The organism is Sphingobacterium sp. UBA7038 (assembly GCF_002494055.1).
GTDB classification, from domain to species: domain Bacteria; phylum Bacteroidota; class Bacteroidia; order Sphingobacteriales; family Sphingobacteriaceae; genus Sphingobacterium; species Sphingobacterium multivorum.
This window is the reverse complement of record NZ_DLAV01000013.1, coordinates 1-57,671: the sequence shown is the minus strand read 5'-3', so window position 1 is coordinate 57,671 and position 57,671 is coordinate 1. Positions and strand designations below refer to the sequence as shown.

Annotated in this window: 40 protein-coding genes, 1 pseudogene and 1 riboswitch (1 of these 42 running past the window's edge); of the genes and pseudogenes, 19 read left to right on the top strand and 22 right to left on the bottom strand. The window is 40.7% G+C overall.

Annotated elements, in window-relative coordinates; all coding sequences use genetic code 11:
• Together B3H30_RS07310 and B3H30_RS07305 are read right to left on the bottom strand one after the other, a co-directional pair.
• A protein-coding gene (locus tag B3H30_RS07310; protein WP_115049384.1) for a copper resistance protein NlpE crosses the window boundary here: on the bottom strand, nucleotides 1–290 show its 5' portion. The gene continues 175 nt to the left of window position 1, outside the view; only the first 290 of its 465 coding nucleotides appear in the window; the start codon lies at nucleotides 288–290; its stop codon lies off the left edge, out of view.
• 191 nt (nucleotides 291–481) lie between these two features.
• Complete coding sequence (locus B3H30_RS07305; RefSeq protein WP_070570272.1) at nucleotides 482–856, bottom strand: DUF3127 domain-containing protein; 375 nt, start codon at nucleotides 854–856, stop codon at nucleotides 482–484.
• A 77-nt stretch (nucleotides 857–933) separates the two neighbouring features.
• Between B3H30_RS07305 and B3H30_RS07300 the strand changes: the two genes are divergently transcribed.
• From B3H30_RS07300 to B3H30_RS07265, 8 genes are all read left to right on the top strand, one after another.
• A complete protein-coding gene (locus B3H30_RS07300; protein ID WP_046673747.1) occupies nucleotides 934–2,112 on the top strand; it encodes a THUMP domain-containing class I SAM-dependent RNA methyltransferase in 1,179 nt (392 codons plus the stop codon).
• Nucleotides 2,105–2,752 carry an HD domain-containing protein gene (locus B3H30_RS07295; RefSeq protein ID WP_046673674.1) on the top strand — a complete coding sequence of 216 codons (648 nt, stop codon included), beginning with the start codon at nucleotides 2,105–2,107 and terminating at the stop codon, nucleotides 2,750–2,752. The genes B3H30_RS07300 and B3H30_RS07295 overlap by 8 nt, the downstream gene beginning before the upstream one ends.
• 251 nt (nucleotides 2,753–3,003) lie before the next feature.
• Entirely contained in the window at nucleotides 3,004–3,771 is a 768-nt protein-coding gene (locus B3H30_RS07290) for a glycerophosphodiester phosphodiesterase (protein WP_070570274.1), read from the top strand.
• Between the two features lie 173 nt (nucleotides 3,772–3,944).
• Entirely contained in the window at nucleotides 3,945–4,781 is an 837-nt protein-coding gene (locus tag B3H30_RS07285) for an endonuclease/exonuclease/phosphatase family protein (protein ID WP_070570276.1), read from the top strand.
• A gap of 228 nt (nucleotides 4,782–5,009) precedes the next feature.
• Entirely contained in the window at nucleotides 5,010–5,828 is an 819-nt protein-coding gene (locus B3H30_RS07280; protein ID WP_070570278.1) for a DUF4197 domain-containing protein, read from the top strand.
• A gap of 436 nt (nucleotides 5,829–6,264) precedes the next feature.
• On the top strand, nucleotides 6,265–7,527 hold the full coding sequence (gene pepT, locus B3H30_RS07275; protein ID WP_070570281.1) for a peptidase T: 1,263 nt from the start codon (nucleotides 6,265–6,267) through the stop codon (nucleotides 7,525–7,527).
• Between the two features lie 17 nt (nucleotides 7,528–7,544).
• Nucleotides 7,545–8,108, top strand: a complete 564-nt coding sequence (locus B3H30_RS07270; protein WP_236560304.1) for a nitroreductase family protein — start codon at nucleotides 7,545–7,547, stop codon at nucleotides 8,106–8,108.
• Nucleotides 8,109–8,317: 209 nt separating this feature from the next.
• Complete coding sequence (locus tag B3H30_RS07265) at nucleotides 8,318–11,491, top strand: TonB-dependent receptor (protein WP_115046466.1); 3,174 nt, start codon at nucleotides 8,318–8,320, stop codon at nucleotides 11,489–11,491.
• Nucleotides 11,492–11,563: 72 nt separating this feature from the next.
• Here the strand turns inward: B3H30_RS07265 and B3H30_RS07260 are convergent, their stop codons facing one another.
• The 8 genes from B3H30_RS07260 to B3H30_RS07225 all read right to left on the bottom strand — a co-directional run bounded on the left by B3H30_RS07260 (nucleotide 11,564) and on the right by B3H30_RS07225 (nucleotide 23,733).
• Nucleotides 11,564–12,271, bottom strand: a complete 708-nt coding sequence (locus B3H30_RS07260) for a hypothetical protein (RefSeq protein ID WP_070570288.1) — start codon at nucleotides 12,269–12,271, stop codon at nucleotides 11,564–11,566.
• On the bottom strand, nucleotides 12,261–12,809 hold the full coding sequence (locus tag B3H30_RS07255; protein ID WP_070570290.1) for an RNA polymerase sigma factor: 549 nt from the start codon (nucleotides 12,807–12,809) through the stop codon (nucleotides 12,261–12,263). The genes B3H30_RS07260 and B3H30_RS07255 overlap by 11 nt, the downstream gene beginning before the upstream one ends.
• 143 nt (nucleotides 12,810–12,952) lie before the next feature.
• On the bottom strand, nucleotides 12,953–15,550 hold the full coding sequence (locus B3H30_RS07250) for a TonB-dependent receptor (protein ID WP_070570292.1): 2,598 nt from the start codon (nucleotides 15,548–15,550) through the stop codon (nucleotides 12,953–12,955).
• Between the two features lie 770 nt (nucleotides 15,551–16,320).
• Nucleotides 16,321–17,577 (bottom strand): YeiH family protein, encoded by a 1,257-nt coding sequence (locus B3H30_RS07245; RefSeq protein WP_115046465.1) that lies wholly within the window; start codon nucleotides 17,575–17,577, stop codon nucleotides 16,321–16,323.
• A 122-nt stretch (nucleotides 17,578–17,699) separates the two neighbouring features.
• Nucleotides 17,700–19,481: an acyl-CoA dehydrogenase family protein gene (locus B3H30_RS07240; RefSeq protein ID WP_115046463.1), complete on the bottom strand. Its 1,782-nt coding sequence runs from the start codon at nucleotides 19,479–19,481 to the stop codon at nucleotides 17,700–17,702.
• 135 nt (nucleotides 19,482–19,616) lie between these two features.
• Nucleotides 19,617–20,792 carry an acetyl-CoA C-acyltransferase gene (locus tag B3H30_RS07235; protein ID WP_286833818.1) on the bottom strand — a complete coding sequence of 392 codons (1,176 nt, stop codon included), beginning with the start codon at nucleotides 20,790–20,792 and terminating at the stop codon, nucleotides 19,617–19,619.
• 30 nt (nucleotides 20,793–20,822) lie between these two features.
• Complete coding sequence (locus tag B3H30_RS07230) at nucleotides 20,823–23,252, bottom strand: 3-hydroxyacyl-CoA dehydrogenase/enoyl-CoA hydratase family protein (RefSeq protein ID WP_070570300.1); 2,430 nt, start codon at nucleotides 23,250–23,252, stop codon at nucleotides 20,823–20,825.
• A gap of 40 nt (nucleotides 23,253–23,292) precedes the next feature.
• Nucleotides 23,293–23,733 carry a MarR family winged helix-turn-helix transcriptional regulator gene (locus B3H30_RS07225; protein WP_046673745.1) on the bottom strand — a complete coding sequence of 147 codons (441 nt, stop codon included), beginning with the start codon at nucleotides 23,731–23,733 and terminating at the stop codon, nucleotides 23,293–23,295.
• A gap of 275 nt (nucleotides 23,734–24,008) precedes the next feature.
• Between B3H30_RS07225 and B3H30_RS07220 the strand changes: the two genes are divergently transcribed.
• Complete coding sequence (locus tag B3H30_RS07220; protein WP_070570303.1) at nucleotides 24,009–24,971, top strand: isopenicillin N synthase family dioxygenase; 963 nt, start codon at nucleotides 24,009–24,011, stop codon at nucleotides 24,969–24,971.
• Between the two features lie 88 nt (nucleotides 24,972–25,059).
• On the opposite strand, the pseudogene B3H30_RS07215 reads toward B3H30_RS07220, so the two are convergent.
• From B3H30_RS07215 to B3H30_RS07200, 4 genes and pseudogenes are all read right to left on the bottom strand, one after another.
• A pseudogene (locus B3H30_RS07215) lies at nucleotides 25,060–25,785 on the bottom strand (porin family protein).
• A 35-nt stretch (nucleotides 25,786–25,820) separates the two neighbouring features.
• A complete protein-coding gene (locus B3H30_RS07210) occupies nucleotides 25,821–27,017 on the bottom strand; it encodes a PCMD domain-containing protein (protein WP_236586155.1) in 1,197 nt (398 codons plus the stop codon).
• Between the two features lie 145 nt (nucleotides 27,018–27,162).
• Complete coding sequence (locus B3H30_RS07205; protein ID WP_046673659.1) at nucleotides 27,163–27,525, bottom strand: MmcQ/YjbR family DNA-binding protein; 363 nt, start codon at nucleotides 27,523–27,525, stop codon at nucleotides 27,163–27,165.
• A gap of 500 nt (nucleotides 27,526–28,025) precedes the next feature.
• Nucleotides 28,026–28,580 (bottom strand): thioredoxin family protein, encoded by a 555-nt coding sequence (locus tag B3H30_RS07200; protein WP_070570305.1) that lies wholly within the window; start codon nucleotides 28,578–28,580, stop codon nucleotides 28,026–28,028.
• Nucleotides 28,581–28,807: 227 nt separating this feature from the next.
• Here B3H30_RS07200 and B3H30_RS07195 point away from each other — a divergent pair, with 227 nt between their 5' ends.
• The 3 genes from B3H30_RS07195 (at nucleotide 28,808) to dnaK (ending at nucleotide 34,409) form a co-directional block, all read left to right on the top strand.
• Nucleotides 28,808–31,495, top strand: a complete 2,688-nt coding sequence (locus B3H30_RS07195; protein ID WP_115046459.1) for a TonB-dependent receptor — start codon at nucleotides 28,808–28,810, stop codon at nucleotides 31,493–31,495.
• Nucleotides 31,488–32,372 carry a GLPGLI family protein gene (locus B3H30_RS07190; protein WP_112375025.1) on the top strand — a complete coding sequence of 295 codons (885 nt, stop codon included), beginning with the start codon at nucleotides 31,488–31,490 and terminating at the stop codon, nucleotides 32,370–32,372. The genes B3H30_RS07195 and B3H30_RS07190 overlap by 8 nt, the downstream gene beginning before the upstream one ends.
• Nucleotides 32,373–32,504: 132 nt before the next feature.
• Nucleotides 32,505–34,409 (top strand): molecular chaperone DnaK, encoded by a 1,905-nt coding sequence (gene dnaK / locus B3H30_RS07185; RefSeq protein WP_046673656.1) that lies wholly within the window; start codon nucleotides 32,505–32,507, stop codon nucleotides 34,407–34,409.
• A 109-nt stretch (nucleotides 34,410–34,518) separates the two neighbouring features.
• Here dnaK and B3H30_RS07180 read toward each other — a convergent pair whose 3' ends face one another.
• The 3 genes from B3H30_RS07180 to B3H30_RS07170 all read right to left on the bottom strand — a co-directional run bounded on the left by B3H30_RS07180 (nucleotide 34,519) and on the right by B3H30_RS07170 (nucleotide 37,888).
• Nucleotides 34,519–35,202, bottom strand: a complete 684-nt coding sequence (locus B3H30_RS07180; protein WP_070570357.1) for a TIGR02117 family protein — start codon at nucleotides 35,200–35,202, stop codon at nucleotides 34,519–34,521.
• A 99-nt stretch (nucleotides 35,203–35,301) separates the two neighbouring features.
• On the bottom strand, nucleotides 35,302–36,213 hold the full coding sequence (locus tag B3H30_RS07175; RefSeq protein ID WP_046673742.1) for a sugar phosphate nucleotidyltransferase: 912 nt from the start codon (nucleotides 36,211–36,213) through the stop codon (nucleotides 35,302–35,304).
• A 133-nt stretch (nucleotides 36,214–36,346) separates the two neighbouring features.
• Complete coding sequence (locus B3H30_RS07170; RefSeq protein ID WP_046673654.1) at nucleotides 36,347–37,888, bottom strand: helicase HerA-like domain-containing protein; 1,542 nt, start codon at nucleotides 37,886–37,888, stop codon at nucleotides 36,347–36,349.
• Nucleotides 37,889–38,055: 167 nt separating this feature from the next.
• Between B3H30_RS07170 and B3H30_RS07165 the strand changes: the two genes are divergently transcribed.
• The 5 genes from B3H30_RS07165 (at nucleotide 38,056) to B3H30_RS07145 (ending at nucleotide 43,988) form a co-directional block, all read left to right on the top strand.
• On the top strand, nucleotides 38,056–38,394 hold the full coding sequence (locus B3H30_RS07165) for a hypothetical protein (protein ID WP_053003623.1): 339 nt from the start codon (nucleotides 38,056–38,058) through the stop codon (nucleotides 38,392–38,394).
• A 224-nt stretch (nucleotides 38,395–38,618) separates the two neighbouring features.
• The gene (locus tag B3H30_RS07160) at nucleotides 38,619–40,160 is read left to right on the top strand and encodes a SulP family inorganic anion transporter (protein ID WP_046673653.1); all 1,542 of its coding nucleotides are present in this window, start codon (nucleotides 38,619–38,621) and stop codon (nucleotides 40,158–40,160) included.
• Nucleotides 40,161–40,369: 209 nt separating this feature from the next.
• Nucleotides 40,370–41,017, top strand: coding sequence for a carbonic anhydrase (locus B3H30_RS07155; protein ID WP_115046457.1), 648 nt, complete (start codon nucleotides 40,370–40,372; stop codon nucleotides 41,015–41,017).
• 178 nt (nucleotides 41,018–41,195) lie between these two features.
• Nucleotides 41,196–42,866 carry a glutamine--tRNA ligase/YqeY domain fusion protein gene (locus B3H30_RS07150; protein WP_172462415.1) on the top strand — a complete coding sequence of 557 codons (1,671 nt, stop codon included), beginning with the start codon at nucleotides 41,196–41,198 and terminating at the stop codon, nucleotides 42,864–42,866.
• A gap of 456 nt (nucleotides 42,867–43,322) precedes the next feature.
• The gene (locus B3H30_RS07145; RefSeq protein WP_070570317.1) at nucleotides 43,323–43,988 is read left to right on the top strand and encodes an OmpW/AlkL family protein; all 666 of its coding nucleotides are present in this window, start codon (nucleotides 43,323–43,325) and stop codon (nucleotides 43,986–43,988) included.
• A gap of 144 nt (nucleotides 43,989–44,132) precedes the next feature.
• Here the strand turns inward: B3H30_RS07145 and B3H30_RS07140 are convergent, their stop codons facing one another.
• The 5 genes from B3H30_RS07140 to B3H30_RS07120 form a co-directional block, all read right to left on the bottom strand.
• Nucleotides 44,133–47,162, bottom strand: coding sequence for a DUF2723 domain-containing protein (locus B3H30_RS07140; protein WP_070570319.1), 3,030 nt, complete (start codon nucleotides 47,160–47,162; stop codon nucleotides 44,133–44,135).
• A gap of 243 nt (nucleotides 47,163–47,405) precedes the next feature.
• Entirely contained in the window at nucleotides 47,406–48,362 is a 957-nt protein-coding gene (locus B3H30_RS07135; RefSeq protein ID WP_046673648.1) for a methylenetetrahydrofolate reductase, read from the bottom strand.
• A gap of 70 nt (nucleotides 48,363–48,432) precedes the next feature.
• Nucleotides 48,433–48,535, bottom strand: a riboswitch (SAM riboswitch).
• 229 nt (nucleotides 48,536–48,764) lie between these two features.
• Nucleotides 48,765–49,616, bottom strand: a complete 852-nt coding sequence (locus B3H30_RS07130; protein WP_070570361.1) for a hypothetical protein — start codon at nucleotides 49,614–49,616, stop codon at nucleotides 48,765–48,767.
• A 110-nt stretch (nucleotides 49,617–49,726) separates the two neighbouring features.
• Nucleotides 49,727–50,251 (bottom strand): ribosome maturation factor RimM, encoded by a 525-nt coding sequence (gene rimM / locus B3H30_RS07125; RefSeq protein WP_046673647.1) that lies wholly within the window; start codon nucleotides 50,249–50,251, stop codon nucleotides 49,727–49,729.
• 119 nt (nucleotides 50,252–50,370) lie between these two features.
• Nucleotides 50,371–50,892: a 30S ribosomal protein S16 gene (locus B3H30_RS07120; protein WP_070570321.1), complete on the bottom strand. Its 522-nt coding sequence runs from the start codon at nucleotides 50,890–50,892 to the stop codon at nucleotides 50,371–50,373.
• A gap of 442 nt (nucleotides 50,893–51,334) precedes the next feature.
• On the opposite strand from B3H30_RS07120, the gene B3H30_RS07115 reads away from it, so the two are divergent.
• Nucleotides 51,335–54,685: a UvrD-helicase domain-containing protein gene (locus B3H30_RS07115; RefSeq protein ID WP_070570323.1), complete on the top strand. Its 3,351-nt coding sequence runs from the start codon at nucleotides 51,335–51,337 to the stop codon at nucleotides 54,683–54,685.
• Nucleotides 54,686–54,692: 7 nt separating this feature from the next.
• Nucleotides 54,693–57,572 (top strand): PD-(D/E)XK nuclease family protein, encoded by a 2,880-nt coding sequence (locus B3H30_RS07110; RefSeq protein WP_286833813.1) that lies wholly within the window; start codon nucleotides 54,693–54,695, stop codon nucleotides 57,570–57,572.
• Nucleotides 57,573–57,671: the final 99 nt, after the last annotated feature.

Below are 57,671 nucleotides of genomic sequence, written 5' to 3'. Positions count from 1 at the left end.
CCACTATCTTCGACCTTGGTATTTTTATTAATATATTCACTGACGATGGCAAAGGTATTATCATTTTTTAAGGTGATATTTGTTTTGATACCTTCACAATCAGCACAGGGAATAGTAGCTTCATAGGTACCGGCCCAATCCAACGAATTCTGAGATGTATGGGCAGTATCCACCGCCACAGTCTCATGTGCAGTGGAATCTGCGGTTGTATGCTGACTATCTTTTGAGGTTTGATTACATGCACTTAGCGAAATCATTGCTAAGCAAGAGAACAATACGGTTAATTTCATATCTGTTGTTTTTGATGTACGATACCATATAGCAAGCAATTTCAGCGCCAAGAAAAATCAGGCACGCCTACTGGATTCCAAAGAAAAAAGGCTTCTTGAGGAAGCCTTTCTATCGTAAATAACTGTATTGCGAACAGTTTAAATAATCTATTTGCTACCGCGTGGCGATAGGCTATACAATCCTATTCAGATTAAAATGGTAGATCGTCATCATCTGATGAACCCGCCAAATCTACAGGGGCAGGCATATCTGCGTAACCTGGAGAAGATGGAGCTGGAGCAGCATTACCTAATTTTGTAACACGCCATGCTACTAATGAATTGAAATAAGTTGTTACGCCATCTTTATTAGTCCAAGGACGACCACGAAGATTAAAAGATACTTCTACCTCTTCACCAATTGCAAGGTTATCAAAAATTGACGTTCTGTCTTGTGTTGCCTCAAAACGGATATACTCAACAAATTGTGGGTTTTCGGCATAAGCTACAATCATATCGCGTTTTTTGAATGATTCTGTCACTTGTTGTGTCGCTCCTATCTCGTGTACTTTTCCTCTAATTTCCATAATCAAAAAAATAAATATTAAAGCGTAAAATTAAGCAATTTTTGAGGAAGAGTTTAATTAACTTTGTACAAAATATGATGGAAGTTTTCAACACCCCCAATAAAGTTATTATAACGTGCAATAAGCGCTTATCACCTTATTTGCAACAGGAAGTTAAAGAGTTAGGTTTTGACATTGTCAGGGCATTCCCTACAGGCGTAGAATTAAAGGTCAGTATAAACGATACGATCAAGCTTAATCTGAACCTACGCACAGCCTCTCAGATTTTGTATTCGTTAAAGGAGTTTACAGCCAATAATCCGACGGAGCTCTATGAAGAATTGAGTAAAATTGCCTGGGAAGAACTTATTCAATTTGACGGATATTTCTCTGTCAGCTCTAATGTTGATAATGAGACAATCAGCACGCCTTTATTTGCAAACGTAAAGGTTAAGGATGCAATTGTGGACCGTATAAAGGAAAAAAAAGGTCTGCGCCCTAATTCAGGTCCGGACAATAATAAAGCGGTTGTCCACTTGTACTGGAAAGATGACCGTGCTGAAATTTTTCTCGATACCTCAGGCGAGACACTGGCAAAACATGGTTACCGTAAGATCCCTGGAAAAGCGCCAATGCTGGAAGCTCTTGCAGCCTCAACAATTATTGCTTCCAAATGGGATGGTAATTCACCTTTTGTAAATCCGATGTGTGGATCCGGAACTTTAGCCATTGAGGCGGCACTGATAGCAACAAACAGAAAACCAGGGTTGCTGCGCATGAACTATTCATTTATGCATTTCATCGGTTATGATGAAACAGTTTTCTTCCAGGAGCGCCGACTACTCAAAGATCAGATCAATAAAAAAGCGGCTCCACAAATTATTGCAAGCGATATTTCAGAGGAGGCAATCAACGTCTCAAAGATGAATGCAAGAACTGCTGGTGTGGAGCAATTAATTTCGTTTGAAGTATGCGATTTTGCCGAAACACACGTTCCTAAAGAAGGTGGTGTCATTTTATTCAATCCTGAATACGGTGAACGTCTGGGCACGCACAGCAAGTTAGAGATTACCTATAAGCGTATGGGGGATTTCATGAAACAGGAGTGCAAAGGTTATAGAGGCTATATATTTACCGGAAATCCAGATCTGGCAAAGAAAATCGGGCTACGTGCGTCCCGACGCATAGAATTTTATAATGGTAAATTAGATTGTAGATTATTAGAATACGAATTATACGAGGGTACTCGCGAAAAAACAAAAGTATTGTATGAATAACATTATTGAGCGCACAGTAGCATTTGTGCAAGATCGATTGAAATTTGCAGAAGCAGGCCACGATTGGTCGCATATTCAACGCGTATGGAACAATACGAAGTTAATTTTAGAAGATGAAGAAGCGGATGTTATGGTCTGCGAATTGGCGGCACTGTTACATGACATCGCTGACAGTAAATTCCATGATGGTGATGAAACAATAGGCCCTCGTGTTGCCGGAGAGTTTTTGGCAAGTCTAGAAATTTCACCTGAAATCATTGACCATGTGAAGAAAATCATCTTCAATATGTCTTTCAAAGCAAGTTTGGGGGAAGTGTCATTTCATTCAAAAGAGATGGAAATCGTGCAAGATGCAGATCGTTTGGATGCTATCGGTGCAATAGGCATTGCCCGTGCGTTTAGCTTTGGTGGTAATAAAGGCCGTGAGATGTATAATCCGAACATTCCTGTTCAAGAATATAAGGATAAGGAAGCGTACAAACATTCGGAAGCTCCTACAATCAATCACTTCTACGAAAAGCTATTATTGTTAAAGAATAAGATGAATACAGAGGCTGCAAAAAAAATAGCAGCACATCGTCATGACTATATGCTCAACTTTCTGGATGAGTTTATGGCTGAATGGAATGGTAAAAAATAAATTACACTTAACAATTCCTAAATATAAAAGTGGTACTTTAGATCTTGTACATCGAGATAAAAAGTACCACTTTTTTTGTTCCATGTAAAATCAGCTTTTAAACAAATTTGTAAGAAACGATCCTGTCACCAAGGTCGATTTTTACTGCTAGTATCGTAATCGGTATTATAAATACGTAGAATAGGAATAAATCACCGAGTGAAACGTGCACATTATGCCGTTGAAAACAAACACTCATACATAATTATAGCATGAAAAAACATATTTTTAGCTGTCTGACACTGGCTATGGTAATCTCATCCTCCGCATTATTCGCACAAACGAAAGCCATTGCACATCGTGGCGTATGGAAAAACAGCCATCTTCCGCAAAATTCCATTGCTTCCTTAACAGCGGCCCACGAACTCAAGCTCTTCGGATCCGAGTTTGATGTACATTTGACCAAAGACAATATTCTTGTGGTCAACCATGACAATGATTTCTATGGCATTGATATCGCAACGGCAACCTACAAAGAGCTCTTAGAAAAGAAACATCCTAACGGTGAATCCATTCCCACGTTGGAAGAATATATTAATGTTGGAAAAAAATTAAAGGGTTTACGCCTTATCCTTGAGTTGAAAATCAATAAACTTGGGGTCGAGCGTACGCTTGAAGCGACCACAAAAACGGTTGAAATGGTCAAAAGCTTAAAAGCTGAGAAAATTACGGATTACATTTCCTTCAGCTTTGAAGCTTGTCAAAAGATCCACGAATTGGCTCCTAAGGCTAATATCCAATATCTTACAGGAGATAAATCTCCTTCAGATGTAAAAGCTGCTGGGATTAATGGGGTGGATTATCACTTTTCCGTCTTTAAAAAGAATGCGACATGGCTGAAAGATGCGCATCAACTTGGTATGAAAGTGAATGCATGGACCGTAAACACAGAAGAAGAAATGACAAATCTAATCGATCAGAAAATTGATTTTATTACCACTGATGAACCTGAGTTGTTGCTCCGCATATTAAAGAAATAAGGACAAACCGAGTGAACAAAGGACATTTATAGCGATGAAACTAAACACTCGTGTCGCCCGAGGCAGCATGATTGCCTTTATATAAAGAATAAATGATGAACAAATAACCGAGTGAAACGAGTTCATTTAAACACATGAAGATCACTCATAAATAGCATAAATAATTCAAATAAATGAAAAAAAGTCTTTTTCTCGTTATAGCACTGTGTTTATCTTTCCTATCGTATGGGCAGGAATTTATTGCAGGCAGTTATAATATACGCCAAAGAAATACCGTCGATGTCGATAACATGTGGAACGACCGGAAAGTCCCGCTTACCAATCTGATCAAATACCATGGTTTTGATATCTTTGGTATCCAAGAAGGTTTTTTTGATCAGGTTCAAGATCTCAAAAAGCTCCTTCCTGGATTTGATTACGTGGGTGTAGGTCGCGACGATGGTGCACAAGAGGGCGAGCACTCGGCGATTTATTACAATACAAATCGCTTTAAAGCGATAAAGAGTGGAACTTTCTGGCTTTCAGCCTCAGATACCGAACACCCGAATAAAGGCTGGGATGCAGCACTACCGCGAATCTGTACCTGGGGTATCTTTGAAGACAAGGCCAACAAAAAACGCTTTATCTTTATGAATACACATTTTGACCATATCGGTCGTACTGCACGTACCGAAAGTGCAAAATTGATTCTGACAAAAGCAAAAGAGTTTGCCAAAGATCTACCGCTCATTTTAACCGGAGACTTCAATGTGGATGAACAAGATGAGGCTTATTTTACACTTGCCAATAGCAAAGTAGTTACCGACGTACATGAATTGGCTCCTTTCAAATATGAACCGAATTCTTCCTTCAACGGATGGGGCAAAAGCATCAGACCAACAGGCCGCATAGACCATATCTTTATCACCAAACCTTTCCAGGTAAAAAAATATGGTATCCTGACCGACACCTACATGAATAAATTTCCGTCGGATCACTTTCCAGTAGCAACGACACTCTCCTGGAAATAATGTCTTGTTAATAACAACAACCCTATAACACAAACAGCAGGTTCGCTTAGGATCTGCTGTTTTATTTTGTGGGACAGCTTTTATTTACACCGCATCAGGAATAGGGACTCAGCACGCTGTAGCGTATCTGCTACGATTCCAGACAATAGCTATGTTTCCTGGCAATTGGTTTTAACTTTCACATAAATTAACAGTCGATATGTTTAATTTTGACAGCAAAATAAAAACATGATGAAATTTCCACTATTATATTGTACACTATTTGTCTCCGGATTACTTTATTCCAATGCAAGCGAAGCACAGATTTTTAAGAAAATCAGTGAGACATTGGCAAAAGCAAATCAGGGCCAGACCGACAGTACCAAAACAACGACAACAACAAATACGACCGCAATAGCATCAAAATCGAATACCTTGGCATCTTTGTCCAATAAGGATGCATCGTTGGGAATCAAACAGGCTTTAAGCAACGGCTTAAATCTGAGTATCGAATCTCTAGCCAAGAAGGATGGTTTTTTGGGAGATGCAGCAGTAAAGATTTTGATGCCTGCCGAAGCACAGAAAGTAGAAAAAACGCTTCATGCTGTTGGGATGGGGAAATTGTGCGATCAGTTTATACAGAGCATGAACAGAGCTGCGGAGGGAGCCGTTAAAGAGGCTGCCCCAGTATTTGTCAATGCACTTTCGAAGATGACGATTACAGATGCAACCAACATTCTTTTAGGCAGCAAAGAAGACGCCGCGACAACGTTTTTTAAAACAAATACATCGACCGAATTAACAAACAAGTTTAGTCCTGTTATCAAATCTGCTATGGGTACAAACAATGTGGACCAGTACTGGACCCAATTGACAACAGCTTACAACAACCTTCCTTTAGGCAATAAAGTGGAGACAAATCTTACGGCATATGTTACGCAGAAAGCAATAGATGGTCTATTTATCAAAGTTGCCGACCAGGAGTCAAAAATTAGACACAACATAGATGGCAGTAGAAATACCAATATCCTGCAGAAGGTATTTGGTTACGCTGATCAAAAGAAATAGAACACGATTTACATGTAAAAAAAGGACCTGTCAATAATTTTATAGGTCCTTTTTTTATCTGAAATTGTCTGGTCTTATTGGCCAGGAAGAACCTTCAGTTTGCTTTCATTGCTGTTGGTGTCTGCGAAGTCATGAAGGTTTTAATTGATGCAGGACCATCATGATTTCTTTTTTCCTATCCATGGATAAACCAAACAGCTCAAAAGATCTCCAGCACAATGCTATCTAGCGATACATTTTCTTTAGCGGTACATTCTCTTTAGGAAAATTAGGATTCTATCCGCTCCGATCCCTTTCTGTTATTGCCCATTTGTTACAATAGCGTCAAACGCATGTATGAAGGGTAAATTGTTTGTAAATGCAACCAAATTAAATTGCAAATAAAAAGCAATTTATCTAAGTTTGACCACCCTTATCACATTAGGGCTATTAGAAAATGAGCACATTTGAGATCAACAACATAAGTGATTTTTCGGTATCCGAAAGATTTCAACGCTATGTACAGATTGACACACAATCTGATGCAAATTCACCAACATGTCCTTCTACAGAAAAGCAAAAGAACCTAGGAAAGTTACTTGTAACGGAGTTGCTGGCATTGGGTATTTCAGACGCGGCAATGGATGAAAATGGATATATTTACGCAACTATTCCATCCAATACCACAAAGCAAGTTCCCGTTATCTGTTTCTGTTCTCATATGGATACATCTCCGGACTCTTCTGGAAAAGATGTAAAACCACTGGTTCATGCTAACTATCAGGGCCAAGATCTTGTGCTTCCTGACGACAATAGTATTATCATCAAATATGCCGAACATCCCGATCTAGCCAATCAAATTGGCCATGATATCATTACAGCGAGTGGCATTACTTTACTCGGTGCAGATGACAAAGCAGGTGTGGCCGAAATCATGGATGCTGCCCGTTTATTAATGAAACACCCTGAAATCAAACATGGTGACATCAAAATTCTTTTTACGCCAGATGAAGAGATTGGTAGAGGTGTTGATAAAGCAGATTTAAAACGTTTAGCAGCAGATTTCGCTTATACCATGGATGGTGAAAGAGCCGGAACCATCGAAGATGAAACATTTTCCGCAGATGGAGCTACATTAACTATTCATGGCGTATCGGTGCATCCAGGTTTTGCTAAAGGGAAGATGCAAAGCGCCATCAAAATCGCCAGTGCTATAATTGAGGCGCTACCGAAAGATAGGCTTTCACCTGAAAGCACCAACAAAAAAGACGGTTTCGTACATCCTGTTCATATCAGTGGATCTGTGGAAAAAGCAGAAATTCAATTTATCGTACGTGATCACGTTACGGCCAATCTCAAGAAACATGAAGATGAACTGGAAGGTATTGCAAAATCAATCGTGGAGCAATATCCAAACTGTACTTATACTTTTGTTGTAAAAGAACAATACCGTAATATGAAAGAAGTGCTGGATCAGCATCCTGAAATTATGGAAATCGGGATGGAAGCCATCAACCGAGCAGGAATGGTAGCCGAAAGAAGAAGTATCCGTGGTGGAACAGATGGCTCCCGTCTTTCGTTTATGGGGCTGCCTTGTCCAAATATTTTTGCCGGAGGGCATGCTTTCCATGGAAAACAAGAGTGGGTAGCTGTACAAGATATGGAAAAAGCCGTCAAAACAATTTTGCATGTTGTATCTTTATGGGAAGAAAAAGCATAAAGGAAAAATAAATTATAATGAAAAACGACGTATTAAAGGCAATACACTACAGAAGATCAGTATTTCAAGCTTCCTTTACTGAAGAAGAAGTCAGTAAAGAAGATATCTTGAGTATCTTGGAAGCGGCCAATGCTGCTCCAACACATAAAAGGACACAACCTTGGCGTTTTGTCATCTTCCGCAAAGAGGGATTGGAACGTTTGGGCACGGAGTTATCACGTATTTACAAATCGGTAACACCAGCAGAGAAGTACACTGAGGCAACAGAAATAACAATGGGCAAAAAAGCAACACAGTCAAACGTTGCGATCGCTATTGTTGTCAATTATACAGGTGAAGTTCCCGAATGGGAAGAATTGGCCTGTACAGCTGCAGCAGTTGAAAACATGTGGTTAGCTGCACACTCGCTAAACATTGGTGGATACTGGGCGACTCCCGGTTTAATCAATCATTTGGGTGGTTTCTTAAATCTCGAAGAAAATCAAAAATGTATTGGTCTATTCTACTTAGGACACCATCAATCTGAGGCGCGCGAACCTATCCGCACACCAATTGCAGATAAAATTCGTTGGGAAGAATAAATCTTCTCAACTTTATAATAAACAGCGAGCGGCTTAGAGGTATCTGAGCCGCTCGCTGTTTATAGGTTAATTAATTATGCATGACGGACCATCAAAACCCATTTTTATTAAATATTTCATAATGAGATCTTAACCATTTAACAATCTTGCAGAGATAATTTCGCAACATACTTGTGACAGACGCTAATCAACTAAAAAGTGAAATTATTATGCAAAGAAACATCGTTTGGTTAATGGTATTAACCATTATTACATTTCTCCAAATTCCAACCAACAGTTGGGCTCAGGGTACCGAAGCGACGATTACAGGTCGGATCATAGACAACAATGGGCCTGTAAAAGGAACATCTGTATCGGTAAGGAATGAATCAACAGGATTTAAACAAACGACACTGACCAACCAAAATGGTGTCTATACCTTTCAGCAATTACCTTTGGGTTCGCCATACAGCATCACAATCAACCACGTTGGCTATGCAGAACAAAAAAAGACCGACTATAAATTGAGCTATGGTGACGAACTCAATGTGGATTTCACCTTATCGTCAGCTGAAAATAAATTGGATGAAGTTATCGTTCAAGGCACTGCGGCTGACCTAAAAAACAAGATCAAGACATTGGGTGCATCTACCGCCATTACGGCCAATGACCTCAAAAAAATGCCTGTAAATGGACGTAATTTTTCCTCTCTGATTGATTTATCGCCTGTCAGCAGTGGTACAAATCTAGCTGGACAGCGCGCTTCATCGACCAATTTTACGGTAGACGGAATGAATTCGCGCAGCACAGTGGCCGGTGGAAATAGCGGCGGAGCTTATTCAATCTCCATGGAAGCCATTCGAGAGTTCAAAGTAGTGACCAATGACTACGATGTCACATTCGGTCGCAGCGGAGGGGGCAGCATTACCACCGTAACCAAATCCGGTACAAATACGTTAACTGGAAGTGCATTTACTTTTGCCCGGGCAGGTTGGCTTTCGAGTAAGTACAACCTCAATGGAACAGCCCGAAAACAAAAATTCTCCACCTATCAATATGGATTCTCACTTGGAGGTCCAATCATAAAAGACAAAGCTCACTTCTTTGTAACTTGGGACCGTCAGATGGACACCCGTCCTCTTCAGATCGCAGACATTCAAACAACGGAGGACATTGCACGTTACAAAGTAACCCAGGCTACATTAGATGAGTTTACCCGCATTGCTGTAGGTAAATATGGTGCAAGTGCCGATCGCCTGTTTGGTTCCTTTGACAAGAAGAAAAAGACCGACGCGGCCTTCGCCCGCATTGATTGGCAATTGAACGATAAAAACTTATTGACTATTCGGAACAACTTTGTCTACGACATGGACAATCAACAAGAGGGAGACAATACAGGCATCAATGCTTTTGAATCCTACACCAACAGAAGGTATATTAACAACAGCCTCATGGCCTCCTTGCGCACGTCGATCAGTTCCAAATTGACCAACGATTTGAAGGTGCAACATTTTTATGAGCGTTCTGAAGCACAGCACAATGTAGCTGGATTTGATCAGTCACACAGTATTCCACGTGCGATCGTTGAATCTGTTCAATCGGTGGACGGCACAAATAAATATACCAATTCAATACAGCTTGGTGGTCAGCGTTATGCACCAGAATGGTTCAACGGAAATATGTTACAACTGGTCAACAACCTCTATTATAACACAGATAAAATCAAATATACCTTCGGTGCAGATGTCATGTATACGAACATGGATTTCCGCTACGGCAGCGAAATGAATGGTCGTTTCTATTTTACTGGTCTACAAAATTTCGATAACCTGACTTCTTATCGCTATGCCCGTGATGTATATATGACTGACAAAGAAAACACCTTGGTCAACAATCTAGCTGTAGGTCTCTATGGACAGATGGAAGCTAAAATCGCTAGGGGTCTTGATGTTGTCGGCGGCCTACGTCTGGACAATACGAAATACCTAAAGAAGGCTACATTCAACCAAACAGTCTATGACGAACTGGGCCTTTCAACCGATAATGGTATCAACACTTTTCAGATACAACCCCGCGTGCAGTTCAACTGGGATATCAATGAAGAAAAGAAAAATATAATCCGTTTTGGCGCTGGTATATTCGGTTCGGCCCTCAACCCCTATTCTATGTTAAACAATATGTTGTTTGATGGCTCACGCATTGCCGGTGTAGATATTACTGACCCTACTTTAATTCCCAAACCAAATTTTGCAGGATATCGCCAAGACCCCGATACAGCTCCAGGGCGCGAACTGCTGGACAACCCGAAGATCGAAAAACTTGTTACCATCAATACCAATAGCAAGGATGTAAAAGTGCCAACTGTATATAAAGCGAATATTTCCATCAATCACTTTTTCACACCTTCGCTACGCATCGGTTTAAGCGCTTACGGAACCTGGGGGCGCAACAATTATATGTATGTAGATCGCAATATGGTGGAGGATCCTTACTTTAGGCTGACCGCCGAAGGTAACCGTGGGGTGTATGTTCCGGCATCAAGCATCAATACGACAAATGGTGCCGCCAACTGGACCAATAGCCGTAAAACAAAACAAATAGGCCGCGTACTGGAAATGAACAGTGAAGGAAAAAACAATTCTTATACGGTTGTGCTGGACGGAACTTATCGTTATTATAAAGACGGGCAGATAACCGTATCTTACACCTGGAACGACACAAAAGACAATACCTCCTACAACGGCAACGTCGCAAATTCCGCTACCCTTTCGCTGATGGTGAAAGATGATCCACGCGACTTGAGTACGATGACGTATTCGGACAATCAATTCCGCCATAAAGTTGTTTTTTATGGTACTATGCCATCGCTATGGGGTGTATCTATGGGTTTACGTTTTAGCGGAATTGCAGGAACGCGCTATTCCCTAGCGGTTAACGGGAATGTTAATGGTGATTTTGTAAATTCCAACGATCTTGCCTTCGTTTACAACCCCAGCAATAAAAACACACCCGATTACATCAAATCGGGCATTCAAGCCATTTTGGATGATCCAAAGGCAGAACAGAGCATTAAAAAATACATCAATGGTAACCTCGACCGCATCGCCGAAAGAAACGGCGGCATCAACGGTTTTTACGGCGTATTTGACTTACATTTGGCTAAAAATCTAAAAGTTTACAAGAAACATGGCATTGAAGCTTCGATAGACATTTTCAATGTAGCCAACCTATTGAAAAAAACTTGGGGTGTAGGACACAATCTGGGTAAGCAAAATCTATATGCCATCAAAAGCTTTGATGCAACCAGTCAACAATATATTTATAATATGAGTTCTGGTGTGGGAGTATCCAATTTAAATGGTAATCCTTATCAAGTACAATTAGGCCTGAGATATGCATTTTAAGTAATTCAGACTATATAAAAAAGCAGCGAGCCATTTCCTATGAAAGAAATGGCTCGCTGCTTTTTATCACTATTATTTTTTTTCGATTCCAAAACAATGCGGCGGTTTAATTACAATTACTTGTGCCGAGTTCCGTTCCTCTTTGACGGGGAACACAATTTTCAGACGCCCTTTTGTTCCCTGCCATTTTGGCCCAAACTGCAAAAGTCGAACCGCTTCATCAACGAGCGACTGATCTGGTTGTCCTTCAGCACTGATATGAGTAGGCACTCCATTTTTGTCGATTGTAAAATTGACAATAATTTCGCCTCCTCTTACAGATGTAACGGACTTCTGATTGAGGTACTGTTCAAAAATTTTCCATCCTTCACGCGGCGTTGCATCACCTCCATCCAACAATGGTTCAACAGACACCTTATTTTCAGGCTCGCTCAACTCTACATCCGTTGTACGCTCCGCTTTACCGCTAAAATGTTTAAAATAGAGCAAGGCCAATAAAGTCACAAAAAGTACCCCTGCGGTAGCACCTATCGCCAGACGCTGCCAAGTGAAATATTGGGCATGTCTTGTCGCAACTGTATCTTCTACACGACGATTGAGACGTTGCTGCAATAGACTCAATTGTCGGGCATCCACACCATTTTGTAATCGATAACCATCGATAGCATCTTGTAAAAAGGGATCTTCCAATGCTTCTCGTTCCAGTTGAAACATGTCCTCCTTAGTCATCAAACCATGGATGTAATTATGAATCCGTGATAATTGATAATTATTTTCCATTTTCTTTCCTTTCCATACAGATTTTTAGATTGCGCTTTCCATTTTGAATAGCACTCTTGACCTTATTCAAGTCATATCCGGTCAAATCTGCAATATCTTTATAACATTTTTGCTCGAGATAGAATAAACGTACACATTCTTGTTGTTCGTGGTTTAAAGTCTGCATACATCCCTCCAGTTTCTCAAAGTCTTTTTCTTCCCATTTGACTTCACTGGTATCATTTAACTTTTGTTCACTTTCGAACAAATTGTCTTCAATATCAACCTGTGTTGTCCGCTTATCTTTACGTAACTGCATCAGGCAATAATTTTTGCTGTAAACGTGTAACCAGCTCTTAAAATTATCGACTTCATATTGCCGAAGCTTCGTGATAAGTTCTTCAAATATCTGCATCACAGCATCCTGACTACGGTCGGGGTCTTGTAAGTATTTAAAGCACACACCATAAAGCAAGGACATATAGGGCGAATATAGTTTCCCCAGCGTAGACAAGTCACCGCTTGTTTTATAGTGTTGTAAAAGCTCTTTTTCGTTCATGCGCAAATCATTCACCTTAATGATGATTTAAGATACAAATTTCCATATATAAAAAAAGGAGCTATTGAAAATTAGCGCAAAACAAAAACCGTCCCCATAACGAAATGGAGACGGTCGATAAAAATATAATATGAATTACGGATTTAATTTCCTTGTTTCCAATTGTATCGCAGTGTAACACCGTAAGTCCGCGGATCGGCAACTACTCCTGCATACTGTCCATAGCTTCCAGGTGCTGCCAGCAATTGTTCGTAATAATCTTTATTGGTTAGATTTCTACTCCAAACAAACACCGAAATACCATTCGATCCCCTGAATCCTAGCCGAGCGTTCAATACCGAATAGGCATCAATGTTTAGGTACTGTGATGGTGAGGAACTGGATGAGAATTTAGACCGGTGAAATAGGTCTGCGCCCAAAAAGTAAGATCCATTAATTCCGATCAGCTTCCCACTTTTATTCGCTTCGCCGCCCAAGGACCAGGACCATTTGGAAACACCAGGAAGGACGCCACCAGAGATATCTTTAAAAGCTTGCGCTCCGCCAACCTCTTCTAAGGGAACAGGTGCGTTGGTAAATTTAACATATTTGGCATCAGTATAGGCCAATGCTCCATTCAATCGGAGAAAATGTCCGATGTTGATATTTCCATCCAATTCAATACCCTTTACACGTACCTTTTCGGCATTGGCCAGATAACCACGGTTTACCCCAGGCTCGGGTGTCTGCACTTGCGTTTGATAGTCTTTGATATCCGTTTGGTAGACGGTCAGATTGAGGAGTGAATTGCGTGTTGGATTTGTCTTCACACCAATTTCCTTATGACGGACAGCCTCAGGTTTTACTTCGGCGAGATCCAGCAACACCGCTCCATTGGCTGTGGGCAATCCGCCGACGTTGATACCGACAGGTTTATAACTGATTGAATACGTTGCGTAAGCATTTATCTTCGGATTGAAGCGATATCTTGCGGAGAGTTGACCAGAGAAATTGTCTGCATCCGCATTGACATCAAAAGTCTGATTGGTATATACACCGTTCTTTAAGGCAAGCAGGGCGGGATCTGAGGTCTGCAAACCACCATAGGTCTGTCTATCGTAGTTAGCCACCTTTTTATCGTAGTTGTAGCGCAGCCCTGGGAGGATATGTAATTTTGGCGTTACAGCCCAATCAATCTGTGTATAGGCTGCCAAGCTTGTGCTTTTAATCCCGTAAACGGTCTTGATTCCAAAATTATCAAATAATCCCGGTGTCTGCCACAAAGCACTGGTAGAGCTTTTTTGAAAACGCCAAAAGGCAGATCCTGTTTCTTCGGTATGTACAGGGTCTGTGCCCAGATCCTGCCAAAGACCAAATAAACCAACAACCCCGCTGACCTTTTCACTGATTTTACCAGAGTATCTGAACTCCTGTGACCACTGGTTATGGACGGAATTACCTGCTGAAACGGTGTATACCGGAAGTCCTAAATAATCGCGGTCATTGAGCGGAACCCATGTCCATGTCCGCCACGCAGAAGTTGAGGTCAGTGTCCCTTCTCCAATCTTGATATCGGCATTCAATGCGACCCCACCCAATTTATTATCAGCTTTAGATTGAGTATCCAAATCTATCTTACGTTCGAAAGCACTTTTATAGGGCAACTCGTAGCCAAGATCTTTAATAATTGCATCAAATTGTCTGTAGTCCGCACGCTGTGTTTTTACAACTCCGGCAACCGCCCAGCCATAACCGTCCGGTTTTTGTGATGACACGTCCCCAGAAAGTACGAGTTTGATATTTTCGGTTGGGGTAAACAGCAATTGCCCTCTAAAGCCCAGGTTGTTGATATCATTGATCTTCCTATTGGTATGTACATTAAACAAGTTTCCATCCCGCTGTGTACCAGAGAAAGAAGCTCTCGCAGCCAAGTTTTTGGCCAATGGTCCTGAGATTGAAGTCTTCGCCTGAATAAACCCCTGGTTTCCATAGCTGACTTCCACATTGGCCTCGGGTGTAAATTGAGGCAGACGTGAGGTGATATTGAAAGCTCCCGCGGTTGTATTTTTTCCAAAGAGGGTACCCTGTGGTCCCCGTAGTACTTCAATCTGATCAATATCAATGAAGTCTAGCCAAGTTGCGGCAGGACGAGCAATATATACGCCATCAAGATAAAACCCAACACCAGGATCAATCCCATCATTGGTGAGGCCATAGGTGGAACCAAGTCCGCGTATGTTAAGTGTTGTATTACGTGCGTTCGATGCATACAACTGAACAGTTGGCACCAGTTCTTTCAACCGGTTAACATTAAAAGCACCTGCATCTTCTAATGCTGCTCCACGAATAATTGATACGGGAATAGGCACGTCCTGCAATTGCTCTTTACGGCGACGTGCGGTGACGACCACTTGATCCAAAGCTTCCAATCGTGGCGTAAGTTCAATCACGGCCGGAGAATGATCTACCACGATGTGACGAGTTTGATAACCGACGATGGATACGATCAATGAAAATGGTAATTTTTGTCCAGTTACAAACTGAAAAACTCCTTTACTGTCTGTTTTTACTTGGTGCGTAACAGCTTCCAGCTGAACCGTTACCCCCTGTAATGGTTCTTTTGTTACGGCGTCAATTACGGTACCTGTTAATGAGGCATTTATAATAGGTTTAGGATTTTCTACTTGCGCATAGCTGTGGTAAGAACCCGTTAAAAGCAAGCTAAAAACGACGCTAATTCGAAAAATAGCATTTTTTTTCATAAATTTATTCAGTTTAATGGTGAATCTAAACAAGTGCCAACGCCAATCGATACTTGCTTCATTGTTAAAACTTTGTGAAAGGGAAGCCTCGGCTTCCCTTTTCTAATATAAGAGAGTGTAAGAGAGAAATTTTAACAACACATTCGTTTCTTGTCACTTTTTAGGGTAACAACAGATCCTTCTACCGAAGCAACCAATAAACTTGTTTTTGGAGAGTAATTTTGTTTCATTCTTTTTATCTTGTTATTTTCTTTTATTTCCTGCTGCATAAACGAATCAGTATATGCACTTATCAGGCGGCAATTTCAAACAACTTTCATCACATTTCTTTGTTATAAAATCAATTTCATGGCTAGTTCGATTCATAATCAAGTCAGTCCTTTTTGCTCGCCTTCCTATTTACCTGTAAATCAGATAACGATACAAATATATAAATATTTTTTAAAAGACTACTAATTTGATAGATTTAATGATATTTTTTTTCAAAAAGCCATTAAACCTTAATTTTAAGACACTTAAAGCAAATAAAAAGCGGCTCAAATTTCTTTCAGCATGAAAAAAATCGCGAAGGCAACCATCCTAATCACCAACTACCCAGCGAAAATCAAGAAGCAAGCGATTGTATAAAAAACGAAGATCTGTGCTACGAATCAGAAAAAAATTCACGCATAAACCCTTGATGAAAAAGCATAAAAAAGGCCGTCCTAGTTAGACGGCCATCTTTACAGTCATATTTTAACGATCTATTTCACCTTGAAACACTTACCGTCTTAGCGAAATAGCACCAGAGCAATCAATAAGGTAATAATAACATTAAAAGTTTGGGCAATCAGAAAAGCATATAGCGGTTTCTTATTGTCTTGAGCAAAAAGATCCTTAAAGTTCGTTTCCAAACCAATGGATGTAAATGCCAAGGTAAACCAGAGGCCCTGTAAGTTTTTCAAACTTCCTTTGACGGCATCAATCTTCTCAGGAGATATCACGAATGAAAAGAGCAACGATGCAAATACAAATCCCAACACAAACTTCGGGAAACGTTCCCATATAATTTTCAGCGTAGGCTTATCCCGCTTGGTTTCATCATCAACCGATTTCGCATAAGTCCAATAAATACTGATGGCAAAAGCAGCCAGCCCCAACAATACGTTTTGGGAAAATTTCACAATGGTACTGATTTTCAACGCTTCTTCTCCTACCAGGGAACCTGAAGCCACGACAGCACCAGTTGTATCAATACTCCCGCCGAGCCAAGCACCGGTAACTTCTTGCGACAAGCCCATCCACTCCGCCATATAAGGCATGAAAATCATCATTGGAATCGCTGTAATAAGGACCAGTGAAATGACATAGGAAAGCTTTTTGCTATCACCTTTAATTGCTCCCGAAGTTGCTATCGCTGCGGAAACACCGCAAATAGATACTGCACTCGACAGCATCAGCGACATCTCCTTGTCAATCTTTAATTTTTTACAAATCCAGAACGCAAAGTACCAAACAGACAATACGACAGCCAGTGCTTGAATAAGCCCCAAGGATCCCGCTTTCAGGATATCCCCGAAGATCACGGTAGTCCCGAGCAGAATTAGGCCTATCTTGACATACAGCTCGGTACTGAGCGCCTCTTTAAACCAATTAGGCAGTTTAAAGCAATTGCTGATGACTAAACCGATAATCAAACTAAAAATTACAGCTTCGAGATTGTATTCTTTAACTGTTGCATTCCCTGCCAGCACCAATGCAAATACGGTAAGGATAAATACAACAGGAAATACAACGAATAATTGTCTTACAGATTTCCCCAAAAGAAAGGCGCCCAATATCGCGGTAACGAATACAAAAATAAACTGCTCAAAAAGCTTCATTAAATTTGTCGGGTCGAAAACCGTTGCGACGAGTTCGGCGGAATTACTCCACGAAAAACTAGGTACTGGCGCAACAATTCCTGAGAGTGCGAGAAATATGGTAGCGATCCCCAAAATGACGACTACCCAGTCTTCTGTAAATGTAAATGATCTTGAAGATGTCATATAATGGTTAGGGTTTAAAAGGTTAAATTTAGCATAATTACAGTGACTTTCTAGGATTGTAACACAAAAATGGCCGAAGATTTCTCTCCGGCCATTAACCAAAACCAATAATCTATTATCAATCAAAAACAATATTTATTCTCATCTATCAATTTCTTTGCGATTCGCTGACGTGCATCTTTCACATTAAATGGCTGTGCTTTTGTGAATCTGCGCAAACCAACCAACATCATATTCAGTTCATCACCTTCACCAAAAGAATATAATGCTTCTTTACCGGCAGCGCTGATTTTATCAATAGCACCATACAGATAGATCTTAGCCATATCTTTTGCATAGTCTGCTTTATCAGATCCTGTATGCAGCAATTTTTCCGCACGCAACAAGACTGACTCGGTGATATAAACATACCCGATAATATCCGCAATATTCATGAGGATTTCCTCTTCTTTGGAAAGAGACATCATCAATTTTTGCACTGCTGCTCCCGCAATCAATAACCCAGCTTTTTTAAGGTTTGCCACAATTTTCTTTTCTGCAGCGAGAGGTGCATCGTCCTCTTCACCAAAATCTGGAATAGCTAGAAGCTCTCCAGCTACAGTTTGGGCAGGTCCCATCAGATCCAATTCACCTTTCATGGCCCGTTTTAACATCATGTCAACGACAAGCAATCGATTCACTTCATTCGTACCTTCAAAGATCCTGTTGATCCGTGAATCCCGATAAGCGCGTTCCATTGGCGCATCTGCTGAGTAACCCATTCCACCATAAATCTGTACCCCTTCGTCAACCACATAATCCAACATCTCCGAGCACCATACTTTGATGATAGCGCACTCAATTGCAAACTGCTCCACAGACTTCAATTTTGCTTTTGCTTCATCCATCCCGCCAGCAATCAATGCATCGTAAGCATCATCAATATTTTGACCGGCACGATACGATGCCGACTCCACAGCAAACAAACGTGTTGCCATCTCAGCCAGCTTATAACGAATGGCACCAAATTTAGAAATCGGCAGATTAAACTGCACACGTTCATTGGCATACTGCACCGCATGGTTGATCACCATACGTGCCGAACCGATCGTGGCAGCGCCCAGTTTTATACGACCAATATTCAGGATATTTACAGCAATCTTAAATCCGTTTTCACGATCAGAAAGCATATTCTCTACAGGAACGGCGCAATCATTGAAAAAGATCTGACGTGTTGAAGATCCCTTGATACCCAATTTATGTTCTTCGGGATTCATCGTGATGCCACCAAAATCTTTCTCGACAATAAATGCCGTTAGGTTTTTATCATCATCGATTTTTGCAAATACGATGAAGATATCTGCAAAACCACCGTTTGTAATCCACATTTTTTGTCCGTTGATCAAATAATGTGTCCCTTCGGCATTTAATTTAGCAGAAGTACGACCCGAATTTGCATCCGATCCAGCATTGGGTTCTGTCAAACAATACGACGCCTTCCATTCACCAGTAGCAAGCTTTGGAACATATTTTGCCTTTTGGGCATCATTACCATAATACAAAATAGGCAGCGTACCGATTCCCGTATGAGCAGACAATGCCACAGCAAAAGAAAACCCGCCACCTACCGCATCGGCAACAAGCATAGAAGTGTTGAAATTCTTGCCGAAACCACCATATTCTTCGGGAATAGAAACACCCAACATCCCCAGTTCACCGGCCTTATCCATCAAACTAGGCATAAGTCCTTCTTCTTGCGCATCGATACGGTCCAGCTTGTTCAATACTTCCGTATCCAAGAAATCCAAGCAGGTCTGACGAATCATTTTGGCTTCTTCATCAAATTCTTCCGGAATAAAAACGGCTGTATAGGGAGTCTCTCTAATCACGAACTCTCCGCCTTTAATTGCTTTATTTTCGCTCATTGTCTTTCTAGATTTATATGGACCAGGAAATCACTGCTTAGTGATGCTGCTGTCCACCATGTTTTTAAATACTTCTATGCGTTATGAGATCAGAGATCCATATTTCGTCTATATTGCTATTCCTAGCGGCTAATTTTAGTCCAATAACTCAAAAATACCAGCCGCTCCTTGACCAGTTCCGACACACATCGTCACCATGCCATATTTTTTGCCTCTGCGTTTCAACTCGTTTAAGACTTGGACCGTCAATTTAGCTCCTGTACATCCAAGTGGATGCCCTAAAGCGATGGCACCGCCATTGACATTCACTTTCTCTTCGTCTAATCCAAGTTCACGAATTACGGCTAGCGATTGAGAGGCGAAAGCTTCATTCAGCTCAAAGAGGTCAATATCTTCCTTTTTAAGACCGGCTTTTGCCAAAGCCTTGGGTATGGCATAGATAGGTCCGATACCCATAATGCGCGGTGGAACACCTGCTACAGCAAAACTAACAAGCTTTGCAATTGGTTTAACACCAAGTTCTTTCACTTTTGCTTCAGACATCACCAAGACAAATGCTGCTCCATCAGAAGTTTGTGAGGAATTCCCCGCCGTTACTGAACCATTCGCTGCAAAGACTGGTTTTAGTTTCCCTAAAGCCTCCAGGGAAGTATCAGCCCGAGGACCTTCATCTGTATCAACAACATATTCGCGCGTTACAATCTTACCGTCTTTCAGGTAATTTTCTTTTACAGTAATAGGCACAATCCCATCTTTCAAATGACCGTTTTGAATAGCTGCAACTGCCTTTTGATTTGATTTAAGTGCAAAAGCATCCTGATCTTCGCGTGAAACATTGTAATCTTTGGCTACGGCTTCGGCAGTCAATCCCATTCCCCAATACCAGTCAGGATGCTCTTTTGCCACAACAGGATTAGGCACAATCTTCCAACCTCCAAAAGGCATTCCGGACATCACCTCTACACCACCGGCAATGATAACATCTGCCATCCCAGTCTTAATCTTTGCTACCGCGGTTGCAATGGTTTCTAGGCCTGATGCGCAGTACCGGTTAACGGTTACACCCGGGACCTTATCCGTGTCCAATCCCATCAGTGAAATGAAACGGGCCATATTGAGTCCCTGCTCCGCTTCCGGCATGGCATTCCCAACAATGACATCATCTATATCTTCTTTATTTAAATTCGGCACAGTGGATACAAGATGTTTAATAACATCCGTGGCTAAATCATCGGCCCGCATAAAGCGAAATACTCCCCGGGGCGCTTTGCCTACTGCTGTACGAAATCCTGCTACTATATATGCTTCCATTATTTTTAATTTTTTCGTGAGTAGTGAGTTCTAGTTCCGTAAAGGCTTACCCTTGGTCAACATAAATTGAATTCTTTCAAGCGTTTTGCGTTCAGCACAAAGCTCAAGGAATGTTTTACGTTCAAGATCCAGTAAATACTGTTCAGACACTTCCGTCGGTGACGATAAATTTCCACCACACATTACCCAGCCTAGTTTCTCTGAGATCTTACGATCATAATCAGAGATGTAATTGCCTTCACGCATTGATGAAGCGCCCACATAAACGATTCCTAATCCTTGATTTCCCAAAACTTTGATATCATTGCGAGGAGCAGGCTGAACATAACCCTCATCTGCCAATTCTAATGCCTTTGCCTTGGCATCCGCCAGAAGACGGGCACGATTCATGGTGATTGCAAATTTATCTTTCTGCAAATAGCCGAGCTCATAGGCTTCATAGGCAGAAGTCGAAACTTTTGCCTGACCAATAGTCAGGAATTTATCTTTTAACGTATTTTGGACAATTTGATCATCTTTAAATTCCTCCGAGGCACGTAGCGTAAATTCTTTAGTTCCGCCACCACCAGGAATAACACCAACCCCCAGTTCAACCAAGCCCATATAGGTTTCGGCGTGAGCCTGCACAAAATCGGCATGCATGGAGAATTCACAGCCCCCACCAAGCGTCATTTGAAATGGCGCAACGACTACAGGTATTGACGAATAGCGTAAGCGCATGGATGTATTTTGAAATGCACGAACGGCCATATTCAATTCATCAAAATCCTGTTCGACGGCCATCATGAAAATCATTCCGATATTCGCTCCAGCAGAAAAGTTTTTTCCATCATTGGACACCACTAAACCGCGATACTCTTTTTCAGCAAGGTCAATGGCTTTATTCAATCCCTGGATAACATCCCCACCAATGGTATTCATCTTGGTATGAAATTCACAATTAATGATACCATCGCCCAGATCAATAATAGAAACACCCGTATTTTTCCAGATTGTCTTACTTTCCCGGATGTGATCCAATACGATCAGATCTTCGGTACCGGGAATAGCTTTATACGATTTGGTCGCAATATCATAATAGTGACGTACACCATTTTCTATTTTATAGAATGATTCACATCCGGCTTCCAACATCTCGTGTACCCAGGAAGCAACCTCCCCGTCCTGACCCGGAAGTCGTTTTTCTTCGGTCTTAATTTTAGCTAAAGTCTCGCGAACACCTAGCGCATCCCATACTTCAAATGGTCCTAACTCCCAACCAAATCCAGCACGCATGGCATCATCGATCCGGAAGAAGTCATCTGTAATTTCGGGAACACGGCGGGATACATATTCAAACAATGGATAATGCATGGCACGGAAGAGTTCCGCCGCTTTATCGCTCCCTTGTTCATATACTTTCATCCGCTTGCGGATATCCTCCACAGGCTTGGTAGCTTCCAAGGTAGTGGATTTCACTTTTTGCTGTGAACCAAATTCCAGTGTTTTTAGATTTAAAGATAAAATCTCCGAATTACCATCGGCAGCTTTTACTTTTTCATAAAACCCTTTCTTGGTTTTCTCACCCAACCATTTATTCTCGACCATCTTGCTGATGAATGCAGGAAGCTGGAAAACGCCTTTGGCTTCATCTTCTGGGGCATTCTGCGCCAGTCCATTGGCAACATTCACCAAAGTATCAAGTCCTACCACATCGGCTGTACGAAAAGTCGCCGATTTGGGATGCCCCATTGCAGGACCGGTATATTTGTCGACCTCCTCAACGGTCAATCCAAGAGGTTCCACTAAATGAGTAACCGCCAACATCGAATAAACACCGATACGATTACCAATAAACGCCGGAGTGTCTTTACATAACACAACCGATTTACCCAGCATTTTGTCACCAAAGTGAAGTATAAAGTCAACAACCTCTGGCTTAGTATGCGGTGTTGGAATAACTTCCAATAAAGGGAGATAGCGCGGCGGATTGAAGAAGTGTGTGCCGCAGAAATGATCTTTAAAATCTTCACTTCGCCCTTCTGTCATTAAATGAATAGGGATACCAGAAGTATTGGAAGTAATCAATGTCCCAGGTTTTCGAAATTGCTCAACACGCTCAAAAACAGATTTTTTAACATCGAGCCGCTCAACAACAACCTCGATAATCCAATCCACAGAAGCAATGTCTTTTAGATTATCGTCAAAATTCCCTGTTTTGATACGTCTTACAAATGACTTGCTATAAATTGGCGAAGGGTTTGTTTTTAAAGCCGTTTCTAAGGAGCTGTTGACAATTCGGTCCCGAACGATCTTACTCTCCAAAGTTAAGCCTTTGGCTTGTTCTGCCGGAAGCAGTTCGCGCGGAACAATATCCAACAGCAAAACTTCAACACCAATGTTAGCAAAATGACAAGCAATTCGCGAGCCCATAACACCCGATCCGAGAACTGCCACTTTTCTAATATTTCTGTTCATCATAACATATTTATCATGCACTTCTGTACATTTGGTTTAATTCCTAGATGATTACTTCTTCTTTGTAACTTGTTGCGAGCTCATTGAGTTTCGCTAAAGAAGCAATCAATTGATCCCGTTCATTTTCTGAAAAATTGTCCGCTAAATATTGATTGAAATTACGAACAACATCTTTAGCAATCCGTCTTTTCTCTCGCCCCAATTCGGTTAAATACACTTTTACGGACCTCTTGTCGGTCTCACTCGTTTCGCGGTATATAAATCCCAATGACTCCAAATTATTCAACACCCGAGACAAACTAGTTGTTTTAACTCCTGTCAAATTTGCAATCTGAGAAACAGGTGTACCCTCTTTATGGATGTTAATCAAAATATATCCCGCAGCCTGGGTAAAACCGTACTGCGAAGCAATTTGATTATATTTATTGGCTATTGTCTGCCACCCTGTTTTTAAAAAATAATCGATTGTCTGATTTTGGTTCATAAGCGTACCCACAAGCTATTTATTATGCTTGCATAACAAATATACCAGTTAGCAATTAGAATAACAAGCTCGAAATTATAAATTTTGTCATATGTTCGTCAGCATAATTCGGCACACATACCTAACGATACTTGTCGTCAATTGTGAAATGTGGAAAACTTTTAAACACTGACATACAGCAAAATAAACAGAAACACAAAACTTTTATTAACAGTCCCTGTTTAATAATCAAAATTAATTCCGTTAACTTTGTCCTGAACAAACATCAACACTGTATGGCTTTAGTAAACATACCTCGCTTGGACTTGCTACATTATACACAAGGAACCCAAGAACAACGAAATCAATTTATCCAAGATATTGGCAAAGCTTTCAATGAAACAGGCTTTGTAACGATTGCAAATCATGGCTTATCAAAAGAGCTGATTGAGGAATTATATCAGGTGGTTCCTGAATTTTTTGCTTTGCCTACTGAGATCAAGGAAAAATATGAATTTCCAGAACTTGCAGGTCAACGTGGCTATACCGCAAAAGGAAGAGAAAAAGCCAAAGACGCGAAAACACCTGACTTAAAAGAATTCTGGCAACGCGGTCAAACGATTGTTGGTGAAGAATATTCCAAAGCTGATTTTCCGGACAATCCTGAAGTAGCTGAAATTCCTCGCTTTAATGGCGTAACCGCTGAGGTTTATAAAAAACTAGAAGATACAGGCCGCGACTTATTGAAAGCGATCGCGACCTACCTCGATCTGGAAGAAAATTACTTTGAACAATATGTCATCAACGGTAATTCTATTCTACGTGCTATCCATTACTTCCCAATAAACGATCCTGACGCCTTAGCCCCTGACGCAGTACGCGCAGGCGCCCACGAAGATATTAACCTCATCACCTTATTGATTGGAGCTAGTGCGGATGGTCTTGAAGTGATGACAAAAGACGGGGAATGGTTTCCTATCAAAGCCAAGGGTGAAGATATCGTCATCAATGTAGGTGATATGTTGCAACGGTTAACAAACAATAAGTTGAAATCTACTACGCATCGCGTAGTAAACCCACCACGTGAGAAGATGGGTACTTCCCGTTTTTCTATTCCTTTCTTTTTACATCCAAAATCCGCCATGAGTTTGGCTTCATTGGATTCCTGCATCGATGCGGAACACCCGAAGGCCTACGAAGATTATACCGCTGGTCAGTACCTGGATGAACGCTTAAGAGAAATCGGATTAAAAATGTAAAACTCCGCATCATTTAAATGAGCATAACAGTATAAAAAAGAAATGGCCGATCCTAGGATCGGCCATTTCTTTTTTATGGATATTAAAGCTATTTCAATTTATAACCTATACCAACATTCATAAAGATATTATGTAACCCGAAGCTAATACTTTCAAATCCGGTTTTCATAATATTATTGAAGCCATAATCCAACTGTGCCAACGCAAAGAATCTTCTGTCGATAGCATAATGTGCGCCCAAACTCATACCAACATCAATACTTCTAACACTCTCCGAGAAATCATAATCAGCATTATCCACAACAATCTTATTTCCGGTAGGCTCCTCATGCCTAAGATAGCCGTTGTAGGCCTCGCCATAGAATTCCTTTTTTACCGCAAAAGAAATGTAAGGACCTGCCTGTACATTCCAACGATTTGAAAGCTGATAGGTAGCTTGGATCGGAACAGTCAGATACAGGTTATGTACTTTTGTTGTGATATCACCCGTATAATAACCTCTCAGCTCCTCTTTTGCATCATTCACCGCATTGAATGTCGTCTTGTATCCTTTAACACTCGCCTATGTATCCATTCCCTTTCCTTCGAAGACGATTCCCAAAGATACTCCCCATTGGGAATCAATATGATAGTTTGCCCTTGCTCCGACAAAAAAGGGAACATTCGGATTATAGCTTTTAATCTTTCGAATTTCACGTGGCAATGATAGGGGGGCTGCGCCGCCGATCTTACCGCCTACCGTCACATCAAAACCCAATTTACCCTCATCCGCTGTGTTTTCCTGCGCATTGGCAATAGATCCTATCAAAACCATCGCAGCCAGTGCGATTGTATATTTTATCATTTTCATTACTTCTTCGTTACAATTTTGAGATCATCCACCGTCAACTTACTACCGACAGCACCTATAAAATTATCACCATATTTACTCGAAGACATTACAATCGCAATGCTATAATCCAAATTGGCAACATCAGCTTCGTTTACTTTCGCCGTGTACTTAAATGGCAATGTAAACTTGACAAAATCACCAGCCTTGGTTGCGCCCCCATTTTCCAACCTGGCAATAGCCACAATACTTGGATCTTTTAAAATATTATGTCCCGTCAAATAGGAAACTTTCTTGTTGGGATCAGATTGCGAGTCCATAAGCTGCTTGCGATTATAGAAAACAGCATAGATATCACAGGAATCCTTGGTATTAACAGGTTTCATGTTTTCATCCGTCACCGTTGCGCCAGGACTATACTTATAGTAACCTTCCAAGGCCAGCGGTATCTGATTGAAAGGAAGGCCAAACTGCGTTGCCGATAACGAGTCTGTCAATACAGGTCCTGTATCAAACGCTCCTATAAAAAGATTTCCGGCAGCAATAGGTTTCTTGAACATCGCCCCAAAAGCACCGGTCAACTTCGTTTCCAATAAAGCCGCTTTCGATCCTGAATGTGCATCCGAACTCGTTTTAGTGGGGTATGATTCGGGATCCTTGGTACCTCCTCCTAAGCTCAATGTCAAGGAGAAACTTGGATTTCCGGAAGCCCAATTATAGAAATCCTGGCCATCAATTTTATTATAAAATATGGTGTATTTATCATCCTTATCAATCGCCGTATCTTCAAAACCATATGCTGTTGGAACAAATCCACCATCTGTTTTCACAATTTTAATCAGGTAGTTTTTTGTAAACTGATGATCTTCGGACGTAACTTTATAATATACGCCGTTTTTTAGGAATTCATCAATAATTACTTTATTCATATCCTGAGTTCCGGCAGGCATTTTCAAAGAATCCTTCAAAAGCTCAATGGAGGCACCAGGAGTCAGGTCAAAAGTCATATTCAATTTGGTAAGATCATGAATATTGGGCTGAAGGTAAAGTGTAACTTGCGTATTTGAGATGACCGGGTTCAGCAAAAAGATATCTTCATCGGCATGAAGAGCGATAATATCCGCTTCCATATTGAGCGCTTCTTCCTTTATACAACTTCCCAAACTGAAAAGAAGCATAAAACAGATTATCCACGAGTAACTTCGTGTTCGTTTCATAAAAATAATATTTAGTGTAAATTTATCGACCAATGCTTTGAGCAATGCACTGATTTTAGCAAAGCTACCAATCCTAGCCTCAAAAAAAAGTCATTTAAACGACTTTTTCTGAATAGACAACTAATTCTTTACACGCAAAGTCCGGTTATAGCCCTTTGACTTCCGATCTGATTTTACTGGGCAGACTTTCAACAATAAGCTGATAGCTGTGTAAAATCAATTCCTCCAGCTTTCTATCATCAATCTCTTGATTGGCAACCACGGTATTCCAGTGCTTTTTATTCATGTGATAGCCCGGCAGTACGGTATGCTCATAACGTTCCCGCAATTCAATGGCCCTTTCGGGGTTACACTTAACATTAAATCGTAATCCATCAACCTGATCCAGGCCTACCAACAAAAAAATCTTACCGCCTACCTTAAATACCAATGTATCTGGCCCAAAGGGAGTCTCCTCCATCACCGGCCCAATCGATAAACAATAATCTCTTAGATCCTCAATATTCATATTTTTTTAGTTTTAGTTGTCGCTCAAGCAAACTGAAAAAGCCACCATAAAAATGGTCCATAATTCATATAAAGCTAACAAAAACACTGGATCGTTTTACTTAAAATCTTTTGATCTTTCGCAAAGGCGACATTAGGTCTATTTGCCCTAAAGAAATTACGTTACGCCGAAAATAGGTCCAAAATAAGCTGGAACTAGACAATAGCAAGAGTCAGATAACTTCAGCCTTTACAGGGATTAGCTACGGACATGAAACGTAGCTTCAGCGTTACTTCTTCGCTTGCAACCGAAGAAGTAACGAACAAGTACCGAGGAAGCACCGAACAAGCTCCGACTAATCTCCGAATATCGTATACTTGTCTTATATTGAGATAGGTTTACATAGCTCCGGGTTTAACAGCAGTTTTTCAAACCATGCTCAGGAAAGACCAGGTCTATTCCTGAGATGATGATCCGGTTAAACTTAAAAATTGCCAGTTTATTATAAGGATGGAATTTTCTTATTTTTCGAACAGTGCCTGGATTTCCTTTTGGATTTCGGTTCCTTTATCGGCATTGTACCACTTTTGAATCTCCTCTTTGATTTCGGAGAAATCTGCCCCTTGCGCTTTCATATGCAAAAACAGCTCCTGGCAGGCTTGAGGTCTTGGGCCCCAGACAGCCAAATCTTGCCCCTGTTCGTTGCGTATCACCAGAATTGGAATAGATTTGCCTCCGTTTGTTAGATAAGAATCGATCAGAAACGGAGCACTATCACGCAGTTGGATATCCACCGTGATATTGGGATTTTTTGAGGCCATCTTCGCCAACATAGGTACCGAATGCGCCGCATCCCCGCACCAAGGTTCAGTAATAATGATCCATTGTTGCTTTTCAGTAATTGACTCAACAAATTGTTCAAAAGTCGACGTTGGTTCGAAGCGTTTTAACCAACGGCCCATTCTTGTCCAGTTCATTTTTGTGTACTGATAATATTCATCATCTTGATAGGTAGGGTGATTCTCAGGATGATTTAAGATATCTTCGAATTGTTGTAAGTAATTTTCAAACGTCATAATACCAATTTTGTGCAAAGGTAAATTTTACTTCCAACTTTCTCAAACAACCTTCCGCCAACAATCTGTATTGAATGCAATAAAAAATAGGATGCTCAAAAAGGACATGTAGAGCAAGAAAAAATGTGATTTCCTCTGCCTTATATACCAAAGATTTTACATTCAGAAGAGATGTTTTACATTTATTAACGATTAAGTAAATTATCTTTGAAAGATACAACCCGTACATGAAAAGATTAGTTCAATTAATACTTTTACTATTTATCGTCGTCAACAGTGCTTACTCCCAAATAAACATCAAGGGGAGGATTCTAGATAAGGCGGATGACAAGCCCCTGACCAATGCTTCCATTATTTTACTGAACCGCGATTCAGTCCTCCGTTATTTTAACCGAGCCAATGAAGAGGGAAAATTCCAGGTTAAAAATATCAAACCCGGGAGCTACATTATTTTGGCCACTTACCCTAAATTTGAACTATATAGTGATACGATCCAAATTGCAAACAAAGATCTCGATTTGCATGATATCAAAATAAATTCCCAAAGAAATGTTTTGCAGGAGGTGATTGTCACCCGACGTCTTCCAATTACACTGAAAGGCGACACCATCGAATATGATGCGGCGAGTTTTGCAACAGAAAAAAATGCGAAGCTAGAGGATTTACTACGTCGTCTACCCGGTTTTACGGTTACCGGAGATGGAAGTATCACGGCTCAAGGAAAATCTGTACAGAAAGTGTTTATCGATGGGGAAGAATTTTTTGGTTATGATCCTAAAATAGCCATTCGCAATGTACGGGCAGATGCCGTTGACAAGGTGCAGCTCTATGAGAAAAAATCGGAGGAGGCGGAGCTGTCGGGCATCGATGACGGAGTAAGGATCCAAACTGTTAACGTTGTACTCAAAGAGAAAGCAAGAAAGGGTGTCTTTGGAAACATGGAAGCATTGGCTGGATCAAAAGAATTGTATGCGGGAAATCTCTTTGCGGCGAAATTTAATAAGACTGAGCGGATTGGCATCACCGCGAGTCACAACAACATGGGCAGTTCAAGTGGTCGTGAAGGTTCTTTACGGATGAACAACCAGATTACGGGCGAACCACTGAATACAAATCTTGGAGCAAACTATGAAAATCAGTTCTTCAAAAAGGCCTTAAAAGTAAACGCCAACTATGGTTACGACAACAACAGCAACAAGAACCACTCGGAGACTTACAATAAAAATGTGCTGCCTGATCAATCCATTCAGGAAAAAAACAGTAAAAACGATAGCGAGAGACATAGCCGAAGTAATGGTTTCAGGTCAAACCTTAACATGCGACTGGATTCCACGCAAAATATGGAACTCCAATCCAATGCCAATTGGGCTACCAACGCTAATCTAACTTACACAGACAGCAAAACGGGCGATGGATCGGGCAACCCAATCAGTGACTTTAGGGAGAACAATCAATCGAACTCCTCAAGTTCCAACAATAATTTTCGCCTAAATTATAGAAAACGATTAAAAGCGGGGCGTTCTTTAAATGTGATGGTCGGCAATAATCACAAAGAGTCAGATTCAGAGAGTAAAGTCAATTCACGGACTTATTTTTACAAAACCGGGGATAGTACAATTATCAACCAAACGCGACATGGCCGGAATAAAGGCAATGACTTCAACTCTTCGATCAATTTCAACAACCGTATCAGTGACTATATCAATCTGGCTTTAGGCTACAGCTTCAATCATTCGAAGAGTACAAATACCCAAAATTCAATAAACAATATTACCCAAAAGTTTGATTCACTATATTCTCAAAACCAGATCGACAATAATACCAATCAAGGTGTGAACGTGCACTTTTCCTATCGCAAAGAAAAGTTGGAGATCAATTTTTCCAACCGTACGTTCTACAAGAATCAACAGTTAAATGATAGTTATAGATCAATTGATCTTGCCCGGAATTTCTGGGATAACAATTTAAATGTTGATGCCAATTATCGCCTTTCAAATAGCAAAAATATACGTTTAGCTTATCAAAGTTCCAATATCATCCCATCGTTTGATCAGTTACAACCACTGCAACCTCAGACCAATCCGTTGTTTCAACAAGTCGGTAATCCCGACCTAAAACGCGCGGTGAACAATAACATTTCGGCCAATTATAACGCGTTCAGTTTATTGAAAGGAACGAATATCAATATCAACGGGAACTTGTCATTTGTTAATAATCCTATTGTCAACAAAACAACCATACTAGACAACTCGGCTCAAATCAGTTCTTATGAAAACCTATCGGGTAAATCCAACTGGAATGGCGGCTTGAACATCAATCATATGCAGCCATTGGCCAATCGTCGCATCAATTTTAACAAGAGTGCAAACGTCAGGTTTAACAACAGCTACAGCTATACCAAATTTGAAGGCGGACAGTCCGGCGGCGAGTTTCTACTGAATAATGCAAAGAATACCAACTTTAGTTTAGGTTCAAGCTTAAATGAGCAGGACTCAGAAGGATTCGACTTTGATCTTTCGGCGAATGCTGGTTTTAATGTACAGCAAAACTCGATCAACACCCAATACAACGCAACAAGTTTTCAAGGTGGGACTTCGGCGTACATCAAATACTTTCTACCGAAGAAGTTTAATGTCATGGCAAACATTTACTATAGCTATACAGGACCTACGAAACTTTATAAAAAATCAATCAATCAATTTTATACCAATATTGAATTAGAGAAAAAAGTACTGAAAGATGAAAGTATGACACTCAGCTTAAAGGCCTTTGACCTGTTCAATACATTTAACAACACACGTCGTAACGCGAGTGACACCAACTATTCAGAGTCCGTTCAACAGGTATTGACACAATATTTTTTGGTCGGTGTAAAATGGGATTTCAACAAATATCTAGGGAAAGGAAATGATTAAAAAAATATATTTGACCGTTATCATCTGCTGCCTGTGTGGTTTATCGCTTCAGGCACAATATGCCTATTTTGGAAGTAGGGGTACGATCAGTTTTGACAAAGTCACGTACACAAAAGCACGCATGCGGCAGCTATCCAACGACATGAGCTCGAAAGGAATGGACAGAGGGATGGGCATGATGGAATATCTCGACAAGATGCCGGATTCACATACGGAAAAATTAAACTTCTACTTTGATGAGAATTCTACCGTGTTGATGCCTGAGGAAAGCGTAGCTAACGAAAAACAACGTGGTGAAGTCAAAATGGCCGCACCTACGATAACTTCGGGCACAGGCAGAGGGGGCAGATCTCAGGGTGCGGTCCGAATCGGAGGAAACCAAAGAGGGCAATTTAGGGGTGGCGCCAACAAGAACGGCAAAGTCCTCTACCAGGATCTGAAAACCGGCACAGCAGACATTCAGCTTGACATCGACGAAAAATACATTCTTTCGGAAACTTTGGACAGCATTACTTGGCGTTTCACGGAGGAATTCCGAAATATCGCCGGAGTAAACTGCCGCAGAGTCAATGGTGCTACCAAAGACTCACTCTATCTGATCGCTTACTATTCGGAAGAGATTCCAATATCGGCAGGACCAGCATTAAGCCATGGTCTCCCGGGCATGATATTGGGTCTTGTCATCCCTGAAATGCATATTCAATATTGGGCTACAAATATCGCCTATACCAATAAACTTGTTCCTTCTGATTGGCGGGATAAAAAATCAAAAAAAATGAAACTTGCTGAATTTTCGGAAATCTTTGGCAGATATATGCCACGCAATCGCCAAAACGAGTCAGCTAAAAAAAGGATATTAGAGCAACTGGTGTATTGAAAATGTCAGTTTGGCAGTACCTAAGGACAAATTGATGACAAATAGTTTTTTTTTTACAAAACTTTTGGATTGGCATAAGGGTTGATAATAGACTGATAGAATTTATTTAAGTAAAAAATTAAAACACAAGATATGTCTAAAATTATAGGAATTGACTTAGGTACTACAAACTCATGTGTTGCCGTAATGGAAGGTAACGAGCCTGTAGTAATTACGAACAACGAAGGTAAACGTACAACTCCTTCGATCGTAGCTTTCGTAGAAGGTGGCGAGCGCAAAGTTGGGGACCCAGCAAAGCGTCAAGCAATTACTAACCCACATAAAACTATTTATTCCATCAAACGTTTTATGGGACTTTCATACGATGAAGCTGTAAAAGAAGCTGAACACGTACCTTATAAAATCGTTAAAGGTGACAACAATACACCGCGTGTAGAAATTGACGACCGCAAATATACACCACAAGAGATCTCTGCTATGATTCTTCAAAAAATGAAGAAAACCGCTGAGGATTTCTTAGGTCAAGAAGTAACTGAAGCTGTTATTACAGTTCCTGCATATTTCAACGACGCACAACGTCAAGCAACAAAAGAAGCTGGTGAAATCGCTGGTTTATCTGTAAAACGTATCATTAACGAACCTACAGCAGCAGCTTTAGCTTACGGTTTGGACAAAGCACACAAAGACATGAAAATTGTTGTGTTTGACTGTGGTGGTGGTACACATGACGTTTCGGTATTGGAATTAGGTGACGGTGTATTTGAAGTTAAATCTACTGACGGTGACACACACTTAGGTGGTGATGACTTTGATAACGTAATCATCAACTGGTTGAATGAAGAATTCAAAAGTGAAAACAATGGCTTTGACTTGAAAAAAGATCCAATGGCATTGCAACGTCTGAAAGAAGCTGCTGAGAAAGCGAAAATCGAATTATCAAGCGCAACTTCTACAGAAATCAACTTGCCGTATATCACTGCAGATGCAACTGGTCCAAAACACTTAGTTCGTTCATTATCACGTGCTAAATTTGAGGCTTTGGCAGCTGACTTGATCAAGAGAACAATTGCTCCTTGTGAGTCTGCATTGAAAAATGCTGGTTTTAGCAAATCTGATATTGACGAAATTATCTTAGTAGGTGGTTCTACGCGTATCCCTGCAATCGTTGATGCTGTAAAAGCATTCTTCGGAAAAGAGCCTTCTAAAGGTGTAAACCCGGATGAAGTTGTCGCTTTAGGTGCTGCTATCCAAGGTGGTGTATTGACAGGTGAAGTAAAAGACGTTTTATTATTGGATGTTACTCCACTTTCATTGGGTATTGAAACAATGGGTGGTGTGATGACTAAGTTGATCGAAGCAAATACAACAATTCCAACTAAAAAATCGGAAACGTTCTCTACTGCTTCAGACAATCAGCCATCTGTAGAAATTCACATCTTACAAGGTGAACGTCCTATGGCAAACCAAAACCGTACAATCGGCCGTTTCCATTTGAACGATATTCCACCAGCACCTCGTGGCGTTCCTCAAATCGAAGTTACTTTTGATATTGATGCCAATGGTATCATCAAAGTATCTGCGAAAGATAAAGCGACTGGAAAAGAACAAAACATCCGTATCGAAGCATCTTCAGGTTTGTCTGACGACGAAATCAAACGCATGAAAGAAGAAGCTGAAGCAAATGCTGATGCTGACAAAAAAATAAAAGAAGAAGCTGACAAAGTAAATGCAGCTGACGCTTTAATCTTCTCAACTGAAAAACAATTGAAAGAATATGGCGATAAAATTTCAGCAGATAAAAAAGCGCCAATTGAAGCTGGCTTAACAAAATTAAAAGCTGCTTACGAAGCGAAAAACTTTGCTGATATCGATGCTGCTTCTGAAGAATTGCAAAATGCTTGGAATGCTGCTTCTGAAGAAATGTACGCTGCTTCTCAAGGTGGTGCACAACAACCTCAAGGTGATGCAGGTCAAGCTCAAGGTGGAAACCAAGGTGGTGATGATGTAACTGACGTAGATTACGAAGAAGTGAAATAATCACTCCTCCTCATAAAAAAAGCTCCAGGATTATTCCCGGAGCTTTTTTATGTCTATTACTTTCACTATCTCGTTTAACCTTCACCGCAATACACTTATGCATTTCCAGCTACTTCTTATCCTTATAGTGACTTAAGATTCCTTTGTCCAAAGTAGCCCAAATACCTGCTGGCATCGCCGCTCTCTTTAAGGCATTATTGGTCCAGGTATTGCACGAATAAAACATGCTATAGGCTCCTTTTGCTTCGTAAAAGGCGTCTGAGTCGCCATACTGCGCATCTGTTTTCACCAAAATAGCTTCCGCTTGATTTCGATCCAACGAATCTTCTATATATTTTATCAGATCACGGTATTGGGATTTACTGATCTGATAAGCAAAACATAATTCATCTTGCTGAACCGAATTGTAGTAGGTCACATGAATGGCAGACTCCCCTAATCCAAAGGCAGCCACAAAGGCTGTCGATGCTTTAAGATCCTTCCATTCTGGTGTATCCAAATAGAATCCTTTATCCCCCCAACCGATACCGACATACCGATATCCGCTATGTTTCCCCACCGTATTCCCATAAGGAAATAGTTGCGACCAATCCATCTCTTCGTTAACGACAGGCAATACGATATCGGTATGAACACCATTGGACTGAACAAAAACCTGAATCGTCTTCTCTTCGTCTATATTTTTCCTTGGAGCCGAAATTCTTGACAAACTGTATTCAGCAACAATATAGAGCACACAAAAAGACAACAATCCTAAAATAAGATAACCAAACACTTTAAGAATTTTTTTCATCAAAGATTTATTTCCGCTCAAGTAATCTAGCGCACAGGTCAAAAAAAAACCTGTATTGCTTGACAATACAGGTGAAAGATAAGCTATTTCTTTTAGCTCTTAAAATAACTTTTCTGGATATACTCCATCAGCCACCAATTTTGAAATTGATTCTTGTACGATAGGTTTATCTTCCTTATAAGTTACGCCAAACCATTTCGAAGAAGTTGGGATTACCTTAAAATCAGCCAATTTATGCTTCACCATATAATCTGGTACAGAAGGAATGAAAAATTCTGCTTTTAAATTTTCCTTATTTTCCTCAACAAATGCAGGAAACATCGCCTGGGCTACTTCGAAAATCTTTGGTGTAAAACCCCAGAAGTTCATCGAAACACGGGTTTTAGGATCTAGATCTGTCTCCACCCCATTTTCCTCATAAACGATTTTGCGATCGTCGCCTTCGCCTTTGTAGTATATATTTGTACGTTCAGTTACACTTTCCATATGTCCAGAAGGGGTAACCTCACATACTCCGCGTGAAACGTAGCCATAATCGGACATGGTATTTCCAACCTGGAAGCCCATCAACGACATTTGTTGATCAGAAACCTCGGTTGTTAAGAACTCGGCCATTTTCTGAAAAGAATCCGATCCGTAGAAATCGTCTGCATTGATTACACAAAATGGTTCATGCACTTTATCTTTAGCACTCATCACCGCATGGGCAGTACCCCAAGGTTTTGTTCTTTCGATAACGTGATTAACACCGAATTTTGTTAAGTCAAAATCTTGAAAAGCGTAATCTACTTCTATTTTACCTTTCAATTTTTCATCAAATACTGTTTTCATCTTTTCCAGAAATTCTTCCCGGATAATGAATACAACTTTTCCAAATCCTGCGCGAATAGCATCGTAAATTGAATAGTCAATAATTGTCTCGCCGTGTGGGCCAAAACCATCTACTTGTTTTAAAGAACCATACCGGCTAGCCATTCCTGCTGCCAAAATCAAAAGGGTTGGTTTACTCATATTTAATTGCGTTAATAGAATTTTCTTTTCGTCCGCAAACTTAGCTAAAATTGCCCTCAAAAGCAAATTTAGCTAAGTTCGGCTCCGCCTTCAAAAGTATAGTATTGAAACGAAAAGAATCCAAAAATTAGTATTATTTCTTTTTTAAGAATGCGTTTAATAAACCCGTCGCTAGTTTGCCCAAAAACTTAACTCCCTCTCTTGCTAAGGTCGTTGTTGCCGTTCGTTGGGCAGCTTCTAGAGGTGTCTGTCTTCTGGAGCTTGGCCGACTTGCTTTTTCCGCTTCTTTTTCCTGAGCCGCGCGTTGTTCTTCCTGTGCTGCAGCCTGCATTCTTTCGTCTATGATTTCAGCCGCAGAGCGATTTTCTTGTCGCTCCTGATATTTTGCCCGCAAATCAGACTGATTGATAATTTGGCTAACCGTTGCATCATCTGCAGGTCCCATAACTGCACGCGCCGGCACCAAATGTGTAGCGACAACCTCTGTAGGAATACCTTTATCATTCAATACTGTGATTAATGCCTGTCCAGTACCCAAAGAAGTCAGGACCTGATCAATTTCATAAAAATCGGATTTTGGATAGGTTTTTACAGTCTTCTTTAAATTTTCAGCATCGTTGGGCGTAAAGGCACGCAATGCATGTTGCACACGGTTACCCAGCTGGGCCAATACAGATTCAGGTACATCGGTTGGAGACTGTGTACAAAAGAAAACGCCGATCCCCTTCGAACGGATAAGGCGAATGATTTGATCCACTTGAGTCAAAAAGGCTTTAGGAGCCCCATTGAACAGCAGGTGGGCTTCATCAAAGAAGAAGACCAACTTGGGTTTGTCCAAGTCACCCACCTCAGGCATATTTTTAAATAGCTGTGCCAATAAGCTCAATAAGAATGTAGAATAAAGAACCGGCTGATCTTGCACGTCAGAAATATTCAATAGGCTAATCACACCCCTACCATCTACCTTCTGAAATAGATCGTTAATATCAAATTCTTTCTCACCAAAGATATGCGCTAGCCCCTGCTGTTCCAATGCGACGATCTTACGCAGGATGGTTCCCGAGCTTGCCGAACTAATCTTACCATAATCACCTTTGATTTCTTCGCTGCCGGGTCCTTCAGAAAGGTAAGTAAGCAGTTTCTTCGTATCTGAGAAATCAATCAACGGCATTTGGTGATCCTGTGCATATTTGAACATCGCAGCCAATACGCCGGTCTGTGTTTCATTAAGTTCGAGTATCCGGCCCAACAAGACGGGCCCAAAATCTTCTACAGTAATCCGCATCGGAATCCCCTTATTGCCGGACAGTGAATACAGTTCTACCGGAAACGACGATGGCTCAAACGGCACCCCCACGGCATTTCCCCGATCAATAAGGGCTTGGTTGGTCACCCCTGGCACTGCTAGGCCCGATAGGTCACCTTTAACATCCAGCATAAATACTGGTACAGAGGCATCCGACAATTGTTCAGCGATCAATTGTAGCGTACGTGTTTTACCGGTTCCGGTAGCCCCTGCAATAAGTCCGTGACGGTTCATCATTTTCAAGGCTAAATTCACTTTTGCCTCTGCCAAAATTTCGCCATTAAGCATTCCCGCTCCCAGATAGATAAACGCTCCTTTGGGATTATAGGAAGCTTGAACCTTCTCTATAAATTGTTCTTTATTTGCCATACAAAAGGCTTAATATTTATAAATCAATAAAAATTGAAAACTTTTCAAAAAATAATCTCTTCGTCACAATTTCGTGCCAAATTTTATTTTTAGTGCACTATTAATTTGAATTTAACATAGAATTACTATTTTTACGATGTAAACAGTAAGATTAAAGGTAATAAAAAATGTTAAATAAGCAGTTTAGATTTGTGGCAGCATTCCTTTGTGCTATCATCTTTTTCACAAAGATGGCCATCTCTATTTCGCCTATTTTTTCAAACAGCTTAGATCAAAGTACCATCTTACAGGTCGTTTTACAACTGGAAATCGAAAACAATAACGGCGCAAGTAATGATACACTTGAAACTGCCTCAAAATTTTTCAATACAAAAACAGAAGAACCTATTGTATTTGAAACCATTCTCGTTGAGAACCAAGGAAAACAGAAGAATTATCTTAAAAATGAGAAAAGCATTTTAGCTTTCCATCCTACGGTTCCAACACCGCCTCCTAACTATTCATAAAGGCATCCCTAGGGATGTATCCCGTCAACCCGCATGCTAAAGGTAAAGTATGTGCGGTAATCTTTGATTTTTCTGAAGTAATCGGCTTTGGCTCTGTTGATGTTATCGTTGATTTGGCTCGGCACTAACGCTTTGTTATGCTGTTGAACGCCAAACGGTATACATGATACAACGCCAGTTAAAGGTCGCCTGATGAAAATTTTTTACAGATAAACACAAATTTTATGTTTGGAACTCGTACGTCGGCTTTTCTGAAACTATCGAAAAGAGACTTAAAATATGACTTCCCTGCTAGTGTTGTGGTGTTTTTGGTGGCACTTCCATTATGTTTGGGAATTGCAATGGCCTCTGGTGCGCCATTGTTTGCAGGATTATTGACTGGTGTAATTGGTGGAATCGTTGTCGCTTCAATCAGTAAATCACCACTCAGTGTAAGTGGGCCAGCTGCTGGTCTTACAGTTATTGTCTTAGGTGCTATTCAGAGCCTAGGGGCATATGAAACCTTTCTACTTGCCGTCGTGATTGCCGGTGTAGTACAAGTTATTCTCGGTATATTAAAAGCAGGGATGATCGGAAACTATTTCCCTTCAGCAGTCATTGTCGGTATGCTTGCTGCGATCGGTATCACAATTATCATGAAGCAGATTCCTTTGGCATTGGGCTTAGTGGAAACACATGCCTTCGAAATGGACAATGGTCATGGTATCGGTGCCTATTTTGACACGATAGCCTCTGCGATCAACTTTGGTGCATTGATCATTTGCGCCTTGTCATTGGCGATCCTAATCTTTTGGCCATCTATTCCAAAGCTCAACAAGGTGCCAGCCCCATTGGTTGTCGTGATGCTAGGCGTAAGTTTAGCTTATCTTTTCAACGGCTCAGCATTCCAGTTGCATGACAAGCAATTTGTACTAGTCCCTATTGTCGGTTCTTTTGCTGAATTCACAGGATTATTTACCCTCCCGGACTTTACACAGATTGTCAACAAAGATGTGTGGATAGCTGCATTTACGATTGCAATTATTGCAAGTTTAGAGACTTTATTGAGCATCGAGGCCGTTGATAAAATAGACCCCTACAAAAGAAATACGCCAACCAACCGCGAACTTGTTGCACAAGGCATCGGAAATATGACCAGTGGACTTCTGGGCGGTCTGCCGTTGACCTCCGTCATTGTACGCTCATCAGCAAACGTCAATGCAGGCGGAAAAACAAGGCAATCTGCCATCATGCATGGTATATGGCTATTGGTCGCTATGCTCGCTATCCCAACAATGCTGAACATGATTCCTTTGGCCTGTCTGGCGGCCATCCTTCTCCATACAGGATATAAATTGGCTAAACCAAGTCTATTCACCTCAATGTACAAAAAAGGCTTAGATCAATTTATCCCATTTTTTGTCACCATTGTAGCGATTGTGTTTACCGATCTCCTTATGGGGGTAGGGATAGGTATTGTCGTGGCGACATTCTATATCTTAAGAGCCAATATGAAAAATGCTTTTAAATATAATATTGAAAAAGACAATGAAGAAGATAAGGCTGTCATTACATTAGCGGAGGAAGTATCATTTTTGAACAAGGTTCCTATCCAACAAAAATTGTACAGCTTACCAAAATCGATCAGTAAGATCCGAATCGATGGGACATTCAGTAAATTTATAGACAAGGATGTCATCGAAGTCATCAAAGATTTTGAACAGAATGCCAGAAGTAAAGGCAAAGACATCGAACTTTTGCAGGTGGTCTATAAGAAACCTTCATAGGATACGGACCTTTGACGTATCTCGTAGGCCATTCCCTTCCATTGGTCGGCTAGCAAGCTGGATTGAAATGGGGGGGAGACGGTTATTGAATAGCAAGAACAGCTATTCAATAAAAATAAGTTGTTTGAAGTAAACAATGAATTTAGACATTTGTATTATTATAATAAAATTGAAACGATGCCTTCGGGCAAGAGTGAAATAAGAAGAATATGGAAAATAAAGATTTAAAAATAGGATTTGACAATATCATTAAGGGAAATAAAGAGTGGATGGAGTTTGTAAAGAATGATGCTACAGGGCGGTTCCAACAGCTTTCTAAAGGTCAAAATCCAGAAATTCTTTGGATCGGTTGTGCCGATAGCCGAGTACCTGCAAATGAATTGACAGGTACAAAGCCTGGAGAGGTATTCGTTCATCGTAATATTGCCAACATGGTCATTCACTCCGATATGAGTATGCTTTCCGTCTTAGACTATGCGGTCAATGTTTTGAAAGTAAAACATGTCATTATCGCAGGTCACTATGGCTGTGGTGGTGTAGCAGCCTCTTTAAGCAGCAAGCAGTACGGTATTATTGACAACTGGTTGGGTCATATCAAAGATGTATATCGCTTACACAGTGCAGAGATTGATGCGATCCAAGAGCATGATAAAAAAGTAGATCGTTTAATCGAGCTCAATGTACAAGAGCAAGTTTTCAATCTGTGCGCGACGTCAATCATTCAAAATGCATGGAAAGAGCGTGATGATCTTGCCGTGCATGGCATGATTATCAATATCGGCACTGGAGAATTGATCGATCAACACTGTACGTTTACCAATAATGACGAGCTAGGTGAAGTCTTCGCTTATAAATAGCGTAGTAATAAAAATCGGTAAAAAGGGACGAAATTTCGTCCCTTTTTTATTGTGGGTCCAAACCTTATTACGTCTTCCCATTCTTACCGATACAGCCAGCACATTCAATCACTCATACTAAGGCGAATATCTACGATCTCCTAGCTAATATCTCGCTACGAATAATTAACTTTGTATTATGAGTGAAGAAAAATCATTAAATTTTATCGAGGAAATTGTCGAAGAGGATCTTCGAACAGGAAAGCATGGCGGACGTGTATTGACACGTTTTCCTCCTGAGCCAAATGGTTACCTCCACATTGGTCACGCCAAATCCATCTGCTTGAATTTTGGATTAGCACAGCAGTATAATGGCAAGACTAATCTACGTTTTGATGACACTAACCCTGTCACTGAGGATACCGAGTATGTTGAAAGCATCAAGAAAGATATTCAATGGCTTGGATTCCAGTGGGCAGAGGAATTATATACTTCAGATTATTTTGAGACACTATATCGTTATGCCGTTGAGCTAATAAAAAAAGGTCTAGCTTATGTGGACGACAGCACTGCTGAAGAAATTGCAGCAGCAAAAGGTACCCCAACAGAACCCGGTGTTCCGACACCATATCGCGACAGGTCTATTGAAGAAAATTTGACCTTATTCGCAGATATGCGCGCCGGTAAATACCAAGATGGCGAAAAAGTACTTCGGGCAAGGATTGATTTGGCTAGCCCAAATATGCACTTGCGCGACCCTTTATTATACCGCATCAAGCACGCTCATCACCACAGAACGGGGAATCAATGGTGTATCTATCCGATGTATGATTTTGCACATGGCCAATCAGACTCCATTGAGAAAATTACACACTCCATCTGTACATTGGAATTTATTCCACATCGCCCACTTTATGATTGGTGTATAGATAAATTGGAGATTTTCCCTTCCAAACAATACGAATTTGCACGCTTGAATATGACCTATACTGTCATGAGTAAACGTAAATTACTGCAACTGGTCAATGATAAGTTTGTTGAAAGCTGGGACGACCCGCGCATGCCTACGATCTCAGGATTGCGCAGAAGGGGGTATACACCGGCGAGTATCCGCAACTTCTGTGAAAAAATCGGTGTTCAAAAACGTGAAAACATGATCGATGTCAGTCTTTTGGAATTCTGTATCCGTGAGGATCTCAACAAAACGGCATGGCGCAGAATGGCTGTCCTTGATCCAATCAAATTGGTGATCACAAACTATCCTGATGGTCAGGTAGAGGATCTTATTGGTGAGAATAACCCTGAAGTCGAAGGCGGTGAAGGTTCACGCTCCATTCCATTTTCAAAAGAGCTCTGGATAGAGCGCGATGATTTTATGGAAGATGCACCAAAAAAATTCTTCCGCTTGGGCCCTGGGCTTTCCGTACGTTTGAAACATGCTTACATCGTTACCTGTCATGATTTTGTGAAAGATGAAAACGGAAACGTGACGGAAGTTCATTGTACCTATGTTCCAAACTCAAAATCAGGAGAAGATACTTCAGGATTAAAAGTTAAAGGAACAATCCATTGGATCTCGGTTCCACATGCGAAAGAAGCCGAAGTAAGATTGTACGACAGATTGTTCAATGATGAAAATCCTGCCGCTGCAGAAGATTTTAAAGCATCGATCAACCCTGAAAGTTTACATATTATCCAACGTGCTTACATTGAACCGGATCTGGCTAACGCTACGCCTGGAAAGGGATATCAATTTATACGATTGGGTTATTTTACATTAGACACACAGTCAACGCCAGACCATCTAGTCTTTAACCGTACGGTTACATTAAAAGACTCCTGGGGTAAGGAAGTGAAGAAAAATGCGTAAAACCGTAACTTCTAAAATAGAACAGGTCGGATTCATTCCGACCTGTTCTATTTTAGGAGCGTTCCTATTCCATTCAATATGCATTGACATACCGGATTTGTATCCCCATTAGCCCTGCTAAACGAGACTCCAGTCCCCCACTTGCCCCCAACTCTCCTAGCAGTTATTCTGGTGCACAATCCGCAGTTGCGCGAATGACATACTTTCATAACGTTTGCTCGTCCTCAGGCGAGACAAATGCGTGTAATAGCCCTATTATCCCAATGTGGCTTGAAAAACTATTACAGCGGATTTACACCTACCCATACTTTCCTATTTTTTACAACAGTAATTTATAAAGGTACATCATCTGCAATAGGAAAAACATCGTATCATTCATTTTTCAACCTGATTATCGTCACTCTTTTGCCCTGATTTTAGCAATAGTTTTACAGCAAACAAAATACCCTTAATGATATGAAAAAGCTACTTTTAATTGCACTAACACTTACCCTAGGCGCACTAAGTTTACAGGCACAAACAATCCCTAATCAACGCTGGCAAATGAGACTCAGAGGTGTGACAGTCATGCCAAACGAATCGGCCAAGATTAATACCATAGGCGGAGACGTCGACATCAATACGAAATTTATCCCTGAACTTGACTTCACCTATTTCTTCACAAAAAACATTGCGGCGGAATTGATCCTTGGGACTACAAAACATAAAGTTAATACAACAGGTTCAAATTTAACTGCCATTGGTGGCAGTCCATCCAGCAATGTGGATCTTGGGAGTGTATGGCTCCTCCCTCCCACACTGACAGCGCAATATCACTTCCTCCCCGACGGTGCCATTAAACCCTATGTAGGAGCGGGAATAAATTACACCATATTCTATAGCGTCAATGCGGGGCAAACGGTTAAAAATGTAAAATATGATAATGCTTTCGGCTTTGCGACTCAACTGGGAATTGATTTTAAGCTATCTGAAAAATATTTCGTGAATTTAGATGCTAAGTATATTCTTTTAAAGACCGATGTCAATGTGGATGCGTCAAACCTCGCCCCCAACCTATCCATACCGGCAAAAGTTGACATCAACCCCTTCCTGCTCGGCTTTGGAGTCGGCATGAAATTTTAATAACTCGGCTCATTCCCTATCCTATATGTATCGAGGCCTCTTCCAATATTTTAGAAGAGGCCTCATCTGGTTTCTTATCTCAAATACGTTAATCCAATGCCCCATTAGGCGTGCCTGGTAATTTGGTTCAGTTCATCATCAAAATTATTCTACGCCGTACCAATTTTGATATTGCTGCCTCAACTGCTCAACACGTGCCAATCGTTTGGTATCCTTTGCTTCCAATAAAATAGCCTTATACCGGTCTACAGAGTCCAAGCCGGTCTGAATATCATTCCACTCAAAGCTCAGGTTTTTCTTATCCATTACCAATTGATGTAGGTATTCCATATTTTCAGCGACATAGTCAAGGTTACGGTCCATCATCCTGTTGGCCAGCTGAGGTTGCCCCGAGCGATACAGACTATCGATAATATCGGCATAATTGATGGCGTCCGACATCGCATATACGCGATCGGGCAATTGATCGTATGCTTTTTTTGCCACCTCCCCAGCTTGTTTGACCTGGCCATTGGCTAAAAGCATTCGGGCAGCTTTTCCAAATATATCACGGGCGTACATGCTTGCAAAGCGGAACGAATCTGTATCCAAGTATTGTGCATTTTTAACATTACCCCAATGATACGTATGCATAATATTGCTATATAACGCCTCCATATTAACTAGCCCACCCTGCTCACTTCGTTTTCCTGTCGACTGATCTGTAGCAGTGACAGGCATCAATCGAGAAGTAAAGCCCTCATTGACCAGGTATTTATCCAGTCCCAACTTAATATCACTTGGCAGCATATTCGAAAAATATATCGGTCTGTCCCAATGATTATTTTCAAGCACGGATAACAGGGTTAAATCCGACCTGGTCAGATGATCATTCGGAATTTCCCATTCCATTGCAGAAACTATAGCTCCCTGAAAATACGCCGGAACCGCATTTTTCTTAACCACCTCGTCTTTATCAATGCGCAATTGGACTTTCTTGGAAGGGAAATAGTTTTCCATATCACCGGAATTCAGCTGAACTTTATACTCCGGATCATCCGATGTGACAAACTGCAATAACTGCTGTATATCTACCGCATTGTCAAGTTGTCTATCTACGAAAGGGATATAATCACGAACGCCTTTTTTCGTCTTTTCAGCGGGAATCGTCACGGGGAGCCCTGCCGCTTGATACGTGGGTTGTTTGGCCTGTTGCATATACCAATCGCCTGTGAGATAGCTTAACACGACAACCCGAACATCCGGACGTACGCCCTCTACTTCTTGCAAATACCATACAGGAAATGTATCATGATCGCCATAGGTAAATAGAATAGCATTTGGAGCACAGGATTCCAAATAATTGCGTGCCATATCCCTTGCCAACGATTTCTCGGACCGATTATGATCATCCCAGTTTTGATGAGCCAAAATAATAGGGCCTCCCAACAGCGCAAAAGAAATACCTGTCGCTAAAGCGTAACGTGTTTGTACAAAACGGTTGAAAAACCGAACAAATGCTATTACTCCCAGCCCAATCCAGATCGCAAAAGCATAGAAAGACCCCACGTAAGCATAATCTCGTTCCCGGGGTTGCATAGGAGTTTGGTTGAGATAAACTACGATCGCTACCCCCGTAAACACAAACAGCAAGGTCAGTACCAAGGTATAAGGTTTATTGTTTCGGTACAACCAGATCGCACCAGCTATTCCGAGTAGCAGTGGAAGAAAAAAATAAGTGTTCCGGCTCGGGTCATGCTCCTGCGATCGAGATATTTTATCTTGCCCCCCTAAACGCCAATTATCCAATGGTCTGATCCCCGACAACCAGTTGCCGTCACTATAGGTCCCATATCCTTGCCTGTCATTCTGTCTACCCACAAAATTCCATAAGAAATATCGGGTATACATATCTCCCAGTTGAAAATTAAAAAAGAACTTAAAATTATCGGAAAACGTTGGCTGTTGCCCTTCTTTCAAATTGAGGTAACTTCTGTAATAAGCTTGATGGCTTCCATCTTGGCTATAGATACGCGGGAAAAAGGTTTCCTTATCAAATTGATATTTGTCTACCTGTGTGAAGGGAACATACTCCGACTTATCTTTCCGATAGCTCGTCTTACTATCGACGCCAACCACTTGCGAGTCATAATAAGGTCCTTTGAGTAACGGTTCCCGTATATATTGTTCACGGCTCAAATATCCTAAAAAAGAAAATACATTATCCGGCGCATTATTGTTCAAGGATGGATTTGCTTTCCCTCGGATCATGACCATGGTGTAGGAACTGTATCCAAATAAAACAAAACAAAGAACCAGCAAGGCTGTATTGAGTGTATATTTCTGCTTTTTATAGGAATAATATAGACCGTAAATTATCAATCCCCCCAATAATAGGCACGAGAAAAAAATTCCGGTACCAAATCCCATTCCCAATGAGTTCACAAATACGAGATCCACTTTAGCCGCTAGACCGACTAACCATTGAATAATTCCCCACAAAACGGCCCCCAAGATCAGCACTCCGACGAGGAAAGCTTTTATTGTCCCTTTCGCATTAACCTGTCTCGCTCTTCGGAAATAAACAACCATCGCGATAGCCGGGATTGCTAAAAGATTTAATAGATGCACTCCGATCGAAAGCCCCATAACAAAAGCAATAAAAACCAGCCAACGATCGCTACCGTCTTCATCTGCACGGACTTCCCACTTTAAAATTGCCCAAAATACAACTGCTGTACATAAGGAAGACATTGCATAAACTTCAGATTCTACTGCCGAATACCAAAATGAATCGCTGAAACTAAATGCCATTGCACCGACAACTCCTGCGCCGAAGATCTGCAGGTAGGTTGACAAAGAAGCTTGTTTGTCTTTGTTGAGTAGCTTTTTAGCAATGGCGGTTATTGTCCAAAATAAAAAGGTAACAGTAATTCCACTGCAAACTGCAGAACCTATATTCATCCAATAGGCGATCTGCCCCTTATTCCCTAAAGCGAGATTAGAAAATATATTCTGAATAAGAAGAAACAATGGTGCTCCCGGTTGATGTGCCACCTCCAATTTATAGGCACAGGCTATAAATTCACCGCAATCCCACCAGCTTACCGTCTTTTCAACTGTAGCGATATATACACAGGTGGCAATTAGTCCGCAAGCAAAACCGAGTAGAGAATTTAATCTATTGTACGTCATAAGGTCAATTGGTCTATTGTTAAAATCCTTTTTAGCACTTTAAGTTAAAAAGTTATCCTGACTCCGACACACGAATTAACACTATTTAACACCAGTACCTGACTGTAAACAGGCTATTCAACACTGAATATAGAGATCGACCTAAACCACGCTGCCGAGACTTTCAACCTATTTCAGGCTTTCACAATGAATATTATCATAAAAAAGGGAGCTTATCTGCTCCCTTTTTTATCATTTTATGAGTTAGGCTAGTTTTTCAACAATCTTCTTTGTTGGACCAGGATTACTCATCGTATAAAAATGTAATACCGGAGCGCCAAATTTAATCAGCTCCTGACACTGTTGTACCAACCACTCTTCACCTACCTGTCTGACGTCGGCATTCGTTTTACATGCCGCGACAGCGTCACTCAGTTCCTCTGGAATATCTAAATGAAAAATTCTTGGCAAGGTCACCAATTGCTTTTTTGTTGTCAGTGGTTTTAATCCCGGAATAATGGGCACATGGATTCCATTGTCCCTACATTTTGTTACAAATTCCTTGTATTTTTCAACATTAAAGAACATCTGAGTCACAATAAACTCTGCTCCCATATCGACTTTTTGTTTCAGATATTTAAAATCAGTATTGAAATTTGGAGATTCAAAATGCTTTTCGGGATACCCGGCTACTCCGATGCAAAAATCAGTCTTTTCCGACGTGATAATGTCTTCATGCAGATACTTTCCTTTATTCATATCGGTTACCTGTTCCAATAGGTCTGTTGCAAAAGCATGTCCACCATCGGTTGGTATAAAATCGGCATCGCCCTTACGTGCATCACCCCGCAACACCAAAACGTTATCTATCCCCAGGAAGTTCAAATCGATCAATGCATTTTCAGTTTCCTCTTTTGTAAAACCCCCACATATCAAATGTGGCACCGCATCCACTTTATATTTATTCATGATGGCCGCACATATCGCCACTGTCCCAGGACGTTTACGATAGGAAACACGTTCCAGTAATCCACTCGCATGCTCTTTATAGATATAATCTTCCCGATGGTAGGTGACGTCGATAAAAGGAGGTTTAAACTCCATCAGTTCATCCATGGTTTTAAAAATACTTTGGATGCCCTGCCCTTTCGCCGGTGGCAATAGCTCAAAAGAAAACAATGTTTTTCCTTTGGCATTCTGGATATGATCGATAATCTTCATTAAAAAACTGTTTTTAGTTTGGTTGGCTTACATCGAAACGCACACGTCGAGGAATCGTTTATCTACATGTAACTTATCTTTCCCACATGGAGTAGGGTAGAATTTAGCACCTTGAACAATACAGGTTGCTAAGGCTTCAACGGGTCTATTCCCTCGGCCTTTCTCTATAAGCGTTGCTAATATCGTTTTAAAAAATCAAAAGACAAAAATATTTTTTCGAAAAGGCAAAAATAGCAGCAAAAAGACTTCAATAAACGATGTTTCAACGTCACTTTAGCTTTGTGTCCATGCAACGACAGGATTCTTCGCGCTACCAAGAGTTAAAGACCTAGAAAAACCAGTAGAATTAACGATCGAGGATCATAGACAGCGAAGAGATTGACTATGCCACAAGAACATTGGCTAAAGATTAGCTGCCAAAGAATTCCGTAAATTTTTGAGATAAAATGTGATCAATAAGAGTCCCCGAACATGGTACTCTTCTTTCGATCCATATTTAAATCCGTCAAATAAATAGTGATAGGCGACTAATGCCTCTTTTTCGTTGTAAAATAATTCCTTCCAAGAATCAGGAACATCTGCCCATGCCTTGAGCACAATGCCATTCTCGGCATAAATAATTGGTGATTCGACACCATCCATTCGATAATCGTGATGGGTGCCAGAGCTTGATATGTGTTGGAAATAAGCGATAGAATAATCTACGAAATTCAAGGCCCTCGCTTTTATCTCCTTTTCACTTTCTGATTTTACCGGAGCATTTCGCCATAAATTCACTTGGCTATCAAATTTACTGGGCGTTTCCCGGATAAGGGTTTTATCTAACACAAAGTTGATATAAAGTCTTTCACTAGTGGGTATACGTGCTGAGCTAAACTGTGAAAAATCACCTCTCAGCTGAACAAAATCTTTTTTTATTTTAACAATATCCAAAGCGACACTACCTTTTTTCTCATCCGTCAATTCTAATCTATCACCGTCAAATTTGTACTTACCAAAGAGTAAGATATCATCAATCGCCATGACAAACTGGTCCTTATCATGAAGCGAAAGAAAGGATCGGTATAGAATAGGATCATTACCATAGGTATCTGCCTCCACATTTTGGGGAGATTCTCTTTTTAATTTATGATACTCATCATTTGGATAGCCCAATATCATTTGGTAGTTGCCTTCAGGAAACTCCTTTTTCTTCCCAAAGAAAGTACACGAAGACAATGAGAGTGTGAATAACAGCAGTAATAACGGTTTCAAAATCAATTAATAATTATGGCCAATAGTAATATTAATATATAAGGACCAAGATAAGAAATTACTGCAATAGTAAGTATAGGATATTCAATTGAATAAGCTTGGGGATATGCCTATTCCTTATACAGATCGACCAATCCCTCAGGCAATTCAACTTCAATGATCTCCTCTTCGCCATCAATTCCTAAGATCAAATCGTCGGACAGCGGAAACATCAGTTCTTTGCCATCCATATCTACTGTGGCGACAAATTGTTGTGGGAATTCCTGAACATCTGTTATTTGCCCCAGTTCGCCATGGTTTTCATCGATCACTAAAAATCCGATTAAATCAGTATATCTAAAATCATCCGGGTCTCGCTCGGGCATTTTATCATTGGAAAGATATAGCTTTTTACGAACGAGTACCTGAGCCTTATCGATATGATCCACATCCTCAAATGTTACATAAGCAGTGCTATTTTTTTGAAATTTAATGGCATCAACAAAATAAGGAACAAGCTTTTTGTTCACTTCCACAAAGACAACATCGATATCCAAACTCTCGTATTCTTCGAATTCAAAAAACAGTTGTACTTCTCCTTTAAGACCTCTTGTTTTACTGATGTAACCGATGTAAAAGCATTGATCAATAGTCATATTTTTCTTATTTGGCGATTAGCTGTGAGACATGATTTGGCAAACGATTAGCCTATTGGCTGTTTCAAAAAAAGCCGGCTCAAGATTGAGTCGGCTTTCTCGAATACTTTATGAAAGAATTAACCTTCAGTTTCTTCTGATGCAGGAGCTTCAGTCTCTTCAGCAGCAGTTTCTTCTGCTACAGGAGCATTTTTAGCAGCAACAGCAGCAGCTTTTTCTTCTTTTTTCTTAGCTTCAGCCACTAAAGCAGCTTTTTTAGCTTCAGCTTTAGTTTGTGCTAAACCATCTTTTTTACCAGAGATTCTAGCTTCTTGAGCGTCAGTCCAAGCTGTAAATTTAGCTTCAGCAGCAGCTTCATCAAAAGCACCTTTTTTCACACCACCTTGCAAGTGTTTTTTGTAAAGAACACCTTTGTAAGAAAGGATAGCACGAGCAGTGTCAGTTGGTTGAGCACCTTTATTCATCCAATCCAAAGCTTTTTCAAAATCCAAAACGATAGTTGCTGGATTTGTGTTTGGGTTGTAAGAACCAATACGTTCGATGAATTTACCGTCACGTGGAGCGCGAGAATCCGCTACGACTACGTGGTAAAAAGGACGTCCTTTTTTACCGTGTCTTTGCAATCTGATTTTAGTTGCCATTTTTTAATTTTATTTTATGTATTCAACATATCCCCCGAGCTTCATACTAGAGGGGATGCAAAGATAGTTATTTTTTTTTAATCAGCGTTATAATTTAATAAAACTTCACTGAAAACGACAGGGTTAGCTTCTTTCAGTAACCACTTTCAGGTTAAACACGTCCTACGCACGTTAAGATTTTGCTCTTACCATACTGTAGGTGAAACAAGTCTTTCAAAAAATCAGTGTACAAAATAGCCCTTTTCTTCAAAACTTTCGTGACTTCGCAGATACCAACAGCAATGATAGCAAACTGAAAGTTTTTTCTAGCCAATAAAATAAGACACTTTCAAAAAAAAGCTATTTTACCAAATGTAAACAGGATGAACCGTTTGTGTACTTTCCCTTCGAAATAGTCACTGACATTTTTGCCAATTCACTTTTTACTTTCTACCTTCATTCTATGAAATCTGTTGCGCCATTAAAAATACTCAAAGCTTCGGCCGGTTCAGGAAAAACCTTTAGCTTAACTTTACACTATCTCACACTCCTACTATCCAACGAGAATAGCTATAAGGAGATTTTGGCGGTCACATTTACCAATAAGGCAACCGCTGAGATGAAGGAACGTATCCTTTCGGTACTCCATGGCTTGGCAACAGGCGATCGTAGCCCTAAAATTGAAGATTTCAGAAAGCTTCTTCTCGAGCAACAGCCAGATTGGAACCCGCATCTAATACAAGAGAAAGCTTACCGTGTCTACCGTCGTATCCTACATGACTATAGTCATTTTACCATAAGTACAATTGATGGTTTTTCCCAAAAAGTCATTCGTGCATTTACTTATGAACTCAATCTTGATGCAGCTTATAAGATTGAAATGAATGTCAATAAAGTGAAAAATGACTTAACAGTCATGCTTAATCAATTGCTGGATGAACGCCCCGACTTACTTGACTGGATTATAGCGTATGCGGAAAAGAAAATAGCAAAAAATGAAAATTGGAACTACCGCCAACAATTAATGAGTTTGGCAAGCCTTATTTTCTCTGAAAACTTCCAGGAATTTGACGGCTATATCAACTCTGCTAATCCCAAGGAGGTTTTTAATCTCCTGAATCAGGAGGTTGAACAGAAGATAAACTCCTTTACCGAAGCGCTCTCCATGACGATTGAAGCGTTTAGTGAAACGTTCAAAAATTTTAACATCTCCGAAAATGACCTGAAAGGCAAATCGCGCAACAAAATAATCTCCGCAAGCAAAACCAACAAAAAAACGGAAAAACTGAGCGCTTCTGAAATCGCCAAAGTATTGGAAAAATACCTCCAATTGATCGATAATGAGGATGCTTTTACAGATAGTGACAAAAATATACGTTATGATCTTATCGCCGCACTCAGCCCCATCCTGGCATCTTTCCAGAAGCTACATGATAATCTATCCGCTTACATTGCGTATCAAGCGGTACAAAATAATCTCTATTATCTACGCCTGCTCAAGGAAATGAGCGACTTACTGACGCAATGGCGACGGGACAATGGCGCTCAATTAATCTCTGACTCACAAATTCTATTAAACAAACTCGGATTGGATGAAAATAGCGATCCAACATTTATCTGGGAGAAGATTGGCAATCGTTTTAACTACTTTTTGTTTGACGAATTTCAGGACACTTCGCGTATTCAGTGGAAAAACTATAGTCCGCTTTTGATTAATGCATTGGCCGATGCCAAGGGCACAGTGAGCGAACACCTGATCGTTGGTGATGTCAAACAAAGTATCTATCGCTGGCGAAATGGTGATTGGCGAATTTTACTCCAACAGGTAGAACAACAGATTGGTCATACCTTTCACCTGGACGAGGATAGCAAAACAACCTTTATCGAAAACGGGAGCCTCGACACCAACTTTAGAAGTCTTCCAAATATCATTCATTTAAACAACTACCTCTTTAGTAGTATTCCCCAACATCTACAGCAGGTACTGAATGAAAAAGTATCCGAAAACCTCGATGAAGAAGGTAAACAGTGGTGGATTTCTGCCGGCAATGACAACATGTTGGTCAAAGCTTATGAAAACAGTCAACAAGAGGTCCCTGAGCATAAAAAAGGAAAACTTGACCAGTTAGGATCTATTGAAATCTCCTACATTCCTGTCACTGATGGACGCTATCGAAGAAATCAGGTTGTTGAAGAATCGCTCCTGCAGCTATGTCAAAAAATAGGCGACTGGATCGGCAGCGGTCGTTATCAGGCTCAACAGATCGGTATCCTGGTACGGAGTAATGCGCAGGCTAAATTGGTGATCCAAAAGCTCATGGATTTCAAAAAAGAGCAACAGCTTACATTTGAAGTGATATCAGGCGATGCATTATCCCTAGCGAGCAATGATGCTGTAGGATTATTGATCGAAACGTTGAAGGCTTTAGTCTATAATTCGGACAAACATACCATCCATAAAGCAAAGATGGTCTATCTCTACCAGCATATTCAAAATAAGACAATCGATCAAAATGCATGGTTAAAATTTGCTAGCAATGACATCCGTACCCTGAAAGATTATCTCCCTGAGGCGCTGATTGACTCCTGGGAAATGGCACAGAAGCAGCCTTTAGTCCATTTAATTGAGAAACTTATTGAAATCTACGGTTTTACAACCAAAGACAATATCCACCTCCCCTACCTCCTAGCTTTCAAGGATATGATCTCAGCTTTCTCCACCAATGGCGAACGTGGCATTATACAGTTCCTGGAATTTTGGGAAGAGGATGGCAATCGGGCTGTGCTCCCTTCCAACGGAGAAATTGATGCGATCGAGGTAACGACAATCCACAAATCAAAAGGCCTGGCTTATGATGTTGTGATGATTCCATTCTGTTCGTGGGATCTTGACGGCATGATTAATGGCGATTTTTGGATCGAGACATCAGATACCCCTTTTGCCCAATTGGGAAAAATTCCAATAAAATATACTTCCACGGTCGGCAAATCAGTATTTTTCAAGCAATATTTTGAAGAGATGCTGTTCAACTACATGGATGCCCTCAATACATTGTATGTAGCAACAACACGTGCTGTTGAACACCTCTATATTACGGCACCTTCCTTCAAAGAATCTGTTGACAAGAAGACGGGCGAAATTACTGGTTATGATATCAAAGATGAATATATCAGCGATGTACTCTATCAGGTCTTAGAGACTTCAACATCCCCGTTTACACTGGAAGAAAGAGGCATATATATCGATCAGATAATCGAACGAAAAAAAAGTCAGGCTCAAAAAAACAATATTATTTCCCTTCGCCATTATCCCATTTCCAAAGAATTGGAAATGGCCTTAGAAAAATCCAGTACGCGCAACATCAACGATATTATGATGCTGGAGAAAGCCGCGCAGTACGGCATATTGGCCCACGATATTATGGCCCAAATTTCAAAGGAAGAAGATATCCACAAACTGGTACGCCAGCTGATTCAGGAAGGCATCCTCTCCAAGGAAGAAGAGCCTTTTCTCATGCAGGAAATCAATCAGATCTGGCAGCACCCCATGATCAATAAATGGCTCACAGGAAACTATAAAATCTGGAACGAAGCGAGCATCATTACCGCCAAAGGAGAGACCATTCGTCCTGATAAAGTCTTCACTTCCAAAGAGGAAACAATTGTACTGGATTTTAAATTCACACAGACAGATTATATCGGACACAAATATCAAGTCGACAATTATAAAAAGAATTTGGAGAACCTGGGCTACAGCAACGTTAAAGCCTATCTCTACTATGCGAAATCAAATCAATTAACTGAAGTAAAATAACAGCACGATGCAAACAGCCTTTCTAAAATTAGTAGCAGCAGACATTCAAAAGCGTTTTGGAAACGACCTGAGTGAAATAGCCATCGTGTTTAATAATAAACGGCCAATTACCTATCTCAAAAAACATCTTTCTGAAGTGTACGGACAGGCCATTTGGTCGCCACAGTTCTTTACGATCCAAGAGTTTCTTAGGCTTTCGACCGATGATACCGAAGCCAGTCCTTTAACCCAATTTTTCCACCTGTTTAATATTCATAATGAGTTATTGGTCGCTGAAGGCAAACTACCAGAAGCGCTGGAAGAATTTTATCCGATTGCCGAAATTATATTGAGCGACTTCGGCCAACTGGATTACGACCTCGTCCCCATCGAGCAGATTTACTTAGAACTTTATGACAATACCAAAATCGACCTTGCTTTTCAACATCTCACACAAGAGCAGCAAGGGTTTATCCGTCAATTTTGGCAGTCTTTTTCTATTGCGGGGCATAGTGGAGTACAAGAGCGTTTTCTTCAACTTTGGAAAAGACTGCCCGTATTATATGATCGATTCAAAGAAAAGCTTAAAACAGAGGGCCAAACAAACTATCCGACAGTCTACCGTGATCTGGTTGAAGGTAAGGCTACGCATCAGCAGTTTGCATCTTCCTTCCAGCACATCCTTTTTGTCGGTTTCAATGCACTGAACAAGGCCGAAACAAAATTATTTAAACAATGGCAGGATGAAGGCCGTGCATTATTCTACTTTGATGCCGATGCCTATTACCTCGAAGACACGATGCAAGAGGCCGGCCTTTTTATTCGACGTAATATTTTTCAAACAGGTTTGGTCAACGCTTTAGGCGATAGCCCGAATATTATTGGCAATAGGACCTCAACCGTAAATCTATATGCCAGCACCGGAAAGATCAGCCAAACAAAATTGCTGTATGACATTCTCGAACGCAATAATAAAATGGAACAAACATCCGCCATTCTCCTAGCGGATGAAAACCTACTTGTCCCTTTGCTGCAAAGTCTACCCGAGGTCAAACCCAATATCACAACAGGATATCCCTTGACACAGTCTCCTATTTACGGAATACTAGACCTATGGCTGGAAGTCCATTTGGAGATATCCCAGTTCAAGAAACGGAAGATTCCTTATCAGATAATAGAAACCTTCATCAACCATCCGCTCAGTATGGTTTCTTTAGCCGACAAACTTCAGATTCAGAAGGAGATTGCCGATAAACAGCTCTTTGAGATCGCATTGGAGGAACTTCATATCAAAAGCTCTTTGCCTCAATTTTTTGTACCGATTGACAATTCAGCCTATTTGATACCCTCGCTCATCCTGCTCGTTGATGATCTGCTGCACAGTATTTCTTCTCAGGAGCGTATCCGCAAAATTGACAACAACCTCCTGATTGAAACAAAGAAAACATTGAATCAGCTGCTATTGGGCTTTGAAACTGTTGCTCCATTAAGTATCAGCTTCCAAATCGGCTTGATTAAAAAAGCCATCGCCCCAATAAATTCGGCCATAGAAGGTGATCCCCTAGAAGGTATTCAGATAATGGGGCTCTTGGAAAGTCGTTGTTTAAATTTTGACAACGTCTATATTCTAGGAGCAAATGAAGGCATTCTACCCAAAACGTCAAATTCACCTACTTTTATTCCTAACAGCCTAAGAAGTGCTTATGGGCTTCCCATATTAGAAAATCAGGATGCCTTGTCGGCCTATTTATTTTATCGCCATTTTCAATACAGTGAAGGAATACATATTTTCTACAATGGCTTGGTTGACGAAAGCTCTACTGGCGAAGAAAGTCGCTTTATCAAACAGCTGGAGTTTGAAAGTAAATTTAGATTTGACCGAAAAATTCAGCAACAGACCATTCAATTTGCGGATAAAGCCCAAGAAATTGTTATTGAGAAGCGTGGCGAGGTTTGGGAAAAGATGTACCAGGACTTTATCGTCAACCAGAAACGGATATCTGCAACGGCACTGACGACTTATCTGCAGTCCCCGTTGCAATTTTTTCTAAAACATATTGCCGGCATTAAAGAGCCCCCTTCCATCTCTCAGGAATTTGAGATGAATAAACTGGGAACTGTCATCCACAATGTGATGGAGAAGATATTCCTACCGTTCAAAGGACAACAGGACTTTACGCCCACAAGTGTCTTGCAGAAGCAGTTCGACAAGGTAGAGGCACAGGTGATCCGTGAAATAGGCCTGCAATATCAGATCGAATTAAAGGCAACAAATGATTTAAACAGCTTGCAGCGGATCATGCTGAAAATTGCCTGCGAGTATGTCAAGATGTATCTCGAATATGACATCAACAACTACAAAGCATTTCGGATTATTGAACTCGAGAACGACAACGATTATGTACTGCCCTTTCCTATTCAGATCAATGGAGAAGAACAACAGGTCACACTTTACGGTATTATTGACCGGGTAGACGAGGTCGTAACACACGACGATCGTATTATCAGTAGAATTGTCGATTACAAAACAGGTGGTGATTCGATCATGTTTAAAGGAATTGATCAGGTATTTGCGCCAAACACCGAAAATAAGGCGATGGTCCAAACCCTATTTTATGCCTATGTATTCGAACAGAAGACAGGAAGAAAACAACTTGAACCCCATCTCTATGTTGCGCGTAAAATGCGGGAAGAGGGCACATTATTCAGTGGTAAAGAAGGGGTATTGACCGATGAATTCCTTGCTTTCCAGAAAGAGAATTTTGTCGAATTCTTGCGGGATACTCTTCAGGAAATCTTTAATCCGGCTATTCCATTTCGACATAATCCGGACACGGTAGTTTATCCAAGCGACCCTTATACACTATTCTACCGGGAAGCGAGTAAATGGGCTGATGCAGAAGAATAAGTACAACAAAGGCTTTTTAATTAGGAGAGATAAAACTAAATGCGGTACATCAGTGGTACATAAAGTGTATTTAAAAACAAAGAGGCTGTCTCAAAAAGG

Bases quoted from the DNA above. Each gene is read 5' to 3' on its own strand.
- B3H30_RS07115 (WP_070570323.1), top strand. From the start codon at position 51,335: ATGAAATCTGTTGCGCCATTAAAAATACTCAAAGCTTCGGCCGGTTCA.
- rimM (WP_046673647.1), bottom strand. From the start codon at position 50,251: ATGACTATTGATCAATGCTTTTACATCGGTTACATCAGTAAAACAAGA.
- B3H30_RS07155 (WP_115046457.1), top strand. From the start codon at position 40,370: ATGGAAAATAAAGATTTAAAAATAGGATTTGACAATATCATTAAGGGA.
- B3H30_RS07295 (WP_046673674.1), top strand. From the start codon at position 2,105: ATGAATAACATTATTGAGCGCACAGTAGCATTTGTGCAAGATCGATTG.
- B3H30_RS07280 (WP_070570278.1), top strand. From the start codon at position 5,010: ATGATGAAATTTCCACTATTATATTGTACACTATTTGTCTCCGGATTA.
- B3H30_RS07245 (WP_115046465.1), bottom strand. From the start codon at position 17,577: ATGACATCTTCAAGATCATTTACATTTACAGAAGACTGGGTAGTCGTC.
- B3H30_RS07140 (WP_070570319.1), bottom strand. From the start codon at position 47,162: ATGACGTACAATAGATTAAATTCTCTACTCGGTTTTGCTTGCGGACTA.
- B3H30_RS07110 (WP_286833813.1), top strand. From the start codon at position 54,693: ATGCAAACAGCCTTTCTAAAATTAGTAGCAGCAGACATTCAAAAGCGT.
- B3H30_RS07300 (WP_046673747.1), top strand. From the start codon at position 934: ATGGAAGTTTTCAACACCCCCAATAAAGTTATTATAACGTGCAATAAG.
- B3H30_RS07255 (WP_070570290.1), bottom strand. From the start codon at position 12,809: ATGAACGAAAAAGAGCTTTTACAACACTATAAAACAAGCGGTGACTTG.
- B3H30_RS07210 (WP_236586155.1), bottom strand. From the start codon at position 27,017: ATGAAACGAACACGAAGTTACTCGTGGATAATCTGTTTTATGCTTCTT.
- B3H30_RS07145 (WP_070570317.1), top strand. From the start codon at position 43,323: ATGAAAAAGCTACTTTTAATTGCACTAACACTTACCCTAGGCGCACTA.
- B3H30_RS07205 (WP_046673659.1), bottom strand. From the start codon at position 27,525: ATGAATATTGAGGATCTAAGAGATTATTGTTTATCGATTGGGCCGGTG.
- B3H30_RS07135 (WP_046673648.1), bottom strand. From the start codon at position 48,362: ATGAAGATTATCGATCATATCCAGAATGCCAAAGGAAAAACATTGTTT.
- B3H30_RS07250 (WP_070570292.1), bottom strand. From the start codon at position 15,550: ATGAAAAAAAATGCTATTTTTCGAATTAGCGTCGTTTTTAGCTTGCTT.
- B3H30_RS07195 (WP_115046459.1), top strand. From the start codon at position 28,808: ATGAAAAGATTAGTTCAATTAATACTTTTACTATTTATCGTCGTCAAC.
- pepT (WP_070570281.1), top strand. From the start codon at position 6,265: ATGAGCACATTTGAGATCAACAACATAAGTGATTTTTCGGTATCCGAA.
- B3H30_RS07170 (WP_046673654.1), bottom strand. From the start codon at position 37,888: ATGGCAAATAAAGAACAATTTATAGAGAAGGTTCAAGCTTCCTATAAT.
- B3H30_RS07160 (WP_046673653.1), top strand. From the start codon at position 38,619: ATGTTTGGAACTCGTACGTCGGCTTTTCTGAAACTATCGAAAAGAGAC.
- B3H30_RS07240 (WP_115046463.1), bottom strand. From the start codon at position 19,481: ATGAGCGAAAATAAAGCAATTAAAGGCGGAGAGTTCGTGATTAGAGAG.
- B3H30_RS07165 (WP_053003623.1), top strand. From the start codon at position 38,056: ATGTTAAATAAGCAGTTTAGATTTGTGGCAGCATTCCTTTGTGCTATC.
- B3H30_RS07220 (WP_070570303.1), top strand. From the start codon at position 24,009: ATGGCTTTAGTAAACATACCTCGCTTGGACTTGCTACATTATACACAA.
- B3H30_RS07305 (WP_070570272.1), bottom strand. From the start codon at position 856: ATGGAAATTAGAGGAAAAGTACACGAGATAGGAGCGACACAACAAGTG.
- B3H30_RS07290 (WP_070570274.1), top strand. From the start codon at position 3,004: ATGAAAAAACATATTTTTAGCTGTCTGACACTGGCTATGGTAATCTCA.
- B3H30_RS07175 (WP_046673742.1), bottom strand. From the start codon at position 36,213: ATGAGTAAACCAACCCTTTTGATTTTGGCAGCAGGAATGGCTAGCCGG.
- B3H30_RS07200 (WP_070570305.1), bottom strand. From the start codon at position 28,580: ATGACGTTTGAAAATTACTTACAACAATTCGAAGATATCTTAAATCAT.
- B3H30_RS07180 (WP_070570357.1), bottom strand. From the start codon at position 35,202: ATGAAAAAAATTCTTAAAGTGTTTGGTTATCTTATTTTAGGATTGTTG.
- B3H30_RS07270 (WP_236560304.1), top strand. From the start codon at position 7,545: ATGAAAAACGACGTATTAAAGGCAATACACTACAGAAGATCAGTATTT.
- B3H30_RS07150 (WP_172462415.1), top strand. From the start codon at position 41,196: ATGAGTGAAGAAAAATCATTAAATTTTATCGAGGAAATTGTCGAAGAG.
- dnaK (WP_046673656.1), top strand. From the start codon at position 32,505: ATGTCTAAAATTATAGGAATTGACTTAGGTACTACAAACTCATGTGTT.
- B3H30_RS07235 (WP_286833818.1), bottom strand. From the start codon at position 20,792: ATGGAAGCATATATAGTAGCAGGATTTCGTACAGCAGTAGGCAAAGCG.
- B3H30_RS07120 (WP_070570321.1), bottom strand. From the start codon at position 50,892: ATGGCAACTAAAATCAGATTGCAAAGACACGGTAAAAAAGGACGTCCT.
- B3H30_RS07285 (WP_070570276.1), top strand. From the start codon at position 3,945: ATGAAAAAAAGTCTTTTTCTCGTTATAGCACTGTGTTTATCTTTCCTA.
- B3H30_RS07265 (WP_115046466.1), top strand. From the start codon at position 8,318: ATGCAAAGAAACATCGTTTGGTTAATGGTATTAACCATTATTACATTT.
- B3H30_RS07260 (WP_070570288.1), bottom strand. From the start codon at position 12,271: ATGGAAAATAATTATCAATTATCACGGATTCATAATTACATCCATGGT.
- B3H30_RS07230 (WP_070570300.1), bottom strand. From the start codon at position 23,252: ATGATGAACAGAAATATTAGAAAAGTGGCAGTTCTCGGATCGGGTGTT.
- B3H30_RS07225 (WP_046673745.1), bottom strand. From the start codon at position 23,733: ATGAACCAAAATCAGACAATCGATTATTTTTTAAAAACAGGGTGGCAG.
- B3H30_RS07190 (WP_112375025.1), top strand. From the start codon at position 31,488: ATGATTAAAAAAATATATTTGACCGTTATCATCTGCTGCCTGTGTGGT.